This window comes from Exiguobacterium sp. s157, assembly GCF_018618205.1.
Lineage (GTDB): Bacteria > Bacillota > Bacilli > Exiguobacteriales > Exiguobacteriaceae > Exiguobacterium > Exiguobacterium chiriqhucha.
On record NZ_JACSLQ010000012.1, the window covers coordinates 1 to 43,712 of the forward strand.

Here is a 43,712-nt window from a genome sequence, read left to right on the forward strand (position 1 = left end):
TTCGTCCTGAGCCAGGATCAAACTCTCCAAAGAATTTGATATAGCTCTTTAAAAATGACGAAGCTTGCGCTTCATTCAAAAATTGTAAAACTTTTTTTGCCTCATCGTTCAGTTTTCAAAGTTCGTCTGTCGCTCATTGGCGACTCTTAAAATAATACAAGTCATCGACACAGTTGTCAACCACTTTTTTTATTCTTTTCCGCTGCCATCAGCGGCAACGTTTATTACTTTACCGCATCCTTAAATAGAACGCAAGACTTTTTGCAAAAGTTTTTCTGAAAAAGTTTTTAGCCTCTTTACACCGGCAACATTCTCCATAGAAAAACCTCTCGCCCGTAAGAGCGAGAGGTTAAAACGATTCTTTACTGTTGGTGTCTCATCGTCGGGAACAATAGAACATCACGAATCGATGGTGCATTCGTCAACAACATGACGAGGCGATCGATTCCGATTCCAAGACCGCCCGTTGGCGGCATTCCGTATTCGAGTGCCTCAAGGAAATCGTTATCCAATTCATGGGCTTCGTCATTCCCTGCTTCTTTCTCAAGAAGTTGAGCTTCGAAACGCTCACGCTGATCAATCGGATCATTCAATTCCGTGAAGGCGTTAGCATGTTCACGACGAACGATGAACAATTCAAATCGATCCGTGAAGCGTGGATCTGTATCGTTCTTTTTCGCCAATGGCGATACTTCGACAGGGTGACCGGTGACAAACGTCGGTTGTAACAATGTTTCTTCGACTTTCTGCTCAAAGAATTCATTGACGATGTGACCGAATGTCATATGGTCTTGAATCTCGACACCGTGCTCTTTTGCAAGCGCACGTGCATCTTCATCAGACATCTGTTGCCAGAAATCGACGCCTGTTTCTTCTTTAACCAAGTCGACCATGTGCGCACGTTTCCAACCGACAGCCAAATGAATCGTATCTTCTCCATATTGAACGTCCGTCGTGCCAAGAACTTCTTGGGCTACGTGAGCTACGAGTTCTTCTGTCAAATCCATGATGTCATTATAGTCCGCATACGCTTCATACAATTCAATCATCGTGAACTCTGGGTTATGACGTGTTGAGATCCCTTCATTACGGAAGACACGGCCAATCTCATACACGCGCTCGAGACCACCGACAATCAAGCGCTTCAAATGAAGCTCGATGGCGATCCGCATATATAATTCCATATCAAGTGCATTATGGTGCGTCAAGAACGGACGGGCCGCCGCTCCACCTGCGATTGTATGCAACATCGGTGTTTCGACTTCCAAGTAACCGCGATGGTTCAAGAAATTCCGAATTTCCGAGATGATCCGGCTACGCAGAATAAACGTTTGACGCGAATCGTTATTCGTAATTAAATCCAAATAACGTTGACGATAGCGTTGCTCAACATCTTTTAAGCCATGATATTTATCAGGAAGCGGACGAAGTGCTTTTGTTAAGAGTTCGAACTCTTCAACATGAATCGACAATTCGCCGACGTTCGTCTTGAACAGCTTCCCTTTCACCCCGACGATGTCACCAAGGTCAGATGATTTGAATAAATCGAACGGTTCGTCACCTACGTCATTTTTACGCACGTAGATTTGGATTTGTCCTGTGACGTCTTGGATGTGGGCAAAGAAGACTTTCCCTTTTCCACGTTTCGTCATGATTCGTCCGGCAAGCGTCACTTCGACGTCTTGTTCGGCCAAGGCTTCTTTTTCAATTGCCTCATATTGTTCATGTAATTCACCGGCGTGGGCAGAACGTTCGAACCGACGTCCGAACGGGTCAAGCCCTTGTTCACGCATCTCGGTCATTTTTTCAAACCGAACCTGCATTTGGTCATTCATTTCCAACTCGTGACTCACTACTCCATTCACTCCTCTATACGTATTGGGGATGTCTAATAAAAAACTGTCAGCCTCACGGCCAACAGCACAGCCTAAACCGTTTGCTTGTGTGGTTCACTTTTTCGCCAAACAAGCTTACCACAAATCAATTTTTTTCACTAGTTCACACTTCTTGCATTTGTCGCTCGAGCTGTTCCACAAAATGATACAACACGATGCCAAAAGCATCTCGCGATTCCGTTTCGTTGATTTGCTTCCGAACCGGGCCGCTGCCTTTCAACCCTTTCAAGTACCACGCCGCATGTTGACGCATCTCGCGAACGGCCGTCACTTCTCCTTTGATGGCAATCAAGCGATCGAGGTGCAACATACAGATGTCGATTTTTTCACGCGCCGCTGGTTCTGGCGGAAGATCACCCGTCTCCAAATACTGCACCGTTTGATACAGCATCCATGGGTTACCAAGCGCTGCCCGCCCGATCATGACGGCATCGACACCATAGTGATCAATCGCATGTTTTGCTTCTTGAGGTGTCGAGATATCGCCGTTACCGATAATCGGAACCGTCGCAATCTTCTTGGCTTCGCCAATCCAATCCCAGTTTGCGGTTCCTTCATATTGTTGAGACCGCGTACGACCATGAATCGCAATCGCCGCCGCTCCTCCGGATTGAGCCGCCCGAACATTGTCGAGAATATAAATATGGTCTTCGTCCCAACCGAGGCGCATTTTGACCGTGACCGGCTTATCCACCGCATTCGAGACGGCGTTCACCATCTCGTAAACTTTGTCCGGGTCAAGCAACCATTTGGCACCCGCCTCACACTTCGTGACTTTTGGGACCGGGCAACCCATATTGATATCGATGATGTCCGCATTCGTGTTTTGATCTACGTACTGGGCCGCTCTGACGAGTGTATCTTTCGAACCGCCGAAAATTTGAAGGCTGAGTGGCTTTTCCCGTTCATCGACGTACAGCATCCGGAGCGTTCTTGCGTTCTCCAATAAAATCCCTTTATCGCTGACCATTTCAGCACAGACGAGTCCCGCGCCAAATTCTTTAGCGATCAAACGAAACGCAGGGTTTGTCACTCCGGCCATCGGGGCAAGGACGGCGCGGTTCTTTATATCGATGTTACCAATTTTGAACCCTGACACTTCTCCACTTCCTTTGCTAACGTTAAACCGAGCTGACTAATGATTGTAACGGCCCGAGACGGACGACATCTTGTCGTTCCGACGCAGGAAGGGCTTCTAGCAACGCCCGCACCGTCATTCCCTTTACCTCGACCGCCGGAGCAATCTCCGCGAACGGGGCAAGGACAAAAGCGCGTTCATGCATCCGTGGATGCGGAACAGTTAACTGCTTCGATTGTATATCTTCGCTGTTATAGACCAAGATGTCAAGGTCGATTGTACGCGGTCCATTCTTGAATAGTCGTTCTCTCCCTAGGTCCCGTTCAATCTGTTGGAGTTGAAGCAAGGCTGCTTCCGCAGAAAGCGACGGCTCGACTTCGACGACCATATTATAGAAGGATGGCTGATCTGTGTATCCGACCGGTGCCGTCTCATATACGGATGACTCTTTCGTCACCTGAAGACCGTTTACCGCCATCGCTTGAATCGCTTCTGCCAGATAGTTGGCACGCTCCCCAATGTTCGAGCCCAGCGCTACGTACATCATACGTTCCGTCTCCGTGTCATCTCAATTGCGACTGAGTCATAATGACCCGGGATGGGCGGGTCCGGCTTGATCACTTTGACGGTGACGCTTTGAATCTTGTCGCTGTGGGCCAAAACAGCCGTCGTAATGCGCTCGCCTAGCGCCTCAAGTAGATTGACCGGCTCCCCGGTGACGATGTCTTCCGTCAATTGATAGAGACCGGCGTAGCTGACCCCGTCTGATAAATCATCCGATTGTCCAGCCGGCGCCAAATCCAACTCACACATCAAATCGATGTTAAACCGTTGACCGAGTCGATTCTCTTCTGCAAACACACCGTGATAGCCGTAAAAACGCATCCCATTCACAAACATCTTATCCAATTTGTCCGCCTCCCAGCATCGCGTCCATCATGAGTGACGCTCGTTTATTCTCTCGTACGTCATGGACCCGAATCCACGCACAGCCTTTCATGATGCCTAGACACGTCGTCGCCAGTGTCCCTTCCAGTCGTTCTTCGGTCGGTAAATCAAGCGCTTGCCCGATAAATGATTTCCGCGACGTTCCGAGTAACACCGGATAACCGAGGTTCGTGATCACGTCGAGTCGATTCATCAACTCCATGTTTTGCGCATAGTCTTTCGCAAAGCCGATTCCCGGGTCTAACCAAATCATCTCATCCGGCACACCTGCCGCTTGAGCGATTTCAATCGATTCATACAAGTCACCGACGACCTCCTCAATGAAATGGCCATAATTTCGATTGTCGCGATTGTGCATCAAGATGATGGGAACGTTAAACGCCCGTGCCACTTGTGCCATCGATTGATCGCCCCACTTCGAGCCCCAGACGTCATTGATGATATCGGCCCCGGCTTCTAATGCTGCCTTTGCCACCACCGGTTTGTACGTATCGATCGAGATGAGCACGTCGAGCTCTTGCTTCAGTTGACGAATGACAGGAACGACTCGCTCGATTTCTTCTTCCGCCGAGACGAACCGGGCTCCCGGCCGTGTCGATTCCCCGCCGATATCAATCGCGTCCGCTCCGTCTTGAACGAGTTGCTTGGCGTGAGCGACCGCCTGTTCGAGCGCCGTATACCATCCTCCGTCCGAAAACGAATCCGGTGTCACATTTAAAATTCCCATGATTTTTGTCATCGCGTTTCTTCCCTCTCAATCGCATGCAACAAGACAGACCAACATGCTTTAAATTTTGCCCCGTCTTTTCCTGGATAACTGTTCCCGGCATAGTCTGTGACCGGAGCAATCTGTTGAACCGAATTGGTCAACCAAATCTCGTCTGCCTGTGTAAGTTCAGCAAACGTCACATCACGTTCCTTCACATCAAACGTATCCATCACCCAACGTCGCGTGACCCCAGCCAGAGGTCCCGTCGCGAGCGGCGTCGTCCAAAGTTGGTCAGCTTCGACCCAGAAGATATTCGAGACAAGCCCTTCTACGACATGTCCTGAGTCATCGGCGAACAGTCCTTCCGCCTCCCGATCAACGAGCATGCGCTTCCCTAATATATTGTTCATATAATGATGGGATTTTAAGCGGAATGCTGCTTCGGGCCGACTTCTCGGAAACGGGATGGCTTCCAGCCGTTTTTCCGTGGGCTGGAACGATTCCGGTAACGGCTTGACGAGCAGTGTCACGTTCGGACGAGTGTAGCGTCCGTCGTAGAGTCCAAGTGGCGCCACCCCCGCGGATACGTTCAAGCGCACATACAGGTTCGGGGTCCCGTTTTGACGAACGACGTCTTGAATCGCCTGCTCCATCTCTTGTTTCGTATACGGTAAATCAATCCATAGTTCCGCTAAGCTCTTTTCGAGACGTTCCCAGTGAAGATCAAACAAGAACGGGATGCCATTGAACGTTCGAAACGTCTCGAATAGGCCCATCCCATATAAAAATCCGTGATCTTCCACCGGAATCGTTACTTCAGAGCGGCCCCGAAGTTCGCCGTTATGCCAAAGCCACATGACGATACACCTCGACGAAATTACGAATCATGTCTTTGCCGTGTTCTGTCAAAATCGCTTCCGGATGAAACTGCACCCCTTCAATCGGTAACGTTTCATGCCGGAGTGCCATAATCTCTCCTAGGCCCGTCTCGGCCGTGACTTTCAAGCACGACGGTAAGGTATCTCGTTCGACCGCGAGCGAATGGTAGCGTGTCACGATTGTCTGTTGCGGGATGCCGTTAAACAGCGTGTTTCCGTCATGTTGAATCGCTGACGTCTTACCATGCATGAGCCGCTCGGCATGGACGACTTTTCCGCCGAACGCTTGAGCAATCGCTTGATGTCCGAGACAGACGCCAAGAATTGGGATGCGACCGGCAAACGCCTGAATCGCATCGATGCTGATACCCGCCTCACTCGGTGTGCACGGACCAGGCGAAATGACGAGATAACTTGGGGCGAGCACTTCAATTTCCTCGATTGTGATGTCATCGTTACGACGGACGACGAGTTGTTCACCGAGCTCCCCAAAGTATTGAACTAAATTGTATGTGAACGAGTCATAGTTATCGATGAGTAAAATCATACCGTCGTCTCCGTCCTTTCTTTCGCCGTCCATAGCGCTTTCGCCTTGGAAAGTGATTCAGCGTACTCCGCTTCAGGATCCGAATCAATCACAATCCCGGCACCAGCCTGAACATGGGCGATTCCGTCCTTGACGACCATCGTCCGAATCGTGATGTTGAACACGAGGTCATCATCCCAACTAAGCCAGCCGTATGAGCCGGTATAAATCCCGCGTCGGACCGGTTCGAGTTCTTCGATGATTTCCATCGTCCGGATTTTCGGTGCCCCGGTGATGGTGCCGCCCGGGAACATCGCACCGAGTGCTTCGGCTCCCGATACGCCGTCCCGCATCAAACCGCGCACGTTCGAGACGATATGTTGGACGTGCGAGTACTTCTCGATGACCATCAGCTCATCGACATGCACTGTCCCGTAAGCCGCGACTTTGCCCAAGTCGTTTCGTTCAAGGTCGACGAGCATGACGTGTTCGGCCCGCTCTTTCTCATTGTCGAGCAGCGTCCGAGCCATTTCCAGATCTTCCGCCTCATCTCGTCCTCGTGGTCTCGTCCCAGCAATCGGGCGGGTCGAGATGGCGGCGCCATGTTTCTCGAGCAACAGTTCCGGCGAAGCCGACACCATCGTGAGCGAATCGTCAACGAAATAACCCATATACGGTGAAGGGTTCACTTTCCGGAGCGTGTCGTAGATGTGACGCGGGTGTGCGAGTAGCGGTTCCGACTGCCGGACGCTCAAGTTCACTTGGAACACATCGCCCTCGACGATGTAGTCTTGAATCTTTTGCACCGCCGTCACGAAATTCTCTTGTGACAATGAACGTGAACGTTCGAGCGTTCCGCTCGCGACCTGTGGGAACGAATAGTGCGTCTCGGTGTGCCAGAGGGCGACAAAGCGATCGAGTTTCACTTCTAACTGATTGTCCGTCGTAACGAGCATATATAAAAGTGATTCTTCTTCATCGAAGACCGCTACTTCATCGAACAGCAAGAACGAGACGTCCGGTGTCGCCAAATCGTCTGCCGCCTGCCGCGGTAAACGTTCGAGCGTCCGGGCTACGTCATAGCTCACATAGCCGATCATCCCGCCAAAAAACGGGGGAGCGCCAGCTGGCCGCTCGGTGGCGTACCGGGTCCGGATTGTTTCGACGATGTCGAGCGGGTCACCGTAAAGTGTTTCCGTCGCCTCTGATGTCTCGAACGTTCCGACCCCATCTTTCACGTGAAGCGTAGCGAACGGTTCAATCCCGGCCATTGTATAGCGGCCGACGCGTCCGCTCTCTAACCACGCATAATACTTCTTCCCTTCCGTCAATGTCATATATGTGTCGTACATCTTCTCTTTTGTCATACTCATGGTTTTGAACGCTGTTTGTCTCACGCCACATTCCCCCGTTCCACTGATTCATGCCTTTAATTGTACACAAGAAAAGGCAGTTACCGAAAGAAGTTGTCTCCCGGTAACTGCCGTTTGTTTACGAGCGCACGCTATCTGATTCTTCATCGAATTGATAGAGCGGTGTGCTGAGGTAGCGTTCTCCGTTTGACGGGATGATTGCCAGCACGTTTTTCCCTTTGCCGAGACGTTTCGCCGTATCGACAGCCGCTGCGATCGCCGCCCCAGATGAGATGCCTCCGAGCACGCCGTTCGTTTTGGCCGCAAGACGTGCGTATTCGAACGCCTGATCGGTCGTGATTTGAAGGACACCTTCATAAATCTCCGTATCTAGAATCGACGGGATGAACCCGGCCCCGATCCCTTGGATTTTATGCGGGCCTGGTTTACCACCCGACAAGACCGGTGAATCGACCGGTTCGACCGCTAGGATTTGAACGTTCGGATAGTGGACTTTCAACACTTTACCCGCTCCCGTGATTGTTCCACCTGTCCCGACGCCGGCGATGAACGCATCGACTTGAAGGCCTGACGCATCGAACGCGTCGACGATTTCAGGTCCTGTCGTCATCTCGTGCACGTTCGGGTTAGCTTCATTGTTAAACTGCTGCGGGAGGAAATAACCGTTTTGTTCAGCCTCTTCCGTCGCACGGCGAATCGCTCCGCCCATCCCTTCAGGACCCGGCGTCAAAATGAGTTCGGCACCGTAGCCACGAAGCAAATTGCGACGTTCCATGCTCATCGTTTCCGGCATGACCAAAATCGCTTTATAGCCTTTGGCCGCACTGACCATGGCGAGACCGATTCCCGTGTTCCCACTGGTCGGTTCGATAATCGTATCTCCTGGTTTCAAGACCCCTTCTCGTTCAGCCGCTTCAATCATAGCGAGCGCAATCCGGTCTTTTACGCTAGAGCCCGGGTTCATATACTCCAATTTCAAGTAAACCGTGGCATCTTCAGCGCCAGTCAATCCATTCAACTTCACAATCGGTGTCTTTCCAATCAAGTCTGTTACTGAATCTACGATACGCATTTCATTTCCTCCTCCATAATTCCGACTATTCCGATATTGTAATCATACCCTATCAGATTCAAAATATGCAATTTGGAGTAAAGCGGTCAACGTGCTTGTTGTTTCATCGTTTCTAATTGTTCCGCCGAGAAGTGGTATTTCTCGCCGCAGAAGTGACAAACCGCTTCAGCGCCGCCATCCTCTTCAATCATGTGACGAATCTCTTCGGCACCGAGCCCGATAATCGCGCTTTCCATACGGTCGCGGCCACATGTGCAATTAAATTGAACCGGTTTTTGATCCAACACTTCGAGGCTGTCGCCAAGGAGCATATGGAGCATTTCTTCCGGTGTTTTCTCTTCACCGATGAGGACCGACACTGGCGGGAACGTCTTGAGCGCCTGTTCAAGCGCTTGAATCGTCTCTTCTGACGCATCCGGCATCAATTGAACGATAATGCCACCGGCCGCAAGAATCGATTCATCTTCTGGAAGGACGAGCACACCCGCACCGACGACTGACGGTACTTGTTCTGACGTCGCAAAGTAGTACGTGAAGTCTTCGCTAATCTCACCCGTTTGAATCTCAGACGAGCCGCCGACAAAGTCTTTCAAACCGAGGTCTTTAATGACCGAGATCGTCCCGCGTCCGACGGCTTCACCGACTTTCAACTTTGTCAAACCGTGATCATTCACAAACGTGCCGCCTTCGACACGAGGATGTGACACGTAACCGCGCACGTCTCCCGCCGCATCGGCATCGACGATGATTTTCCCAATCGGTCCATCGCCTTCGACTTTGAGCGTCACGCGAGCGGCGCCTTTTTGCATCGCACCGATCATCGTCCCGATCGTCATCGTGCGACCGAGCGCTGCTGAAGCGACCGGTGTCGTCTGGTGACGGAGTTGCGTTTCAAAGATTGTTTTTGTCGTCCGGACGGCAAACGCGCGGACTTCCCCGTTGAACCCGAGGGCACGGACGAGGTAATCGGCTTTCATTTGGTCAAGTAATGCTTGTTGTTCTGGTTGAATCATATCGAGTAACTCCTTTAAGTTTATTTCTGGTTGCGCTCATAGATGAGACGAAGCCCATCGAGCGTCAAAAATGAATCGACGACATCAATCGTCTCTGCATGCTCGCTAATCAAACGCGCGAGACCGCCCGTGGCAATCACGGTCGCTTCTCCGACTTCACGTTTCATACGACCGACAATGCCATCGACTTGTGCGACATAGCCGTAATACGTCCCGGACTGCATCGCTTGAATTGTATTTTTCCCAACGACCGTAGGCGGTGTCGCGAGCTCGATGCGCGGCAGCTTGGCCGCCCGTTGATAGAGCGCCTCGACCGAAATCATGATCCCCGGTGAAATGACGCCTCCGTGATAACGGCGGTTCTCATCAATATAGCAGTACGTCGTCGCCGTTCCGAAATCGACGATGATGAGCGGTCCATCATACTTGGCGATTCCAGCGACCGCGTTGACGATGCGGTCCGCTCCGACTTCACGCGGATTATCAACATGAATGTCGAGACCGGTTTTCACGCCGGGACCGACGACAATCGGTCGGACGTTAAAGTAACGCTGCGACATCTGCTCGAGCGGAAAGATGACCGGTGGAACGACCGAAGACAGAATCACACCGTCAATCTGATCGAATGAGACGTTCGAATGATCGAACAGTGATTTCACGAGCATGCCGTATTCATCGGTCGTTTTCGTGCGGTCTGTCGAGATGCGCCAATGATGGACGAGTGTCTCGCCGTCATACATCCCAAGGACAATATTTGTATTCCCAACATCAATCACTAAAATCATGATAGCGTTCCTCACTTTGTTGTCAATTACAGTTCGCTCGAATTATAACACGAAAAAAGACGAATGCCTTGTTTAGGGCATTCGTCTCTTACACTTACCGTGATTCGTTGTTCGGGCGTTCCGTCGGTGTCGCTTCCGGCTTATCGCCTTCAGGGACAACATCCGGCTTCGCTTCTTGAACGACTCCAGGCTGATCGATGACTTGTCCGTGCTTGACGGCCGCCTCATCTTTCTTCGCTTCGTCGCTTGCATCATCTTTCGATGGTTCAGACGGCTCTTCCGGTTCGTGCGGAAGATATTCGCGCGTCTTAATCAAGTGACGAATCTGTTTCGAATCGAGCGTCTCGACTTCGAGCAACGTCTTCGCGACGAGTTCGAGATCGTCTCTACGATCCGTCAAGATTTGTTTCGCTTTCGCGTAACAACGGTTGATGATATCACGAATCTCGAGGTCGATGTCTTGTGCAATCGCATCCGAGTAGTTCTGTTCCGTTTGGAAGTCACGGCCAAGGAAGACTTGTCCACCATGGTTTGACCCAAGTTGGAGCGGCCCGAGCTTGTCGCTCATCCCGTAATCCATGACCATCTTCCGGGCGATACCAGTCGCACGTTGGAAATCATTGCTTGCTCCTGTTGACACTTCACCGAAGATGACGTCTTCCGCCACGCGGCCCCCGAGGAGACCGACGATTTTATCTTCAAGCTCAGGTTTCGTCATGAAGTAGCGATCTTCTTTTGGAAGCATGACGACATAGCCGCCTGCGTTACCGCGAGGAACGATCGTCACTTTATGCACTTCATCTGCATTCTCAAGTTCAATCCCGATAATCGTATGACCCGCTTCATGATAGGCGACGATTTGTCGTTCTTTCTCCGAGATGACACGGCTCTTCTTAGAAGGACCGGCGATGACGCGGTCAATCGCTTCCTCGACATCCACGACTGATACCGCTGAACGGTCAGACCGGGCTGCGACGAGCGCCGCTTCGTTCAATAAGTTTTCAAGGTCAGCACCTGAGAATCCAGGTGTCCGCTGCGCAATCGACTTCAAGTCGACTGTCGAATCAAGTGGCTTGTTGCGGGCGTGAACTTTGAGGACTGCTTCACGGCCTTTAACATCCGGACGATCAACCGTGATTTGACGGTCAAATCGACCTGGGCGAAGAAGGGCCGGGTCAAGAATATCCGGACGGTTCGTCGCGGCAATCATGATGATCCCTTCGTTGTCACTGAATCCATCCATCTCGACAAGAAGTTGGTTAAGCGTTTGTTCACGCTCGTCATGTCCACCACCGAGGCCAGCGCCACGTTGACGTCCGACCGCATCGATTTCATCGATAAAGATGATACACGGTGCGTTCTTTTTCGCATTCTCGAACAAGTCACGTACACGTGACGCCCCGACACCGACGAACATTTCGACGAAGTCAGAACCTGAAATTGAGAAGAACGGTACACCGGCTTCTCCTGCAGCTGCACGAGCGAGCAATGTTTTACCTGTTCCCGGAGGACCGACAAGCAAGACACCTTTCGGAATCCGTGCCCCGAGTTTCGAGAACTTACGTGGGTCTTTCAAGAATTCAACGACTTCGATGAGCTCTTGCTTCTCTTCATCTGCTCCGGCAACGTCTTCAAACGTCACACGACGCTTCTCTTGATCGTATAATTTCGCCTTCGATTTCCCGAAGTTCATCACACGACCACCACCACCGCCACCTTGGGCTTGGTTGAGCAAGAAGAAGAATAAGATGAAGATGATGATGAACGGTAAGATCGCGAATACGATGCTGAACCAGCTACCACTCGACTCTGCTTCTTCGATTTTGATGTCGGTATCCGCGCGAAGTGACGAGAGCACTTCGGCGTATTCGGCCTCGTTGGCCGGGATATTCGTTTCAAAACGCTGATCTTCGTCTCCTGTTAGATCTCCTGTAATTGAGATGGCTCCCGGAATTTCTTGTACGGTTGCCGTTTCAATCCGACCTTCTTCCACATATTCCAAGAACTTCGAATACGTGAGCGTCTCGCTCTGGCTATTCGGGTTTTGTAAATATTGAAGGAACAAGATCAAGGCTAGGAAAATCACACCGAAAACTAAGGTGTTTTTCACTGCACGATTCATTCTCTGCCTCCTATTCCGAGAAACGATGTTCTCGCCCATTCAGTATATGTGTATACTTTGGGTATTTCTTTTATCTTAACACGACGCATTTTCAAAAGAAAAACGTTAGCCCCCGTAAATGCTCGGCTTGAGCACACCGACGTACGGAAGGTTACGATATTTCTCTTCGTAATCGAGACCATAGCCGACAACAAACTCGTGCGGAATAACGAAACCGCTATAATCTGCCGACAATCCGTTCTTGCGGCCCGTCGGTTTATCGAGAAGCGTCACGATTTTAACCGATTTGGCTTTGCGGTACTTGAGCAGGTCGACGAGATAGCCGAGCGTGAGTCCACTATCAATGATATCTTCTACAATCAAGATGTCGCGTCCTTCTACAGATGTATTTAAATCTTTCTCAATTTTAACTTCACCCGTCGATGACGTTCCGCCATGGTACGTCGACACGTCCATGAAATCCATTTCTAAATGGATGTCCATTTCTTTGACTAGGTCTGACATGAATGGCATCGCACCTTTTAACACGCAGACGAGGAGTGGAAACTCTTCTTTATATTCTTCGCTAAGTGTTGTAGCGAGTTCTTTCACTTTACCTTGAATCTCTTCGCTTGAAATCAGTACTTTCTCCATATCGTTCATTAATGACATCTTAAAATCCTCCTCTTTCTTATCCGACACAATCATCATTTTACCATTAATCGTGGGCACATCGCACCCGACTTATCCGGAAAATCGGAAACTCTTACCCCTACTATAGCGATAATCCGTCCCGTTGCGTCAACTACCAATGGGACAAAAGGCCGTTTTTCTCGCGGAATCTTCGCGTCAATGAAGATGCGGGCGACTTTTTTCGTCCCGATGGACAGTTTCATCGCGTCCCCAGCCTCAACAGAGCGGATGATTAACGGCAACTCGATTGCCTCGAGCGGGATGCCGTCCGTATCATCCTCAACGTCTAGTGAGAATAACGAAGTCCCGAACACTACATGTGCTGGGAAGGTCGTTACCACTTGTTTGTGTGGGGCTAGGAGCGATTGACCAGTTGCCTGTAACGATAAGAGCCCGTCTTGTTTCCGCAGGCCCCATGACCCCTCTAAGTCGAAGTGGCCAGAACCTTGGGCCCTCGTTAACAGACGGTCGATCGCGGTCCCCACCTCTACCCCGTAGCGCATTGATAGCAGGCGCCCGACGGTGTATCGTTCGACAGGATTTAGACACATCAAGTTATCCGATTTCACGTGAAACGCTTTCATCTCGAGTCGCACGTTGTCCTGGATCCAATTCTCCATCTGTCGGTAGCGGGTCCGCCACAATTCGCGTTGATGCCGAGCTGTTTCGCTCACAACTTGAACAAGATCCGGTTGCGACGCGAGGAGCTGGGGCACGATCTGATGCCGCACTTGATTGCGCAAATATTCGGTCGTGGCGTTGCTCGCATCTTCTCGCCATTCAAGTCCGTATCGTTTGGCATAGGCAATCAGTTCCCGCTTCGGTTCCGATAAGAGCGGACGAACGAGTTCTCCTCCTGCGAACGGACGACGCTCAGGAATCCCCGTCACTTCGACGACGTTACGCTGCAGTTGAATGAGGACGGTCTCGAGTTGGTCATCCGCGTGATGGGCCGTCATCAGTTGTGTATATCCGAACTTCTGCATAACCTGTTCAAAGAACGCATATCGTGCCGTCCGGTAACTCGCCTGCGAACCGCCGTTCGGGAAAGCGAGCCGTTTGCCATGAAATGGCACGTCGTACTTGTCGGCCAAACGTCGCACAAATTCATACTCTTCATCCGACTCGGGACGCAGTCCATGATGGACATGGGCCACGCCCACTTCCATACCGTTCCGAATGACCCGATCCAACAAGACGACCGAATCGATTCCACCGGACACGGCAACCAATACTCTCGTCATCCGTCCGCCTCCTTGATATAACAAAAGAAGCCATCTCGAGTGAGATGGCTTCTTTTCGCTTAGGTAAGTGACCCGTACGGGATTCGAACCCGTGTTACCGCCGTGAAAGGGCGGTGTCTTAACCGCTTGACCAACGGGCCTAAATAAAATGGTAGCGGCGGAGGGAGTCGAACCCACGACCTCACGGGTATGAACCGTACGCTCTAGCCAGCTGAGCTACACCGCCATGTTATTGTTGTGTCCTAAGCACATTTTCTATAATAACCAGTACCCACGCCAGTGTCAATTCTTTTTTAAAAGTTTTTTTACAAAAAAATCGTGTATAGTGTCGTCTTATCCACTATACACGATTTTCAGTTCGTTGTGCATCACGCTTCTGACGTCGTCAGCCGATATTTTTTCTTCCAAGCGATGCGGAAATATCCCCATAGCAGGAAGAAGCAAGCGGTTGAGACGAACGCCAAATAGATGATTGCTTGTTGCAGGTAGCTCCAGCCGTCCGCTGACAAGATTTCTTTATAGCCCGATACGGTGTATGTCATCGGCAACCAGGCGTTAAACGGTTGGAGGGCGCTCGGAATCAGTTCGAGCGGGAACGTTCCAGCCGACGTCGTCAATTGAAGGATCAATAAGACGATGGCGACGAAACGGCCCGGATTTCCGAGCGTCGTGACGAGTAGCTGCACGATTAAGAGGAACGTGATGCTGACGAGCCAACTGAATCCGAAGAACTGGAGCGGCGCCTCGACTTCAAGTCCGAGCAACATGACCATCGCCACATCCAAGACGAGCGCTTGAATAAATCCGATAACGAGCAACACACCTGATTTTGAGACGAGCCATGACAGGCTGCGTTTCGGTTTTCCAGCCGGATCGTACAGCGGATAGACGATCGAGAGCAAGAGCGCCCCGACGAATAGTCCGAGTGACATGAAGTACGGTGCAAAACCCGTTCCGTAGTTCGGGACCTTGTGAATCGATTCGTTGACGACCGTGACCGGTCCGGCCATCATGTCGACGTTATCGTCTCGGATGTCGATCGCGGCCGCTTCGGCCCCATCGGCGAGCGCGTCCCGTAACTTGCTGTTACCAGCCGCAAGTTCGGACACTCCGTCTGCGAGCTGGTCGCTACCTGACTGGAGGTCTTTACCGCCCTCTGCCAAACGTACAGCCCCGTTCGCGAGTGTATTCGTGCCCGCGCCGGCGCTCTTCGCCCCGTCTGCGAGTTTCGAACTCCCCTCTGACAAGGCGCCCGTCGCCTCGGTCAACTGCGTACTGCCGGACGCGAGTTCGGCGGTCCCGTCTTTCAACGCTCCGACGCCGGCGTTTAAGCGATTGCTTGCCGAAGCCAACTCTTTCGAACTCACGGCTGCCGTTTGCGCCCCTTGTTCCACTTGGGTCGACCCATCCGCCAACGCCTGTGCCCCGCTTGCGAGTTCGGCTTGTCCGTCACGTAACGTCACCAGTCCCGAAGCGAGTTCATTGGCACCAGCCTCTGCTTGCGTCAATCCGTCACCGAGCGCGGCCTGTCCTTCTTTCACACGCGTCGCTCCCGTGGACAGTGCATCGAATCCAGCGGCCGTCGCTGTTTGACCTTCCGCCAATTGAGCCACAATCGTCTGTAGCATCTCTGGTGAAGCAGGTTGCCCTGCCTCGGCGAGTGCTGACAGCTGGGTCATCAACTGATCTTGAGTGGCCAACATTTCTGTCTTCATCTGACCGATTCCGGCCACGAGTTCCGTCTCTCCTGCCATCAAGGCGGCATTCCCTTCTTTCGCCGTCGTCATCGCGGCCGCCAATTCATTTGAACCGGCACTCAATTGCTCACTGCCGTCCTTCGAACGCTGAATCCCGGCCGCGAGTTGTTGAACGCCTTGATTGAGAGAAGCCGTCCCGCTGTGCAATTCCTCCAACTTCGAGGCGAACGTGTCTGTCCCTTCGACAAGTTGGCTCGTTCCGTCTTGAAGGGCAGACGCCCCGTCATTCACTTGACGTGCCCCGTCTGATAAGGCGGCGCTACCTGCATAAACTTGCTGGCTTCCCTTCGCCAATTCCGTCGTCCCTGTCTCGAGTTGGGCCACACCTTCATTCAACCGACTCGCCCCGTCAGCCAATTCTTGTTGTTTTGAAGCGAGCAATGCGGTCCCGTCGGCCAATTGGGTCGCCCCCTGTTCGGCCGTCTGCGATCCATCTGCTAGTTTTCCCGCCCCAGCCGCCGCTTCATCGAGTCCAGCAGCGGCATCTTGAATCCCGTCACGCATCGCACTGACGTACTGTTTCGCGACTTCGGTTGACAGTTCACCTTTCACTTGCTCCATCGCGGAACCGCCGATTTGAGCCGCTAAAAAGTTATACGATTCATTGGCAATATATTTGAGTTCGAGCTTCTCAGGTTGTTCGCTGAGCGCCGTCGTCGCTTTTTCTGAGAAGTTTGCCGGAATCTCAATCGCCATGTAATAGTCATGATCGTTCAACCCTGACTCGGCTTCTTGTTTCGTCGTCTCGATAAATTCGAACGCCTCAGACGTCTTTAACTTCTCAACGAGTTCGTCCCCGACGGCAAGTTGCTCCCCGTCGAACGTCGCTCCCTGGTCTTCGTTCACGATCGCCACCGGCAAGTCTTTCATCTGTCCATACGGATCCCAAAACGCCCATAAGAACATCCCGGCATACATGAGCGGCACGAGTGCGACCGCGAGAATCGGGACCCAGACCCGAGGATTCTTCCCGATGCTTCTCCATTCCGCCAACCACAGTTTCCATCCATTCATCTTCATTCTCACCTTTCACTTATAAAACATAACTATTTTTTCATGTTCCCTATTGTGCTCGCTTCCTCGAAAAAATGCAACCCTTTTTAGTTATTTTTCATAACAAAAAAGAATCAAAAAAAAACCACAGACTATAAAAGTCTGTGGTTCGTCGTCTTCTTGAGGAAGACCGTCTATCGTTACGAGTAGAAGCTGATGGTTTACGAAGGGTTACCCGCGCTTGGCTCCACGTCCACCGCGTTTTGAGTCGGTTTGACGTTTTAACGTCGTCAAGCGCTCGTCGCTGTCTTTCAAGAACTTGCTCATCAACGTATCGAACGTTTCTGGCTCACGGCGTACTTCACGACGTCCGCCGCCACCACGTGGACCGCCACCGCGTGGACCGCCGCCACCGCGTGGGCCACCTTGTCCTGGACCACCTGGGCGTGGGCCGCCTTGACCCGGGCCACCTGGGCGTGGGCCACGAGAGAAACGCTCGCCGGCTGGACGCTCTGGACGTTCACTGACAGGGCGATCGACGGCCTTTTTGATAGACAACCCGATTTTGCCATCTGTTTCGACGTTCAAGATTTTGACCGTCACTTCTTGACCGACCGTTAGCACTTCATTGATGTCTTTGACGTAAGAATCTGCCACTTCACTGATGTGCACCAAACCCGTTTTGCCATTTGGAAGTTCTACGAACGCTCCGAAATGCGTAATCCCTGTAACCTTACCTTGTACCTTGCTTCCTACTTCAATTGACATAAAATAATGTACTCCTTTTTTTGATTGATTCCCTACAATTATACGAGTCGATTCGTCAACGGTCAACGAACCCACTTATTCCTCTGGTGAGAAGTAAAAAATAATCTCGCCATCTTTCGAGAACAACAGCTCGTTGCGCGCTAGATTGGCGATGTATTCTTCGTCTTGTAAACGCTCGACCTGCTCTTTCAGTTCTGATTGTTCGTCCTTCGTTTCCCGAAGTTCGACTTGCGCTTCATTTTGTTTCCGTTCTTGCTCGGACACATATCCGACTTTCGAGAAGTAACTTTGACCGATGAAGACAACCATTAACAAAAAGAGAAGTGAGGCCGCAGCCAGGCGGCGTCGAAGATGGATACGTCGCCGGTTCTGTTCTTTTTCCAGCTGTTCTCTCCGTTCATCAAGAGCCCGAATCCGCTGTTTGCGTTCCATCGGGTTACGTCCATTCATCGAATCACCTTCCTCCTGTCCTGTTACGTTCAGTATACCTTTTTTTTACGCTTCCGTACCACTGTTCACCTTTTCTTCTTTGAGCAAGCGGTACATTTCTTTCGCATCCTCTTTGCGGGCATGCTCGGCAATCGAGTCAATGACGACCGTGACGAGCTTGTTCCCGAATCGAATTTGTAACTCGTCACCGACTTTGACGTCGGTGCTCGCTTTCGCTACTTGTCCGTTCAATTGAATCCGGCCTTGGTCGGCGACTTCTTTCGCCAACGTACGCCGCTTAATCAAGCGGGATACTTTCAAAAACTTGTCTAGTCTCATAATCCCTTCTCCTTCGCTTCATCCCAGAGCCGATCCATCTCTTCGAGCGTCATCTCTTCGAGGGAGCCGTTCGCTTCAATGTATTCGAATCGTCTCTTAAATTTTTGATTGGTTCGTTCGAGCGCCTGCTCGGCGTTCAACTTGAAATAGCGCGCCACGTTGACGATTGAGAAGAGGACATCCCCAAGTTCTCGTTCATCTTCAGGCTGACTTCTCCACTCGTGGAGTTCTTCTTCCAATTTCTCGAACGCACCTTGAACATCGTCCCATTCGAAACCGACTTGCGCAGCTTTCTTCTGCAATTGCTCGGCCCGCATCAAACCAGGTTGCGTCATGAGAACTCCATCTAGCTGCGATTTTCTCTTTTCCCCTTTTTCCACTTGTTTAATCGCATTCCAATTCGTCACCACTTCATCGGCATCATCGACCGTCACATCCCCAAACACATGAGGATGACGGCGGACCATCTTCTCACTGACGGTGCCAATGACGTCTCGAATATCAAAATAGCCTTCGTCCGCTCCGATTTGGGCGTGGAGCATGACTTGAAGCAACACATCACCGAGCTCTTCGACAATCGCATCATCGTCTTCCGTATCGATTGCTTCAATCAATTCATACGCTTCTTCGAGCAAATATTTGCGGAGCGACTCATGCGTCTGTTTCCGGTCCCACGGGCAGCCGTCCGGACCGCGGAGCGTCGCAATGATGTGCTTCAACGTCGAAAATTCGCGCGCCAAATGCGTCTCGTCCGTCAACGGCGGCACATAGAGCGTCGTCAAGTTGTCGACTTCTGCCACGCGGTCCATCTCATAGAGCGGGATTTCACTGACCCGCTCATGTTTTGTCCCAGCGGCTGTCACGAGTTTGACGATATGCTCATCCGGATATCGTTCCATCAATTGGACTTTCACGTCTCCGGCCACGAACCCGTCATACACTTGACCAATCAATACGTGTTGAGTCACTTGAATCCGTTCGACATCGAGCGCCGTCGCATCGAGTAATTGGAAGCCGTTGATTGGATCGATGCGGAGGGCTTGGAACATGGCGTCCAAAAAGCTCTGACCGCCGAGGAACGTGACGTCCGCACCTTGTTCGACGAGCAACTCGACCGTCCGCTCCGCCACGAACGGATGTCCCGGTACGGCATAGGTGATGGCTAGCTCTTCACTCTTTTCAAGCAACGTCTCAACGATTTGTCGGTAGACGTCCTCGAACGTGTCACTCGCTTCGTAAATCGCATCAAACGATTCGAACGTCACGCCTTCCGCCTCAAGTTCGCTGACGACAGGGTGTTCTTTCGTGCGCAACCAAACGAGCGGTTGCTGCTTCAAATGACGATAGACACCGAGCGGTAGTTGATCAAGTTCGCCAGACCCGAGGCCGACGACCGTAATTCCGTAACTCATATCAGTTCTCCTTTTTTTCTAGCAGATTGATGAGACGACCTCCGAACGGAATCATTTCCCATTCTTCTATCGTCAAAATTTGTTCTTTCCATAACCGCCAGACATAAATGCCGGCCCCGAGCACGAGCATGAAGACGAGCCAGATGAGGGCATCGAGACGATGCGTCAGGCCATCCAGCGCCATGACGTTCAAGCCGAGCAAGATGACACCCATCGGCGCCACCGCTTTGACGAGACGTCCATAATGTCGAAACCGGAGCATGCCGAGCGGGATGATTTGATCGAGCCGATTGAAATTGAACGCGGCCATCGCTAAAAAGGCAATCGAGGTCCCGAGGGCAGCCCCGGCGATGCCATAGTAAGGGACGAGCCACAAGTTGCTGCCGAGCTTCACGCCAATGGCGAGAATCATACCGACAGCAGCTGTGCGTTCCCGATCAATCGCCTGTAGACACGTCATGCTCGCCACGGCAAGCGACGCGGCGAACGTACTCGTCGAGAGCAAGACGAGCGCTGTCGTCCCGGCCGCGTTCTCAAATAGCGCGACATTCAACGGGAACATGACACCCATCAAGCCGATTGTGGCCGCAGCGGCGACCGTTGTCGTCACGCGAATCATCGAACTGAGTCCGGAAGAGGTCGCTTCGATACGACCGGCACGATAATGCCGCACCAAGTTCGGGACGTTTGCCATTCCGAGCGCCGTCGTGAAAAGAATCGCGAATTGAACGAGCGGATAACCTCGGTCAAATACCCCTTTGCCGACTTTCGCCGCATAATCCCCGCCCATCAGATTGACAATCGTGAACGAGTCGACGAGTTGCATCCATAAAATCCCGAGCGAGGCGAAACCGACGGCAAACCCCGTCGTCAGTAAGATTCGAAGGACAGACCGCAACGTCGTGGGTTGTACCGGTACGAGCCGTAACTGCTTCGCCCATAATGACAAGATGACGATGGCGATGACACCTCCGACGAGCGTCGCCCCATACGCGTATCGACTGAGTGTATAGGCGTCTTGGCCGAAGCGCACGCCAATCAACAAGGCGATGAGCAATACCGTGACGCGAACGAGGTTCTCGAGCACTTGAGAAATCGCACTCGGCCGCAAGTCATCGACGGACTGAAACGAACCGCGGAGGACCGCCAAAGCTGGCATGAGTAAATAACTCAGGCTGATGATCCGCAGCGTCGGTGCGAGTTCCATGTCCCCGAGGAGACGGGCGATGACAGGTGCTAGCATCCACATCGTGACGACAAGGATGACGGCTAAACCGAGCAAGGCGTAAAAACTGCCCCATAACACTTCGAGCTTTCGCCTCGGTCCATGTGCCCCGACACCGATTTTGGCAATCACGACCGGCATCGCATACATGCCGAGCGAAGCGACGATCGCGGCAAATGGATACACCGTCTGATAGGCATACAACCCGAAGTCTCCGGCGATATTTTGGTAAGGCACTCGGTAAGCGAAACTGATGAACTTTGAAAGATAGCCCGCGAGCGCAAATAAGACGACGCCGGTCGCAAACTTACTTGGCGACCGCATGCGCCAACCTCTTCACGAGCTCCTCAAGCACCGTATCGGCATCGTTCAACAGTTCGACGACCGGCATGCGGCCACTGAGCGACAATTTGAGGGCACCGTTGTCTTGTCCGACACCGAGTTTCCGACCGAGCGGCATCGTCCATTCCATGAATGACGGCACGTCGAGCGCCGTCGTCGATTCGAGCGACAATACCATCTCGATGCGGCCCGGAGACTGTTTGATGCGCGCCACTTTCGCCATCTCGCCATAGATGCGCAGACGCGTCAGTTGGATGAGGAGCGCGACCGGTTCCGGGAATTCGCCGAACCGTTCAATCAACTCGTCCTGGAGGGCGAACAACGCTTCTGGTGTATCGACATACTTAAAGCGTTTGTACATCTCGATTTTCAATTCGCTGTCCGATAAATAGTCGTCCGGAATATACGCATCCGCTTGGAACGCGATTTCCGGTTTGAAGACGACTTGTTTCGCCTGTCCGCGCATCCGGTCTTTCCGTTCCTCGATGGCTTCAGACAACATTTGTGAGTATAAGTCGAATCCGACCGAATCAATGAACCCGGACTGTTGGGCCCCGAGCAGATTTCCGGCGCCGCGAATCGATAAGTCGCGCATCGCAATCTTGAACCCGCTCCCGAGCTCCGTGAACTCTTTAATGGCCTGTAGCCGGCTCTCCGCGACCTCGGTCAAACGCTTGTCTTTCCGATACGTGAAGTAGGCGTAGGCGATCCGGTTGGAACGACCGACACGTCCGCGCAACTGATACAGCTGTGACAGCCCCATCTTGTCCGCATCGTGAACGATGAGTGTGTTCACGTTCGGGATATCGATGCCGGTCTCGATGATCGTCGTCGAGACGAGCACATCCGCTTCCCCTTCTAGGAAACTGATGAGCTGGCTCTCGAGTTCTGTCTCGGTCATCCGACCGTGTGCCGTCGCAATGCGTGCCTCCGGTAACAAAGCGCGAATCTCTTCTGCCTTCCGCTCGATGCCTTCGACGCGGTTGTAGAGGAAGAATGCCTGTCCGCCTCGCGCGAGTTCGCGCTCAAGTGCTTCCCGCAAGACAATACCATCGTATTCCATGACGTACGTCTGCACCGGGTAGCGGTTCTCTGGCGGCGTCTCGAGTACCGACAAGTCTCGGATGCCGATCATCGACATATGGAGTGTCCGCGGAATCGGTGTCGCCGTCAGCGTCAAGACGTCGATATTCGTCTTCAACTGCTTGAGTCGTTCCTTATGTTTGACCCCGAACCGCTGCTCTTCATCAATGATGACGAGACCCAGGTCGGCGAACGTCACATCTTTCGACAAGACGCGGTGTGTCCCAACGACGACGTCAATCGTCCCTTCTTTTAAGCCTTTCTTCGTCGCCGCCATCTCACTTTTAGAGCGGAAGCGGCTCATGACGGAGACGTTAATTGGAAATTCACTGAACCGTTCAAGCATCGTCTCGTAATGCTGTTGCGCCAGCACGGTCGTCGGAACGAGGAACGCGACTTGCTTCCCAGCGAGCACGGCTTTGAACGCGGCTCGAATCGCCACTTCCGTCTTGCCGTAACCGACATCGCCGCAAAGGAGACGGTCCATTGGCCGCGACCGTTCCATGTCCGCTTTGATTTCGGCGATGGAGCGGACTTGGTCTTCTGTCTCTGCGTACGGGAACGAGCTTTCGAACTGGCTCATCTCTTCGTCATCACCTGGGAACGCATAGCCGACGGACGCTTCACGCGCCGCGTACAGCTTGATCAGTTCATCGGCGATGTCTTCCACCGATTTGGCGACTTTCGATTTGACCTTCTTCCACTCGGTCCCGCCGAGTTTGTAAATCTTAGGCTCTTTGCCTTCGGCCCCGACATACTTTTGAACGAGATCGATTTGATCGACGGGGACGTACAGCGCATCGTCGCCGGCATAGACGAGATGTAAGTAGTCTTGATGAATGCCGCCGACTTCAATCGTCTTGATGCCCAGGTACTTCCCGATTCCGTGATGGATGTGGACGACGTGGTCGTTCGGCTTCAATTCTTGGTAACTTTTAATCCGTTCGGCGTTCGTCAAATTCTTCGTCTGACGTTTCCGCTTCGTGACGCGCTTGAACAGTTCTTCTTCGGAAACGACGACGAGACGGCTCGTCGAGAGTTCAAAGCCGCCTTCGATTTGTCCGATCATGACATGGACGTGACGCGGCAACAGCTCACCGTCCACATTTGTGAACGTGGATGAGATTCCATAATCGTCAAGCAACTCCACTACTTTATCGGCCCGTGTTTGATCGCCTGCCAAGAAGACGATGCGATGGTCACCTTGTTGCCACCGTTCAACTTCTTGTTTCAATAAGTGCATCTGGCCATGAAACGCCGGGAGCGGGCGACAGCTGAGGTGGACCGTGTTCGTCTCTGGAATTCCGGACCGTCGTGACGGCAACAAGGAGAACGCGACTTGCTTCAACGTACGGAATACTTTATGCATCGGGACGGCGAGCGTGTAGTTGCTGACCGACTCCCCTCGTTCGATGAGCGACGAGAACCATTCCGCTTCTTCGCGGTCTTGCACGTCGGCAGCATCTTCAATCCGTGCCACTTCATCTAACATCAACACCGCTTCCGCCCCAACATAATCGAGGAGCGTCGAGCTATACAGGAGCGGTGTGTACTTCCCAACTTTTTCAGGAGCCTCGCCTCGACCGAACTGTTCGATGTCCCGGGCAATTCCATCTTCGAGCGCTTGCCGGATCGTCTCGGTCTCGATGAGCGAGAGCGTCCGCTCGTATTGACGTTCGAGTGCTTGTCCGGCCTGCTGCAACTGGTCGCGTGAGGCGATGAACTCGGTGGCGGGTGGGATGACCGCTTCGCCGACGACACCTAGCGAACGCTGTGTCTCGGCATCAAACGTAAAGATGGAATCGACTTCGGTGTCGAACAAATCGATACGATACGGGCGCGCTGCCGTGAGCGGATAAACGTCTAAAATACTGCCGCGGACGGAGAATTCACCCGGTGCGGTCACGGTGGCCGTCCGTTCATAACCGAGCGTGATGAGCGTCTCGGCGAATGGCTTTAAATCGAGCTCTTGTCCAGGTTTGATGTGATGATGGCTCATCTTCCAGTCTGACGGGTTCGGGATATAACGGCGCAAGCCACCGAGCGGCACGACAATGACGCCTCCCGTTTCGTCAAGGAGACGTGTCCGAGCCTCAATCCGAGCGGCCAGCAATTCTGGGCTCGATGTGAGGGATAGTTCGCCAGCGAGCGTCTCATCAATCGGATAAAGCAACGTTTTGCTCGGACCGATGAGCGACTCGAGTTGATCGTACATTTTTTGTGCTTGATACATGTTATGCGTGACGACGACGAGACGTCTTGGCGAATTTTTCGCCAAACCCGCCAATACAAGCGCCTTGGCACTTGTCGTCAATCCGGTGACGAGTTGTCGATCGACTTTTGGCAACCGCTCCCGAATCACGTTCGTCTCAGGTAACGTCACCATGAATTTCTCTAGAGCATTCATTTGTTTTCCTCCACCTCATACGACAAAAAAGGGTACGTTGACCCTTTAGTTATATCGATTCATGAGCGCAATCCATTCAGTATCCACAAAATCGGTTGCGGCGGACACAGCTTGATCGAGCGTATCTTTTAATTCTGACATGTCTTCTTTACGGTAGTTCATAAGCACCCAATCGACCACTTTAATCGGATGCGGCGGACGGCCAATCCCCAGTTTCAGACGTTTAAAGTCTTGTGTGCCTAAATGCTGAATCAACGACTTGATGCCGTTATGTCCGCCGGCACTGCCTTTCGGACGGAACCGCAGCTTTCCTGGGACCATGTCCAAGTCATCATAAATGACGAGCAAGTCGTCAATCTCAATCTTATAATAATCTAAAATCGGACGGACCGACTCGCCTGATAAATTCATATACGTGAGCGGTTTGACGAGGACGACACGTTCTCCATTGATTCTTCCCGTTCCAATCAATGCTTTAAACTTGGCTTCATCGAGTTTGATCCCATGCTTGTCGGCAAGGCGATCAATCGCCAAAAATCCGACGTTGTGACGGGTCATCTCATACTTTTTGCCTGGATTCCCGAGGCCGACGATACATTTCATCTTATTCCTCCTGAACAAAAAAGCCCAAAGGCGAACGCCTTCGGGCCTCGTTTTTTTAATCGAACAGTGTGCTCACCGATTTGTGCTCGTGGACACGCATGATCGCTTCTCCAAGCAAACGGGCAACCGACATCTGCTTGATTTTGCTTGAACATTCGCGACCTTCTAAATCGATCGTGTTCAAAACAACAAGTTCCTTGATTGACGAGTTGTCGATCCGTTCCATTGCCGGTCCAGATAACACTGGGTGTGTACACGAGGCGTACACTTCTTTTGCACCAGCTTGGACGATGGCATCGGCCGCGAGCGTGATTGTTCCAGCTGTATCGATGATGTCATCGATCAAGATGGCCGTCTTGCCTTCAACGCTGCCAACGATGTTCATGACTTCAGCCACGTTCGCTTCAGGACGACGCTTGTCGATGATGGCGATTGGAGCCTTCAAGCGTTCGGCAAGCTTACGGGCACGCGTGACGCCACCGTGGTCCGGTGAAACGACGACAATGTCTTTCGCTTTAAATTCATCTGTCTCAAAATACGTCGAGATGAGTGGAACACCTAATAATTGGTCTACTGGGATATTGAAGAAACCTTGGATTTGAGCAGCATGCAAGTCCATCGTGATTAAACGCGTGGCACCTGCAACCGTCAATAAATCAGCGACAAGTTTCGCTGTGATCGGCTCACGTGAGCGCGCCTTGCGGTCTTGGCGAGCGTAACCGTAGTATGGCATGACCACGTTAATCGTCCGAACCGATGCTCGTTTCAACGCATCGATCATGACGAGTAACTCCATGAGCGTTTCGTTCACCGGTGAGCTCGTCGATTGAATGATGTACACATCATCGCCTCGCACGCTCTCCTCGATGTTGATGTAAAGTTCTCCGTCGCTAAACCGCTTCACTTGGCAATCGCTGAGCGGGATGCCAATTTCCTTGGCAATCTCTTCGGCGAGTGGGCGGTTTGAGTTTAAGCTAAATAGGCGAATTTCACGTTCATATACAGTAGACATGTTTAGGATTCTCCTCCATCGTTTTCCATAATAATAGGCAGCAACTTATCGTTTCGTGTAACCTTCTTTATTCGTTTGGCGTTCGCGTGCAATCGCAAGCGCCTCTTCAGGAACGTCATCCGTGATCGTCGAACCGGCTGCTACGATTGAGCCTTTTCCGACTTTCACCGGAGCGATCAAGTTCACATTGCAGCCGACGAATGCATCGGCTTCGACGACCGTTTCGAACTTGTTCTTGCCGTCATAGTTGACCGTGATCGAGCCACAGCCGAGGTTGACGCGTTCCCCGATCGAAGCATCTCCGATATAGCTGAGATGTGATGCTTTCGCACCGTCTCCGAACGTTGATTTTTTGATTTCCACGAAGTTACCGACGCGCGTATTCGCGCCGAGGACTGCTTGTTGACGAAGGTGGGCGAACGGCCCGACCTGTGCTTCAGTTCCGACACGGCTGTCACTTACGACCGATTGACGAACCGTCGCACCGTCTTCGATGACGCTATTGCGGATATCTGAATTTGGACCAATCACGCACTCTGAACCGATAATCGTTTTCCCGAGAATGACCGTCCCTGGATAGATGATCGTATCCGAACCGATGACGGCATCTGGTGAGATGTATGTCGAAGCTGCATCCATGAATGTGACACCTTCACGCATGAGGCGTTCGTTCGTCCGCTTGCGCATGACCGCTTCAGCTTGTGAGAGAGCGACACGATCGTTGACGCCGATCGTTTCATCGAATGTCGGCGCCGTGTGTGCTGCCACGACTTCGCCTGCTTCTTTCGCAATCGAGATGACGTCCGGCAAGTAGTACTCGCCTTGAGCGTTGTTGTTCCCGACTTGCTTCAATGCATCAAACAAGAGCTCGTTATCGAACACGTACGTTCCGGTGTTGATTTCACGAATCTCTAGTTCAGTGTCAGACGCATCTTTATGCTCGACGACTTTTGTGACATTTCCGTCTTCCCCGCGGATGACGCGGCCATATCCAGTCGCATCATCAGCAATCGCAGTCAACACAGTCACTTTTGCCTGTTGCGCCTCGTGATGGGCCAACAACGCCTCGAGCGTTTCCGCTGTCAATAACGGTGTATCGCCGCAAACGACGAGCGTCGCGCCAGGTTTGCCTGCGAGTTCAGCTTCTGCCATCTGTACCGCATGGCCCGTACCGAGCTGTTGTTCTTGGACCGCATACTCCACGCGTGAGCCCAACGTCTCTTGTACCGCTTCAGCCCCATGGCCGACGATGACGATTTGACGACTGACCCCGATTTTGTCGAGTTGATCGACGACGTGTTCGACCATCGGTTTTCCAAGGACCGGATGAAGTACTTTATAAAGCTTCGACTTCATGCGCGTCCCTTTACCTGCTGCCAAAATGACTGCAAAACGATCCATTCTTGATTCGCTCCTATCTCATATCGACTGTAATGTACTCAAATGTTCGGTTTTTTATACATTCAAACCTTATTTACACCGTATCTACTATATCGAAACCATGACGCGGTTTCAACCGTTGTACCTATTCGTAACCAATGAAACGTAAAAAGGCAGCGGAAGGATCCCCATCCGCTGTCAAATATTACTCGTTCATGGCATTATATTGGGCTTGCGTCTCGGCGATGGCGACGTCCTCTTGACCGTACGCGTCTAAAACGGCAGCCTCGACTTTCTGACGCATATCTCCATTAATCGGGTGAGCAATGTCACGGAAAATTCCTTCTGGCGTCCGCTTGCTCGGCATCGCTACGAACAGACCGGTACTCCCTTCAATGATTCGAAGGTCGTGTACCACAAATTCGTGGTCGAGTGTAATGGAGGCCAGTGCCTTCATTCTACCTTCCGTCGCGACTTTGCGAATTTTTACGTCTGTGATCTGCATGTTTCGCATCCCCTTTTCATCGTTGTCTGGACCGTGGTGTACTTTCTAAAAGGCTGAGATGATTCCAAGCGAACCGATTGACTTCGTACGATTCTTATACCCTTTCATCATAAAACGAAATCAAATTTTTGCCAATCACTTTAAGAATTGTTCGACGTTTCCACGCGAAATCGTAACGAGACCTTCATCCGAGTCGACGTTCGTCAATTTCATTAAACTGACGTATTCGCTCACCATTTTCTTCTCGGCGCCTTCTGCTTCCATAAGTACGCCGACACCGGCAAGGTTCGCTTCGAACTCGTTCAAGAGACTCATCATTCCGCGAATCGTTCCGCCAGCTTTCATGAAATCGTCAATCAACAGCACGTTCGCGCCACGTGGCAAACTGCGACGCGCGAGCGCCATCGTGCGAATCGCCTTCGACGAACCGGAGACGTAGTTGATACTCACGGTCGAACCTTCGGTGACACGACTATCGGACCGAACGATGACAAACGGTACCCCGAGTTGCTCGGCTACAGCGTAGGCGAGCGGAATCCCTTTCGTCGCAATCGTCATGACGACATCGACTTTCCGATCAGCGAACACCGAGGCGAAGACTTGGCCCATCGGCTTCACTTGACGCGGGTTACCGAGGACGTCTGTCAAATAGAGATAACCTCCTGGGAGCAACCGTTCTGGCTTCGACAACTGTTCACATAGCCCGTCGATCATCGAGAGCGACTTGTCTTTGCTCCACCCTGGGATGAACATGACGCCACCGGCCGCTCCTGGCACCGTGACCAGTTTACCCGTGCCATCGTGGGCCAACATTTCACTGACAATGACCAAATCTTCACTGATGGATGACTTGGCTGCTTTATAACGGCTCGAAAACATCGATAACGAGACGAGCTGGTGCGGATGGTCCAGCAAATAACGGGTCATATCAACGAGACGACCACTTCTACGAATTTTCATACGGATTCCCCTTCACTTCTTCAATAATAGACGAATGTTCTAAACAGAATATATCATTCTCATTCGTCTTTGTTCAATGTTTTTTGCCGAGAATCCGAACGACGAACACTTCAGGACAAAATCCTTTCAGCCCGTTATAGACACGATGTGCTTTTTGTTCATGCTCAATTAGTGCGAATACGGTCGGACCACTTCCACTCATGAGCACCCCATCCGCTCCGCAGTGGAGCATCGTTTCTTTGATTTGGCGAACTTCCGGATGAAGTTCGAGCGTGACCGCCTCGAGGGCATTGCCTAAGTTTGAACAGATACCATCAAAATCACGATCACGAATCGCCGTGACCATAGCCTCGGTGTTTGGATGCACAATCTTCTCCATCTCTACCGCGCGATAGACGTCGGCCGTCGATACCCCGATTTTCGGTTTCGCCAAGACGACGTAACACGGTGGCGGTGACGGGATTGTCTCTAACTGTTCACCGCGTCCGCGCGCGATGGCTGTTCCCCCCATGACACAAAACGATACGTCCGATCCGACGGCGGCCCCAAGTTCGGCCAACTCTTCTAACGACAGGCCGAGGTCGAACAGGTCGTTCATACCTCGAAGCGTCGCGGCAGCGTCACTTGATCCGCCAGCTAGCCCTGCCGCGACCGGAATCTGCTTATCCAATACGATTTCGACACCTTGCTTGATGCCAAATCGCTTCCGCAACAACTCGGCTGCACGATACGCCAAGTTCCGGTGGTCATTCGGCACATAGGCATGTTCAGATTGAATCCGAATCTCGTCTGTATCAAGGACGGTCAATTCCAGTCGATCCGATAAATCCACTGTCGTCATTACCATTTCTACTTCATGATAGCCATCTGCCCGCTTCCCAAGGACGTCAAGCGTCAAATTGATTTTTGCCGGCGCTTTCACACTGATCGTGCGCATATCGTTCACCCTTCCCATGTATCTCCTGTTCGCCATTGTACCGTAAACGAGCGCACAAAAAAAGAAGCAGCTGCCAATGCATCCGCCTCTCATTTATCGTTCAATTGCTGAATTCAATTTTAACTGTATCCGTTAGGACATCAGCGTAGCTATATGAGACACGTTCCACGTTATGATGGTCTTCATCCAATTTGACGACGAACACCGCGGGATACGTCTCAACGAGCGTTCCAAACCGAGTAACGACTTTCTTACGACCGCCGTTTGCTTTCAACGTCAATCGTTCTCCAACATGCGATTCGAGTTTCTGTCTGATTTCTTGCAACGTCTTTGGCATACGCTTCACCTCACTGTTACAAGTATAACACATTCAGAAATGAAAATAAAGATTAATATTATATCGATTCGCTATCCGGTCGTCAACTGTTTTTAAGTGGTAAAATTGTGTCCGCTAACCGGGCAAACTCTTCAAGCGAAAGCGTTTCGCCTCGCCGTTTTGGATCGATTTCAGCCTCACCCAAGAGACGTTCGATTTCCATTTTTTTATCTTTGCCCAGGTGATTCGTCAAGTTATTCAAAATCGTTTTCCGACGTTGCGCGAAACTGGCACGGGCAATCTCAAAGAAGAAGGCTTCATCCTTCACGTCGACCGCCGGTTTGGGGCGCATTTTCAACGTGATGACCGCTGAATCGACGTTCGGCGCCGGCATGAACACACTTTTCGGGACGATAAAGCTCACGTTCGCCTCTGCGTAATACTGAATTGCAATCGAGAGAGAGCCGTATGCTTTCGTCCCAGGCTTCGCTCCGATCCGCTCGGCAACTTCTTTTTGAATCATCATGACGAGTGAACGGAACTTGATTTGGCTTTCCAGTAAACGCATGATGATTGGCGTCGTCACGTAATACGGCAAGTTCGCCACGACCGAGATGTCTTCGATACCTTGACTGAAAAACTCACGCTCGACGATGGCTTGAATATCGAGTTCGAGCGCATCGCCGTGGATGACATGCACGTGTGGATAAGGAGACATCGTGTCTTCCAAAATCGGAAGCAGACGTTGGTCGATTTCGAGGGCGACGACCTTTTTAGCCCGCTTGGCAGACTGTTCCGTCAATGACCCAATACCGGGACCGATTTCGAGCACCCCGCTCGCTTCACTTAGCTCCGCGGCGTCTACGATTTTATTCAAAATATTTAAATCGATTAAAAAGTTCTGTCCAAGCGACTTTTTAAACGAGAAGCCGTGACGTTCTAGAATTGATTTCGTGCGTTGAATTGTGGCGATGTCTTTCAATGATTTTCCTCCTCTAACTGAGCCAGTGCTCGTTCCCATTCTTCAATCGTGACCCGTAACGCTTCCACACGTTTCACAAACTGTTTCGCGTTCGGTTCACCAATGCGAAGTAACACCCCGAGTCGTTTGCGCCGCCGCGCCGCGTCTGGTCCGCCAATCAAATCAGCTTCGAGCACCATCTGACGGGTGACGAGCGGCATGTCCGTCTCAACCCGCTGTTCATACAACGCTTCGAGCACACGGCGAATCGTCGCTGGAGAAGCATGCTCGACCCCGATTTTACCGCGCTTGTCTTTCGCTTCGGCTCGAGGGAGATAGGCATGCTTGCACCCTTTGACTTGCTCCTCGACGATGGCCCGGATGCGGTCACCCGGATAATCCGGGTCCGTCAAAATTATTACGCCTCGTGTCTCCTGGGCACGTTTGATTCGCTCGATGGTTTGCTTCGAAACGGCCGATCCGTTCGTTTCAATCGTATCGACGTCATATACTTCCTGTAGCCGCGTCGTGTCGTCTCGACCTTCGACGACGATCACTTCTTGTATCTTTTCACGCATCATCGGTTCCTTCTTTCTCTTCTTGCTTCGGGATGACCCAAATCGTGAGTGGCTGACGCCCAAACGTCACCGCCTCTTCTTTTGAGTCCATCATCACATCGATTTTATTGCCTTTGATGGCACTGCCTGTGTCCAAGGCAATCGCCATGCCAAACCCTTCAACGTAAACGCGTGTGCCGAGTGGGATGATGGCTGGATCGACTGCAATGATTCGCATGCCTTCATACAGAATCGTGTCCGTCACATCATAACCGCTGCGCGTCAGTACCCTGCCGTCAAACGTGATTGTATCTTCTGCATTGTTCGTATACGCCGTCGCCTCGACGAGAAGCTGTTTCGCAGAGGTGAAATCTAAGACATCCTCGGCTCGAGGCGTCTCTTCGATTTTAATCTCTGCTTCCTCTCGAAACGGGCTCGACGGTTCGGTCGTTGCCGTCTCCTCTTGTTCTTGCTCGGTCTCTTGGTTCGTTTCTGGTTCAACTACGACCTTCGTTCCAAGTTTTATGATTTGAGGGCGTACGGTTCGCAGCGTTTCCACGCTCGTTTCGGTCCGATTTGTAATTGTACCATTTTCCACTGTCAGTGCATACCGCGTCCGTTCGAGTCCAGGGACACCGACTTGAACAACCTCGGTTTCTCCGAGCGCAAGCGTGTCGTCCTCTTCTCTGACGATTTCAAATGGGATGAGTCGATTTTCATACTGCACGACGTCTCGACTCACATTGACCGTGATTGTCATCCCGTCTCGCACTGGTGTCGCCAGAGCCGGTTCGACAGTATCCTTGTCAGAAACCGTCACATTCGCCTCCTGTAGCGCCTGCTCGACAGTTTGAGCCATCGTATGAACCGTCTTCGCCTCATCGCCGACAATGACATCGAGTGCGACGACAGGCTGATACCGGATGGTCATACCCGATGTAATCGGGGTACGGACGCCCGGGTACACATCGTCCCCGTCACGGACACTCACTCCATAACGAAGCAACACGTCTTCGACAGTCCGTTCACGCGTCTCAATCATTTCGATTTGTCCGTAACCAATTTGTAGCGAGACGGTACGGGCCCGCTCAATCTGAATAACTCGGTCGAGCGGGATATCCGCACTCAAAGCCGGCGTCACGACGTCTGACTCGTCAACGACAATCCCCGTCTCTTCAAGCACATCTAACACCGATTCGCCCCGACTCTCATGCACCATCGTCACTCCGTCATCGATGATGGTGACAGGTTCTGGTTGCATCGCCATATAGGCGAACACAGCGGTGGCCACGACGCCGACGCTTAACACGATCCGTCTGAACATCATGGGAGACGGAACAGGCGCTTCGCATTAGCGGTCGTCGCCTCAGCAAGTGCGTCGTAAGACATGTCACGTAGCGATGCAATCTCTTCGGCGACATACGTGACGTAAGCCGGTTCGTTCCGCTTGCCACGGAACGGCGTCGGCGTTAAATACGGACAGTCTGTCTCTACGAGGAGTCGATCGAGCGGGACTTGTTGTGCCACCGCTTTCGGTACTTTCGCATTCTTGAACGTCACCGGTCCCCCAAGAGAAATATAGAAGTTCAAACGCAGACAGCGCTCCAACAGTTCGACGGACATGCTGTAACTATGGAACACACCCCCGACCTCTTCGGCGTGTTCTTCCTCTAAAATATCGAGCACGTCGGCGGTCGCTTCCCGATTGTGAATCACGATCGGCATATTCGTCCGTTTCGCGATGGCGATTTGTTGCCGGAACACGCGCTGTTGGACATCTTTAGGTGATTTGTCCCAATGATAGTCGAGCCCGATCTCCCCGAGCGCCATCACTTTCGGATGATCCATCAATGTCTCGATTCTTGCCAAATCGGCCTCCGTGCAATCGACGGCGTCGACCGGGTGCCAGCCGACGATCGCGTAAATGTCTTCATACGTTTCCGCGAGCTCGATGGCACGCGTGATGGTCGGATTGTCGAACCCGACGACGAGCATCGGGGAAACGCCCGCAGCACGAGCCCGTTCAATCGTCGCTTCGACGTCTTCATTGAACTGTTCGGCATTGATATGTGTGTGTGTATCAATCAACATGATGGTTCCTCCTTGTATAGACAAAGAGGGAGACCGAAGTCTCCCCCAAACGATTATTTGACGATGGCCCCGTTCGGCATATTCTCAGATACGGTCGCAAGTTCAAGCTTACCGTCTTTATCAGCCGCTAAAATCATCCCTTGTGACAATTCGCCACGCAGTTTGACCGGCTTCAAGTTGGCGACAACGATGACTTTCTTGCCAACCAAGTCTTCCGGCGTATACCATTCCGCGATACCCGAGACGATTTGACGCGTCTCCCCGCCAAGATCGACTTGAAGTTTCAACAACTTCTTCGCCTTCTTGATTTTATCGGCTTCGACGATTTGGCCGACGCGGAACTCGACTTGGTCAAAGACGTCAATCGTGATTTCCGGACGCACGTCCTCATCTTCGACGTCGCCCGCTTCCGCTTCGGCTTCTTCGACACGAGCTTGCGACGCTTGACGCATCATTTCTTGAATCGCATCGACTTCTTCTTTGACGTCACGACGCGGGAAAATCGGTGTCCCGTCTGTGACGACGGCTCCATCGAAGGCTGCGAACGTATCGAGCGCTTCCCATGACATATCTTTTCCTTCGAGACCGAGCTGACGGAACATCTCTTTCGGCGCCCGTGTCATGAACGGCTGAATCATCACCGCGACGTGACGGAGGACGCCGGCGAGGTGAGTCATCACCGACGCCAGTTCGTCATGCTTCGTTTCGTCCTTCGCGAGAACCCACGGTTGCGTCTCATCAATGTATTTGTTGGCACGGCTGACGAGTTGCCAAATGCTTGTGAGCGCTACCGAAAACTCCATGTGTTCCATAGCCGCTTCCGTCTTCGCTTTCGTCTCGTTGACGACTTGAAGCAATGAGGCATCGAATTCCGTTACATTGCCCGCATAAGCAGGAATTTCACCATCAAAATACTTCTTAATCATGGCCACGGTCCGGTTGAGCAGGTTCCCGAGGTCGTTCGCAAGATCAAAGTTCAAGCGATCAACGAATGCTTCCGGTGTGAACGTGCCGTCTGCCCCGAATGGAACTTCACGAAGAAGATAGTAGCGGAGCGAGTCGAGTCCGTATCGGTCGATCAGTGGAATCGGGTCGACCACGTTGCCTTTTGATTTCGACATTTTGCCGTCTTTCATGAGCAACCAACCATGTGCGAAAACTTGTTTCGGTAACGGGAGGTCAAGCGCCATGAGCAACGCTGGCCAAATGATTGTATGGAACCGGACGATCTCTTTTCCGACCAAATGGACGTCGGCTGGCCAATAGCGGTTGAACAACTCGTCGTTGTCCGATCCGTAGCCGAGGGCAGAGATATAGTTCGTAAGGGCATCGACCCATACGTATACGACATGCTTCGGGTTCGATGGGACTTGTACACCCCAGTCAAACGTCGTCCGTGAGACAGCCAAGTCTTGAAGACCCGGCTTCAAGAAGTTGTTGATCATCTCCGTTTTGCGCGATTCTGGCAAGATGAAGTCAGGGTGCGACTCGAAGTACTCGATCAAACGATCCGCATACTTGCTGAGACGGAAGAAGTAACACTCTTCGCGTACGAGTTCGACTGGGTGGCCGCTGTCCGGGCTCTTCCCGTCGATGAGCTGAGACTCCGTATAATACGTCTCATCAGGAATCGAGTACCAACCTTCATACTCTCCGAGATAAATATCATCATTTTTAAGAAGCGTCTCGAACACATGCTCGACGACAGCTTTGTGGCGTGCGTCTGTTGTACGGATGTAGTCATCATATGAGATTTCGAGACGGTCCCATAACACTTTGATGTCTTTGACAACTTCATCCACGAACGCTTGCGGTGTCACACCGGCTTCTTTCGCTTTTTCTTGAATTTTTTGACCGTGTTCATCCGTCCCAGTCAAATAACGAACGTCAAAACCTTTCAAACGCTTATAGCGCGCGATCGCATCGCCGGCCACCGTCGTATAAGCGTGACCGATGTGTAGTTTGGCACTCGGATAGTAAATCGGAGTCGTAATATAAAAAGTAGGCTTCGCCATTGTATGTTCTCCATCCTTTCGACATTTGCAATTTCCATTATACACGGTTCGACAAAAGAATTTCCAAACCAATTGTTTGGAATTTTTTTGTTGTTATCTCATAAAATATGTTCCAAAAAAACCCTTTCTTTGTTTCAGGTCCTAACTTTCGGGGAATTTTAGGTATATATCGCTCCTACATTGTCATTTTTCGAAAATGTAGATTTCCAATAGTAAGCAGTTGACTACAATTGGAAAGTTTAGTATGCTTTTTGCTGTAGTAACATTGTCGAATTTTGACGACTCATGTCACCAAGAGATTTCGACACCATTGGAGGAGGAAACACAAAATGAAATCTACAGGTATCGTACGGAAAGTTGATGAACTCGGTCGTGTCGTCATTCCAATCGAATTGCGCCGCACACTCGGGATCGCTGAGAAAGATGCACTTGAAATCTACGTCGACAACGATCAAATCGTGTTGAAAAAATACAAACCGAACATGACTTGCCAAGTGACGGGCGAAGTATCGGATGACAACTTCAAGTTGGCTGACGGTAAATTGATTCTTTCACCAGAAGGCGCACAACGCGTTCTCGTCGAGTTGAAAAACATGCTCGAAAACTACTACAGCGAAGAGTAAGCAAGGGATTCCTTGCTTACTCTTTTTTGTCGACTTGATGATACGCGTCATACACTTCACTCCGTGACAGACCCCGCTCTTTAGCGGCTTGTTTAATGGCAGCGTTCGGTTTTAAGCCGTCCTCAATGTAACGGTCGACGTGCTCGAGGGGCGATAGCGCCTCCCACCAATCGTGTGTCGGTGCCGCTTCCGTCGATCCTTCCACCATGACGACGAATTCGCCGCGTACTTCGCCTTCGCACCAGACCAGCGCTTCTTCTACCGTCCCTCGTAAAAACTCTTCAAACGTTTTCGTCAACTCTCGTCCGAGAACGAGTTTCCGATTGCCAAACACGTCTTGAATCCCGGTCAGCATCTCTTTTAACCGATGTGGCGCTTCATAAAAAATAATGGTGCCCGGTTCATATTGTAAGGATGACAACACATCGAGCCGCTCTTTCTTTTTACGGGGTAAGAATCCATAATACAAAAACCGCTCGGTCGCAAGACCAGAGGCGACAAGAGCCGTCAATGCTGCGTTCGCTCCAGGGAGTACGACGACGGGGAGCCTCGCTTGAATGGCCAACCTCACGAGGTCACTCCCAGGGTCTGAGATACCCGGCATGCCAGCGTCTGAGACCACGGCGACCGACTTGCCCGCCTCGATATCTTCGATTAAGCGAGGGCCACTCACGTGCTTATTATGCTCATGGTAGCTGACCAGTTTCGTCTCAATGCCGAAATGGCGACAGAGTTTCATCGTTTGGCGCGTGTCTTCAGCCGCAATCAAATCGACTTCTCCTAAAATTCGAACCGCCCGATACGTCATGTCTTCTAAATTTCCAATCGGCGTCGGCACAACATAGAGCGTGGGCCCATCAGTCTGGTAACTTTTCTGTGAGTTCATTACTCGTTCCCTCCATCAATTGCTGTTTTTGAGCCCGCGTGAGTTGTTTGATGGACCATTCGTACTGCATGGCTTCGCGTTTGGTCGCAAACGACCTGATATATCGCAACGTCACCGGGAGACGAGCCCGTGTATATTTCGCACCTTTTCCGTTGTTATGCACTTCCATCCGCTTATCCACATCCGTCGTATATCCGGTATAGTACGTGCCATCGTTGCACTCGAGAATATAGGCAAAGTGCTTACGCATCGAGGATTGCCCGCATGTCGCTCGTATACGTGTCATCTTCCTCATAAACGATAAACGGAGGTAAGATTGTGAGCCCTGCTTTTCCATCTTTCGACCCCTCTATTAACAATGTGTTCGCATCTCGACCTTGCTTCGGATAAACGAGTTGCATTCGCTTTGGTTCAATCCGATACGCCCGCATGAGCGTCAGAATGTCGAGTAATCGTTCCGGACGATGGACGAAGGCTACTTTGCCACCCGGTTTGACGAGTTGACTGGCTGAACGAATACAGTCTTCTAGTGTGCAAAGGACTTCATGGCGTGCAATCGTATGATGTTCATTTTGATTGCGTAGCGATGTCTCGTTCGCCAAAAAATAAGGGGGATTGCATGTGACAACATCATAACGGGCATGTCCTAATCGACTTGCAGCGGTTTTCACGTCCCCTTCAACGATGTGGAGCCTCTCGTCCAACTCATTGATGGCAATGCTACGATTGGCCATGTCGACGAGGCGAGGCTGGATTTCAACACCCGTGACCGTCCCTTTCGTTCGATATGATAAAAAGAGCGGAATCGCCCCCGTGCCGGCGCACAAATCGACGAGCTTCCCTTTTTGAATCGGCACCCATACAAATTCGGCGAGTAATACGGCATCCAATGAAAATGAAAAAACGTCATCACTTTGAATGATCTTGCCGGGACGCCCTAACAAATCATCAAGACGTTCACCTTGTTTAACAGTCACGCCATTTCCCTCCTACATAACGTACAAAGGCGACGGACGGGAATACCCCCGTCTATCGCCCCTTATTAATGTTTATTTAGCATCGACATGCAGAAGAGACAGTCTCCGTCTTTTCTAACTTGTCCATAATGCAAATTACAAATGTGAAATCCTTCTTGGTATAGCGCCGCCAGATTGTTCTGTCCTTTTCCGGACAACGCAATTTGGGGATTCCCATCAGGCGTCTCGACTTCTGCAAGTTGCTCCACTTTTTCACGCAAATGATGGTTTTCGAGATACATGTGTTGGTTTTCTTCGAGCAAATAGGCGAGTTGCTCTTTGAGCACCCCTAAATGCTCCGTCAACAATTGCATTTGTTGCTCGATCGCATCGACCCGCATCATGACTTCCTTTTTATCCATTCTTTCCACTGCTCAGCACCCCATCACTGTTTCGACGGTTTTCGTTTGACTGCACCGACCTCGACGAGCTCGTCGATTGTATACGTCACAACACGGGTCCGATCATTCAACTCGACTTGAATCAATTGATCCAAGATATTGAGACCGATGACACGTCCGTCACCTTCTGGAATTTTGATTCGTTTTCCGACGTCTGGTAAATCCCGCTTCAATTCTTCATACGTATCATTCTCGTATTTCAGACAGCACATGAGACGACCACACACACCGGAGATTTTATTCGGATTCAAGGATAAGTTCTGATCCTTGGCCATCTTAATCGATACCGGCTCAAATTCCCCTAAAAACGAGGAGCAGCACAACACACGACCACAAGGCCCGATTCCGCTCAGCAGTTTCGCTTCGTCCCGAACTCCAATTTGACGGAGTTCGATTCGGGTGCGAAACACACTTGCTAAATCTTTGACGAGTTCCCGAAAATCAACGCGCCCTTCTGCCGTGAAATAAAAGATGACTTTATTACGATCAAATGTATACTCAACATCTACTAACTTCATTTCAAGTCGATGTTCACGAATTTTTTCTTCACAGACGGCGTGAGCGTCAAATGCTGCCAATCGATTGTCTTGAACGATTTCGGCATCTTTTTGATCGGCGACACGAAGGATTGTCTTTAACGGCAATACTACTTCGTCTTCACCCAGTTGCTTACCAACTTGGACGACTTCACCGTATTCGATGCCTCGTACCGTCTCTACGATGACATGGTCTCCACGTTCAAGCGTTGCTTCGCCTGGTGAAAAGTAATAGATTTTTCCCGCTTCTTTAAAACGGACTCCGACTACTTCAAGCACGCTCTCCTATCCTTTCTGCAAATCGAACGTTAACCGTTCGAACGTTAATTGAGGATTGACGTTTGCCTCAAGCCGTCGAATCGCCTCATGGACAGATTCAATAGCATGGACGATTTTATAAACCGGACGATCTTTTACAAACGCGGTATATAGCGCTTGTTCTTTCGTAAACAACTCCGGAACATAGTCTGTTCGCACTTTGAAGTGGAGCGCTTGCTCCAACCAATTTCCGAACAGCTCGAGACCGACTCGCAATTCATTCCGCCCTTTAAAATGACCGAGCCATTTTTCTTGGGCGAATAAAAGCAATTCTTGCGGGCGTTTTGTCAACACTTCAACTAATTGTACCACTAGCCCATACGCCTGTACAAACCAGTCGTTGTGAAGCGCCTCACGGGCGTCTTCGAATTTCGGATATGTCTCTAAAGCAAGACGTGCTAAATCGCTCGTACATTGCACGTCTGCGACCAACGTTTCCACAAGCCGTTCTCGATCAATCGGTCGAAACACTAAATGCTGAGCCCGCGAGCGAATGGTTGGTAATAAGAGTTGCGGCTGGGTCGTGACCAAGATGGCCAGTTTCCCAACGCCCGGTTCTTCGAAAAATTTTAAGAGACTGTTGGCCGCCTGAGGTGTCATTTTATGCGCTTGATGAATGACATATATTTGACGGTCCCCTTCTGCTCCACGTAGCGACAAGTCGCTCAACAATTGTTGAACTTGTTCTTTTTTGATACTGGCCCCATCCGGTTCCACTTCCATATAGTCGACGAGGTTCCCCGAATCCATCCGTCTACAGTTTCGACAACTGCCACACGGCTCTACTCCGTCAGGCGACTCGCAAAAAAGGGATTTTGCAAACAGTTGCGCCGTCTCAATTAAATAAGGTTCATAATCTCCTGAGAAAATATAGGCGTGACCCACCTTTTGAGCGACAATCGAATTTTCAATCACTTTGGCGATAACCGTTTGAGATTTCGCTAACTCTTGAAAGCTCATATTCGTGACCGTTCCCATTAAAACTGATGGAATCCTTCAATCGGCAAGACGAACACAGTCGCTCCGCCAACTTGTACTTCTACCGGATACGGGATATATGAATCAGCGTGACCGCCCATCGGTGAAATCGGCGTGATCATTTGATCTCGGCTCGAGCAATTCGATTTGATTAGCGCGAGCAAATCATCTAACCGTTCTTTTGGTACACCAATCATGAACGTTGTGTTACCTTCTTTCAAAAAGCCTCCCGTTGTGGCTAATTTTGTTGCGCGGAAGTCCTCTTCGATTAAAGCATCTGACAACCGAGCACTGTCCTTATCATGTACAATCGCGATTACCATCTTCATCATTGCGTCACTCCTCTTTCATTTAATCGTTCTAACGTAATGTCTAACACTTCATCTTGAATCATTTCAATTGATGCGTTCGCATCGATACGAACCATCCGATCCGGATGTTGTTCTAATATTTTTTTGAACCCATCGTATACGCGTTGATGGAAAGACTCATCTCGGCTCTCGATACGGTCTAATTGACCTCGATCTTTCATGCGACGACTCGCTTGATCAGGGGTCAAATCAAAGAGGAAAGTCAAATCGGGTTTAATCCCGGCCGTTGCCCACTCGTTCAGTGATAGAATTTGATTCAAATCATATTGGAGTCCATATCCTTGATAGGCAATCGAGGCATCGACAAATCGATCACACACAACAATCGCCCCTCGTTTAAGAGCAGGTCGAATCACTTGATCGATGTTTTGGGCACGGGACGCGGCATACAGCATCATCTCGACGCGTGGGGTCATTTCATCATGTTCTGGTGATAATAAGACCTCTCGAATACTGTTTCCGACTTTGGTCCCTCCTGGTTCTCGAGTGACGACTACTTCGTATCCTTTTTCAGTCAATGAACGAACTAACAATTGCAACTGCGTGGTTTTCCCCGAACCGTCGGGACCTTCTACAGTAATAAACATACCTTTCACGATTAAAACTCCTCTACGATAACATCAATTTGTTTCATCATAACATGCCTACTCGCTTGCAGGTTCCGTCCTAGTGAAATCCATTCATTCAATACTCTAATTTTCTCGTGTGTGATGACTTCTCCTCTTAGTATCCACGGAATTCCTGGTGGATAAGGGATAACGGTTTCTGCAGCGACGGCTCCTATTGCTTGTTCAAATGATTTGCGAATGATATCTGCATCATCTGAAATAGCATGCAACACCGAAACACGTTCTGTCATCGGGTAAGGATAGATTGTTTCATCTTCGACAATGAGCGGGACATGTTGTGATGCATTTTTAATCAGTTTTACCCAATGTTGAATCTCTTGGCTTTTTAATTCCCTTAACGGCAGGCAGAATAACACATGATCTTCTGCAGCTAGTTCCGTATCAATACCGATTGACGCCAAATGTTGACTAAAGATGAGACCATTTTTCGGATATGTCAGCACGGTCATTTTGGTAAAATCATCGCCCACTTTGATTGAAAAGCCAGCTCGTCTCATTTCCATGATGAATGCGAAATGACTTTTTTGAATATGTGTCCAATCTCGTTCACTCAAATTTTCGAGATACTCTCTAGCGTAATCGAGTGAAGCCATAATCAAATAAGACGGACTAGACGTTTGAAAAGAAGAGAGTGCATGAAATAAACGTTTCTCATTAATCTCTTCCTTATAGTGGACCCAAGCACCCATCGTGAGCGCTGGAAGGGTTTTATGAGCAGACTGGACAACGGCGCTAGCTCCTTCGAAAATAGCGGATCGCTTTGGAAATGTAGGATGAATCAAATGAGCGCCATGTGCTTCATCAACTAAGAGAGGAATATGCAACGGACGCAAATAAGCACTGATCTCCGGGATGTTTGCCATATCTCCGTAATAAGTAGGAGATGTCAGTAGGAGGGCCTTCCCACCTGGGTACTGCGTGACAGCATCTTGAATTGTTTCTAATGCGACGACAGTCGGTAAACTGCTCCCCCTATCTAATTCAGGAGTGAGTAAAATGGGTTCTAAACCGAGCCACTCAATGGCGTTCCACACGGATTTGTGGGAATTACGTTGTACATATACTCGTTCTCCCCGTTTCACAGTTGCTGCCAACAGACTCCAGTTTCCCGCCGTTGACCCATTCACTAACCATTTACTTTTACTTTGATAAAGAGATCCTAATGCCCTCTCTCCTTCTAGAATAATACCTTCAGCATGGTGTAAATCATCCAAGTGTCCGAGTTCTGTTAAATCGTATGGCATTATTTTTTGGAATACAGTCGGAAGTTTCTCATCTCTTACTGTTCCATTGTGATGACCAGGTACATGAAAAGAGACACGATCTTCGCGTACATGTTGCTCCAATGTTTCCATAAATGTGAAAGGATTATGTTTAGGTTTTCGAGTCATATAGGCAACCTTCCTATCCGAAATAGATGCGACTTATATACAAAAAGAGACGATCAAGCGGATGCTTGATCGTCTTTCGCGTTGGCCTGGCAACGTCCTATCCTCACAGGGGGAGACCCCCAACTACTTTCGGCGCTGAAGCGCTTAACTTCCGTG

The 43,712-nt window shown here is 50.9% G+C and carries 43 protein-coding genes and 2 tRNA genes; 1 reads left to right on the top strand and 44 read right to left on the bottom strand.

Annotated features, from left to right (window positions below):
* Positions 1–362: 362 nt before the first annotated feature.
* From lysS to metG, 35 genes are all read right to left on the bottom strand, one after another.
* The gene (gene lysS / locus KNP67_RS14370) at positions 363–1,853 is read right to left on the bottom strand and encodes a lysine--tRNA ligase (RefSeq protein WP_021068200.1); all 1,491 of its coding nucleotides are present in this window, start codon (positions 1,851–1,853) and stop codon (positions 363–365) included.
* Positions 1,854–1,998: 145 nt separating this feature from the next.
* A complete protein-coding gene (dusB, locus tag KNP67_RS14375) occupies positions 1,999–2,937 on the bottom strand; it encodes a tRNA dihydrouridine synthase DusB (protein ID WP_051627769.1) in 939 nt (312 codons plus the stop codon).
* A 79-nt stretch (positions 2,938–3,016) separates the two neighbouring features.
* Positions 3,017–3,520, bottom strand: a complete 504-nt coding sequence (folK, locus tag KNP67_RS14380) for a 2-amino-4-hydroxy-6-hydroxymethyldihydropteridine diphosphokinase (RefSeq protein ID WP_021068198.1) — start codon at positions 3,518–3,520, stop codon at positions 3,017–3,019.
* Entirely contained in the window at positions 3,517–3,882 is a 366-nt protein-coding gene (gene folB, locus KNP67_RS14385) for a dihydroneopterin aldolase (RefSeq protein ID WP_021068197.1), read from the bottom strand. The genes folK and folB overlap by 4 nt, the downstream gene beginning before the upstream one ends.
* Positions 3,875–4,660 (bottom strand): dihydropteroate synthase, encoded by a 786-nt coding sequence (gene folP, locus KNP67_RS14390; protein ID WP_214756913.1) that lies wholly within the window; start codon positions 4,658–4,660, stop codon positions 3,875–3,877. Before folP ends, folB begins: the two co-directional genes overlap by 8 nt.
* Complete coding sequence (locus KNP67_RS14395) at positions 4,657–5,487, bottom strand: aminotransferase class IV (protein WP_214716322.1); 831 nt, start codon at positions 5,485–5,487, stop codon at positions 4,657–4,659. Before KNP67_RS14395 ends, folP begins: the two co-directional genes overlap by 4 nt.
* Positions 5,471–6,055 carry an aminodeoxychorismate/anthranilate synthase component II gene (pabA, locus tag KNP67_RS14400; RefSeq protein ID WP_214716320.1) on the bottom strand — a complete coding sequence of 195 codons (585 nt, stop codon included), beginning with the start codon at positions 6,053–6,055 and terminating at the stop codon, positions 5,471–5,473. The genes KNP67_RS14395 and pabA overlap by 17 nt, the downstream gene beginning before the upstream one ends.
* Positions 6,052–7,431: an anthranilate synthase component I family protein gene (locus KNP67_RS14405; RefSeq protein WP_214756914.1), complete on the bottom strand. Its 1,380-nt coding sequence runs from the start codon at positions 7,429–7,431 to the stop codon at positions 6,052–6,054. The genes pabA and KNP67_RS14405 overlap by 4 nt, the downstream gene beginning before the upstream one ends.
* Before the next feature lie 94 nt (positions 7,432–7,525).
* Positions 7,526–8,479: a cysteine synthase A gene (gene cysK, locus KNP67_RS14410; protein WP_214756915.1), complete on the bottom strand. Its 954-nt coding sequence runs from the start codon at positions 8,477–8,479 to the stop codon at positions 7,526–7,528.
* Positions 8,480–8,565: 86 nt separating this feature from the next.
* Positions 8,566–9,492, bottom strand: a complete 927-nt coding sequence (gene hslO / locus KNP67_RS14415; RefSeq protein ID WP_285800929.1) for an Hsp33 family molecular chaperone HslO — start codon at positions 9,490–9,492, stop codon at positions 8,566–8,568.
* A gap of 20 nt (positions 9,493–9,512) precedes the next feature.
* Complete coding sequence (locus KNP67_RS14420; protein WP_214756917.1) at positions 9,513–10,277, bottom strand: type III pantothenate kinase; 765 nt, start codon at positions 10,275–10,277, stop codon at positions 9,513–9,515.
* A 94-nt stretch (positions 10,278–10,371) separates the two neighbouring features.
* Positions 10,372–12,399 (bottom strand): ATP-dependent zinc metalloprotease FtsH, encoded by a 2,028-nt coding sequence (gene ftsH / locus KNP67_RS14425; RefSeq protein WP_131472974.1) that lies wholly within the window; start codon positions 12,397–12,399, stop codon positions 10,372–10,374.
* Between the two features lie 105 nt (positions 12,400–12,504).
* Complete coding sequence (gene hpt / locus KNP67_RS14430; RefSeq protein WP_021068188.1) at positions 12,505–13,050, bottom strand: hypoxanthine phosphoribosyltransferase; 546 nt, start codon at positions 13,048–13,050, stop codon at positions 12,505–12,507.
* A gap of 35 nt (positions 13,051–13,085) precedes the next feature.
* Complete coding sequence (gene tilS / locus KNP67_RS14435; protein ID WP_214756918.1) at positions 13,086–14,315, bottom strand: tRNA lysidine(34) synthetase TilS; 1,230 nt, start codon at positions 14,313–14,315, stop codon at positions 13,086–13,088.
* Between the two features lie 68 nt (positions 14,316–14,383).
* Positions 14,384–14,455 (bottom strand) — tRNA-Glu (locus KNP67_RS14440).
* Between the two features lie 9 nt (positions 14,456–14,464).
* Positions 14,465–14,541: transfer RNA gene (locus KNP67_RS14445), tRNA-Met, on the bottom strand.
* A gap of 142 nt (positions 14,542–14,683) precedes the next feature.
* A complete protein-coding gene (locus KNP67_RS14450; protein ID WP_214756919.1) occupies positions 14,684–17,086 on the bottom strand; it encodes a YhgE/Pip family protein in 2,403 nt (800 codons plus the stop codon).
* A 210-nt stretch (positions 17,087–17,296) separates the two neighbouring features.
* A complete protein-coding gene (locus tag KNP67_RS14455; protein WP_029594406.1) occupies positions 17,297–17,833 on the bottom strand; it encodes a S1 domain-containing RNA-binding protein in 537 nt (178 codons plus the stop codon).
* A 75-nt stretch (positions 17,834–17,908) separates the two neighbouring features.
* Positions 17,909–18,283: an FtsB family cell division protein gene (locus KNP67_RS14460; protein ID WP_021065740.1), complete on the bottom strand. Its 375-nt coding sequence runs from the start codon at positions 18,281–18,283 to the stop codon at positions 17,909–17,911.
* Between the two features lie 45 nt (positions 18,284–18,328).
* Complete coding sequence (locus tag KNP67_RS14465) at positions 18,329–18,601, bottom strand: RNA-binding S4 domain-containing protein (RefSeq protein WP_021065741.1); 273 nt, start codon at positions 18,599–18,601, stop codon at positions 18,329–18,331.
* On the bottom strand, positions 18,598–20,013 hold the full coding sequence (yabN, locus tag KNP67_RS14470) for a bifunctional methyltransferase/pyrophosphohydrolase YabN (protein WP_021065742.1): 1,416 nt from the start codon (positions 20,011–20,013) through the stop codon (positions 18,598–18,600). The genes KNP67_RS14465 and yabN overlap by 4 nt, the downstream gene beginning before the upstream one ends.
* 1 nt (position 20,014) lies before the next feature.
* Positions 20,015–21,562 carry a polysaccharide biosynthesis protein gene (locus tag KNP67_RS14475; RefSeq protein ID WP_029594405.1) on the bottom strand — a complete coding sequence of 516 codons (1,548 nt, stop codon included), beginning with the start codon at positions 21,560–21,562 and terminating at the stop codon, positions 20,015–20,017.
* Positions 21,546–25,070 (bottom strand): transcription-repair coupling factor, encoded by a 3,525-nt coding sequence (mfd, locus tag KNP67_RS14480; RefSeq protein WP_214756920.1) that lies wholly within the window; start codon positions 25,068–25,070, stop codon positions 21,546–21,548. Before mfd ends, KNP67_RS14475 begins: the two co-directional genes overlap by 17 nt.
* 45 nt (positions 25,071–25,115) lie before the next feature.
* Complete coding sequence (pth, locus tag KNP67_RS14485) at positions 25,116–25,673, bottom strand: aminoacyl-tRNA hydrolase (RefSeq protein WP_214756921.1); 558 nt, start codon at positions 25,671–25,673, stop codon at positions 25,116–25,118.
* Between the two features lie 55 nt (positions 25,674–25,728).
* On the bottom strand, positions 25,729–26,685 hold the full coding sequence (locus tag KNP67_RS14490) for a ribose-phosphate diphosphokinase (RefSeq protein ID WP_021065746.1): 957 nt from the start codon (positions 26,683–26,685) through the stop codon (positions 25,729–25,731).
* Between the two features lie 45 nt (positions 26,686–26,730).
* The gene (gene glmU, locus KNP67_RS14495) at positions 26,731–28,086 is read right to left on the bottom strand and encodes a bifunctional UDP-N-acetylglucosamine diphosphorylase/glucosamine-1-phosphate N-acetyltransferase GlmU (protein ID WP_021065747.1); all 1,356 of its coding nucleotides are present in this window, start codon (positions 28,084–28,086) and stop codon (positions 26,731–26,733) included.
* A 184-nt stretch (positions 28,087–28,270) separates the two neighbouring features.
* Positions 28,271–28,570: a septation regulator SpoVG gene (spoVG, locus tag KNP67_RS14500; RefSeq protein ID WP_214756922.1), complete on the bottom strand. Its 300-nt coding sequence runs from the start codon at positions 28,568–28,570 to the stop codon at positions 28,271–28,273.
* 135 nt (positions 28,571–28,705) lie between these two features.
* Complete coding sequence (purR, locus tag KNP67_RS14505; RefSeq protein WP_021065749.1) at positions 28,706–29,530, bottom strand: pur operon repressor; 825 nt, start codon at positions 29,528–29,530, stop codon at positions 28,706–28,708.
* Between the two features lie 73 nt (positions 29,531–29,603).
* Positions 29,604–30,467, bottom strand: a complete 864-nt coding sequence (ispE, locus tag KNP67_RS14510) for a 4-(cytidine 5'-diphospho)-2-C-methyl-D-erythritol kinase (protein ID WP_034796941.1) — start codon at positions 30,465–30,467, stop codon at positions 29,604–29,606.
* 100 nt (positions 30,468–30,567) lie between these two features.
* Entirely contained in the window at positions 30,568–30,804 is a 237-nt protein-coding gene (locus KNP67_RS14515) for a Veg family protein (protein ID WP_021065751.1), read from the bottom strand.
* Between the two features lie 82 nt (positions 30,805–30,886).
* Positions 30,887–31,765: a 16S rRNA (adenine(1518)-N(6)/adenine(1519)-N(6))-dimethyltransferase RsmA gene (rsmA, locus tag KNP67_RS14520; RefSeq protein WP_214756923.1), complete on the bottom strand. Its 879-nt coding sequence runs from the start codon at positions 31,763–31,765 to the stop codon at positions 30,887–30,889.
* On the bottom strand, positions 31,762–32,322 hold the full coding sequence (rnmV, locus tag KNP67_RS14525) for a ribonuclease M5 (RefSeq protein WP_021065753.1): 561 nt from the start codon (positions 32,320–32,322) through the stop codon (positions 31,762–31,764). The genes rsmA and rnmV overlap by 4 nt, the downstream gene beginning before the upstream one ends.
* On the bottom strand, positions 32,315–33,610 hold the full coding sequence (locus KNP67_RS14530; protein WP_353048290.1) for a ubiquitin-like domain-containing protein: 1,296 nt from the start codon (positions 33,608–33,610) through the stop codon (positions 32,315–32,317). Before KNP67_RS14530 ends, rnmV begins: the two co-directional genes overlap by 8 nt.
* 14 nt (positions 33,611–33,624) lie before the next feature.
* A complete protein-coding gene (locus tag KNP67_RS14535) occupies positions 33,625–34,392 on the bottom strand; it encodes a TatD family hydrolase (RefSeq protein WP_029594400.1) in 768 nt (255 codons plus the stop codon).
* Positions 34,393–34,445: 53 nt separating this feature from the next.
* Positions 34,446–36,407 carry a methionine--tRNA ligase gene (metG, locus tag KNP67_RS14540; protein ID WP_214756926.1) on the bottom strand — a complete coding sequence of 654 codons (1,962 nt, stop codon included), beginning with the start codon at positions 36,405–36,407 and terminating at the stop codon, positions 34,446–34,448.
* 329 nt (positions 36,408–36,736) lie between these two features.
* On the opposite strand from metG, the gene KNP67_RS14545 reads away from it, so the two are divergent.
* Complete coding sequence (locus KNP67_RS14545) at positions 36,737–37,030, top strand: transition state genes transcriptional regulator AbrB (protein ID WP_012727742.1); 294 nt, start codon at positions 36,737–36,739, stop codon at positions 37,028–37,030.
* 16 nt (positions 37,031–37,046) lie between these two features.
* Here the strand turns inward: KNP67_RS14545 and rsmI are convergent, their stop codons facing one another.
* The 9 genes from rsmI to KNP67_RS14590 all read right to left on the bottom strand — a co-directional run bounded on the left by rsmI (position 37,047) and on the right by KNP67_RS14590 (position 43,556).
* Complete coding sequence (gene rsmI / locus KNP67_RS14550) at positions 37,047–37,916, bottom strand: 16S rRNA (cytidine(1402)-2'-O)-methyltransferase (protein ID WP_214756927.1); 870 nt, start codon at positions 37,914–37,916, stop codon at positions 37,047–37,049.
* Complete coding sequence (locus KNP67_RS14555; protein WP_214756928.1) at positions 37,888–38,166, bottom strand: GIY-YIG nuclease family protein; 279 nt, start codon at positions 38,164–38,166, stop codon at positions 37,888–37,890. The genes rsmI and KNP67_RS14555 overlap by 29 nt, the downstream gene beginning before the upstream one ends.
* Positions 38,159–38,893 (bottom strand): tRNA1(Val) (adenine(37)-N6)-methyltransferase, encoded by a 735-nt coding sequence (locus KNP67_RS14560; protein ID WP_021065759.1) that lies wholly within the window; start codon positions 38,891–38,893, stop codon positions 38,159–38,161. The genes KNP67_RS14555 and KNP67_RS14560 overlap by 8 nt, the downstream gene beginning before the upstream one ends.
* Positions 38,894–38,958: 65 nt before the next feature.
* The gene (gene yabA / locus KNP67_RS14565; protein ID WP_029594398.1) at positions 38,959–39,294 is read right to left on the bottom strand and encodes a DNA replication initiation control protein YabA; all 336 of its coding nucleotides are present in this window, start codon (positions 39,292–39,294) and stop codon (positions 38,959–38,961) included.
* A gap of 23 nt (positions 39,295–39,317) precedes the next feature.
* The gene (locus KNP67_RS14570) at positions 39,318–40,148 is read right to left on the bottom strand and encodes a PSP1 domain-containing protein (RefSeq protein ID WP_021065761.1); all 831 of its coding nucleotides are present in this window, start codon (positions 40,146–40,148) and stop codon (positions 39,318–39,320) included.
* Positions 40,149–40,154: 6 nt separating this feature from the next.
* Positions 40,155–41,165, bottom strand: coding sequence for a DNA polymerase III subunit delta' (locus KNP67_RS14575; protein ID WP_353048291.1), 1,011 nt, complete (start codon positions 41,163–41,165; stop codon positions 40,155–40,157).
* Positions 41,165–41,494, bottom strand: a complete 330-nt coding sequence (locus KNP67_RS14580) for a cyclic-di-AMP receptor (RefSeq protein ID WP_029594397.1) — start codon at positions 41,492–41,494, stop codon at positions 41,165–41,167. The genes KNP67_RS14575 and KNP67_RS14580 overlap by 1 nt, the downstream gene beginning before the upstream one ends.
* Positions 41,494–42,132 (bottom strand): dTMP kinase, encoded by a 639-nt coding sequence (tmk, locus tag KNP67_RS14585; protein WP_214756930.1) that lies wholly within the window; start codon positions 42,130–42,132, stop codon positions 41,494–41,496. The genes KNP67_RS14580 and tmk overlap by 1 nt, the downstream gene beginning before the upstream one ends.
* A 2-nt stretch (positions 42,133–42,134) precedes the next feature.
* Complete coding sequence (locus KNP67_RS14590) at positions 42,135–43,556, bottom strand: aminotransferase class I/II-fold pyridoxal phosphate-dependent enzyme (RefSeq protein WP_236355765.1); 1,422 nt, start codon at positions 43,554–43,556, stop codon at positions 42,135–42,137.
* Between the last annotated feature and the right edge of the window lie 156 nt (positions 43,557–43,712).

Coding starts and splice junctions, on each gene's coding strand:
- KNP67_RS14555 (WP_214756928.1), bottom strand. CDS start 38,166: ATGCGTAAGCACTTTGCCTATATTCTCGAGTGCAACGATGGCACGTAC.
- KNP67_RS14460 (WP_021065740.1), bottom strand. CDS start 18,283: ATGAATGGACGTAACCCGATGGAACGCAAACAGCGGATTCGGGCTCTT.
- KNP67_RS14490 (WP_021065746.1), bottom strand. CDS start 26,685: ATGTCTACTGTATATGAACGTGAAATTCGCCTATTTAGCTTAAACTCA.
- yabN (WP_021065742.1), bottom strand. CDS start 20,013: ATGAGTTACGGAATTACGGTCGTCGGCCTCGGGTCTGGCGAACTTGAT.
- KNP67_RS14545 (WP_012727742.1), top strand. CDS start 36,737: ATGAAATCTACAGGTATCGTACGGAAAGTTGATGAACTCGGTCGTGTC.
- KNP67_RS14590 (WP_236355765.1), bottom strand. CDS start 43,556: ATGACTCGAAAACCTAAACATAATCCTTTCACATTTATGGAAACATTG.
- KNP67_RS14465 (WP_021065741.1), bottom strand. CDS start 18,601: ATGAGACTAGACAAGTTTTTGAAAGTATCCCGCTTGATTAAGCGGCGT.
- KNP67_RS14575 (WP_353048291.1), bottom strand. CDS start 41,165: ATGGGAACGGTCACGAATATGAGCTTTCAAGAGTTAGCGAAATCTCAA.
- KNP67_RS14395 (WP_214716322.1), bottom strand. CDS start 5,487: ATGTGGCTTTGGCATAACGGCGAACTTCGGGGCCGCTCTGAAGTAACG.
- pth (WP_214756921.1), bottom strand. CDS start 25,673: ATGAAATGTATCGTCGGCCTCGGGAATCCAGGCAAAAAGTATGAGATG.
- hpt (WP_021068188.1), bottom strand. CDS start 13,050: ATGTCATTAATGAACGATATGGAGAAAGTACTGATTTCAAGCGAAGAG.
- KNP67_RS14420 (WP_214756917.1), bottom strand. CDS start 10,277: ATGATTTTAGTGATTGATGTTGGGAATACAAATATTGTCCTTGGGATG.
- ispE (WP_034796941.1), bottom strand. CDS start 30,467: ATGCGCACGATCAGTGTGAAAGCGCCGGCAAAAATCAATTTGACGCTT.
- tilS (WP_214756918.1), bottom strand. CDS start 14,315: ATGACGAGAGTATTGGTTGCCGTGTCCGGTGGAATCGATTCGGTCGTC.
- spoVG (WP_214756922.1), bottom strand. CDS start 28,570: ATGCAGATCACAGACGTAAAAATTCGCAAAGTCGCGACGGAAGGTAGA.
- cysK (WP_214756915.1), bottom strand. CDS start 8,479: ATGCGTATCGTAGATTCAGTAACAGACTTGATTGGAAAGACACCGATT.
- rsmI (WP_214756927.1), bottom strand. CDS start 37,916: ATGAACTCACAGAAAAGTTACCAGACTGATGGGCCCACGCTCTATGTT.
- glmU (WP_021065747.1), bottom strand. CDS start 28,086: ATGGATCGTTTTGCAGTCATTTTGGCAGCAGGTAAAGGGACGCGCATG.
- pabA (WP_214716320.1), bottom strand. CDS start 6,055: ATGATTTTACTCATCGATAACTATGACTCGTTCACATACAATTTAGTT.
- ftsH (WP_131472974.1), bottom strand. CDS start 12,399: ATGAATCGTGCAGTGAAAAACACCTTAGTTTTCGGTGTGATTTTCCTA.
- KNP67_RS14450 (WP_214756919.1), bottom strand. CDS start 17,086: ATGAATGGATGGAAACTGTGGTTGGCGGAATGGAGAAGCATCGGGAAG.
- KNP67_RS14455 (WP_029594406.1), bottom strand. CDS start 17,833: ATGTCAATTGAAGTAGGAAGCAAGGTACAAGGTAAGGTTACAGGGATT.
- rnmV (WP_021065753.1), bottom strand. CDS start 32,322: ATGCGTGAAAAGATACAAGAAGTGATCGTCGTCGAAGGTCGAGACGAC.
- KNP67_RS14580 (WP_029594397.1), bottom strand. CDS start 41,494: ATGAAGATGGTAATCGCGATTGTACATGATAAGGACAGTGCTCGGTTG.
- purR (WP_021065749.1), bottom strand. CDS start 29,530: ATGAAAATTCGTAGAAGTGGTCGTCTCGTTGATATGACCCGTTATTTG.
- hslO (WP_285800929.1), bottom strand. CDS start 9,492: ATGATTCAACCAGAACAACAAGCATTACTTGACCAAATGAAAGCCGAT.
- yabA (WP_029594398.1), bottom strand. CDS start 39,294: ATGGATAAAAAGGAAGTCATGATGCGGGTCGATGCGATCGAGCAACAA.
- folK (WP_021068198.1), bottom strand. CDS start 3,520: ATGATGTACGTAGCGCTGGGCTCGAACATTGGGGAGCGTGCCAACTAT.
- KNP67_RS14475 (WP_029594405.1), bottom strand. CDS start 21,562: ATGCGGTCGCCAAGTAAGTTTGCGACCGGCGTCGTCTTATTTGCGCTC.
- mfd (WP_214756920.1), bottom strand. CDS start 25,070: ATGAATGCTCTAGAGAAATTCATGGTGACGTTACCTGAGACGAACGTG.
- metG (WP_214756926.1), bottom strand. CDS start 36,407: ATGGCGAAGCCTACTTTTTATATTACGACTCCGATTTACTATCCGAGT.
- KNP67_RS14515 (WP_021065751.1), bottom strand. CDS start 30,804: ATGCCAAAGACGTTGCAAGAAATCAGACAGAAACTCGAATCGCATGTT.
- folP (WP_214756913.1), bottom strand. CDS start 4,660: ATGACAAAAATCATGGGAATTTTAAATGTGACACCGGATTCGTTTTCG.
- KNP67_RS14535 (WP_029594400.1), bottom strand. CDS start 34,392: ATGTTGATTGATACACACACACATATCAATGCCGAACAGTTCAATGAA.
- dusB (WP_051627769.1), bottom strand. CDS start 2,937: ATGGCCGGAGTGACAAACCCTGCGTTTCGTTTGATCGCTAAAGAATTT.